This is a genomic window from Arthrobacter sp. UYCu511 (assembly GCF_040547105.1).
Taxonomy (GTDB): domain Bacteria; phylum Actinomycetota; class Actinomycetes; order Actinomycetales; family Micrococcaceae; genus Specibacter; species Specibacter psychrochitiniphilus.
The window spans coordinates 57,672-115,342 of record NZ_JBEPPB010000008.1; the positions used below are offsets into that span (position 1 = coordinate 57,672).

At 60.1% G+C, this 57,671-nt stretch carries 54 protein-coding genes (2 of these 54 cut by a window edge); 35 read left to right on the forward strand and 19 right to left on the reverse strand.

What is annotated here, in order from left to right; all coding sequences use genetic code 11:
• On the forward strand, positions 1-226 hold the final stretch of the coding sequence (locus ABIB48_RS12015) for an NUDIX domain-containing protein (RefSeq protein ID WP_354213097.1). The gene continues 320 nt to the left of window position 1, outside the view; 226 of the gene's 546 nt are visible here — the last part of the coding sequence; its start codon lies beyond the left edge, outside the window; it ends in the stop codon at positions 224-226.
• Between the two features lie 44 nt (positions 227-270).
• Here the strand turns inward: ABIB48_RS12015 and ABIB48_RS12020 are convergent, their stop codons facing one another.
• On the reverse strand, positions 271-1,218 hold the full coding sequence (locus ABIB48_RS12020) for a LacI family DNA-binding transcriptional regulator (RefSeq protein WP_354213098.1): 948 nt from the start codon (positions 1,216-1,218) through the stop codon (positions 271-273).
• A gap of 175 nt (positions 1,219-1,393) precedes the next feature.
• On the opposite strand from ABIB48_RS12020, the gene ABIB48_RS12025 reads away from it, so the two are divergent.
• Genes ABIB48_RS12025 through ABIB48_RS12045 form a run of 5 tightly spaced genes read left to right on the forward strand, consistent with a single transcriptional unit; the run spans position 1,394 to position 6,236 of the window.
• Complete coding sequence (locus ABIB48_RS12025) at positions 1,394-2,215, forward strand: ABC transporter permease (protein ID WP_315913659.1); 822 nt, start codon at positions 1,394-1,396, stop codon at positions 2,213-2,215.
• Positions 2,212-3,006: an ABC transporter permease gene (locus ABIB48_RS12030; RefSeq protein WP_110106368.1), complete on the forward strand. Its 795-nt coding sequence runs from the start codon at positions 2,212-2,214 to the stop codon at positions 3,004-3,006. The genes ABIB48_RS12025 and ABIB48_RS12030 overlap by 4 nt, the downstream gene beginning before the upstream one ends.
• A complete protein-coding gene (locus ABIB48_RS12035; RefSeq protein ID WP_110106369.1) occupies positions 3,006-4,007 on the forward strand; it encodes an ABC transporter ATP-binding protein in 1,002 nt (333 codons plus the stop codon). Before ABIB48_RS12030 ends, ABIB48_RS12035 begins: the two co-directional genes overlap by 1 nt.
• Before the next feature lie 40 nt (positions 4,008-4,047).
• A complete protein-coding gene (locus ABIB48_RS12040; RefSeq protein WP_110106370.1) occupies positions 4,048-5,121 on the forward strand; it encodes an ABC transporter substrate-binding protein in 1,074 nt (357 codons plus the stop codon).
• Positions 5,118-6,236, forward strand: coding sequence for an adenosine deaminase family protein (locus ABIB48_RS12045; protein WP_354213099.1), 1,119 nt, complete (start codon positions 5,118-5,120; stop codon positions 6,234-6,236). The genes ABIB48_RS12040 and ABIB48_RS12045 overlap by 4 nt, the downstream gene beginning before the upstream one ends.
• A gap of 86 nt (positions 6,237-6,322) precedes the next feature.
• Here ABIB48_RS12045 and ABIB48_RS12050 read toward each other — a convergent pair whose 3' ends face one another.
• Together ABIB48_RS12050 and ABIB48_RS12055 are read right to left on the reverse strand one after the other, a co-directional pair.
• Entirely contained in the window at positions 6,323-6,916 is a 594-nt protein-coding gene (locus tag ABIB48_RS12050; protein WP_354213100.1) for a class I SAM-dependent methyltransferase, read from the reverse strand.
• Positions 6,917-7,013: 97 nt separating this feature from the next.
• A complete protein-coding gene (locus tag ABIB48_RS12055) occupies positions 7,014-8,645 on the reverse strand; it encodes an AMP-binding protein (protein WP_354213101.1) in 1,632 nt (543 codons plus the stop codon).
• A 207-nt stretch (positions 8,646-8,852) separates the two neighbouring features.
• On the opposite strand from ABIB48_RS12055, the gene ABIB48_RS12060 reads away from it, so the two are divergent.
• From ABIB48_RS12060 to ABIB48_RS12070, 3 genes are all read left to right on the forward strand, one after another.
• Positions 8,853-9,395: a DedA family protein gene (locus tag ABIB48_RS12060; RefSeq protein ID WP_245932190.1), complete on the forward strand. Its 543-nt coding sequence runs from the start codon at positions 8,853-8,855 to the stop codon at positions 9,393-9,395.
• A gap of 89 nt (positions 9,396-9,484) precedes the next feature.
• Entirely contained in the window at positions 9,485-10,306 is an 822-nt protein-coding gene (locus ABIB48_RS12065; protein WP_354213102.1) for a thioesterase family protein, read from the forward strand.
• Positions 10,303-11,016 carry a lipoate--protein ligase family protein gene (locus ABIB48_RS12070; RefSeq protein WP_354213103.1) on the forward strand — a complete coding sequence of 238 codons (714 nt, stop codon included), beginning with the start codon at positions 10,303-10,305 and terminating at the stop codon, positions 11,014-11,016. The genes ABIB48_RS12065 and ABIB48_RS12070 overlap by 4 nt, the downstream gene beginning before the upstream one ends.
• Before the next feature lie 104 nt (positions 11,017-11,120).
• On the opposite strand, the gene ABIB48_RS12075 is transcribed toward ABIB48_RS12070, so the two are convergent.
• The 3 genes from ABIB48_RS12075 to ABIB48_RS12085 form a co-directional block, all read right to left on the reverse strand.
• Positions 11,121-11,741: an MBL fold metallo-hydrolase gene (locus ABIB48_RS12075; protein WP_354213104.1), complete on the reverse strand. Its 621-nt coding sequence runs from the start codon at positions 11,739-11,741 to the stop codon at positions 11,121-11,123.
• Positions 11,741-12,838 (reverse strand): S-(hydroxymethyl)mycothiol dehydrogenase, encoded by a 1,098-nt coding sequence (locus ABIB48_RS12080; RefSeq protein WP_354213105.1) that lies wholly within the window; start codon positions 12,836-12,838, stop codon positions 11,741-11,743. The genes ABIB48_RS12075 and ABIB48_RS12080 overlap by 1 nt, the downstream gene beginning before the upstream one ends.
• A gap of 116 nt (positions 12,839-12,954) precedes the next feature.
• Positions 12,955-13,212, reverse strand: coding sequence for a mycoredoxin (locus ABIB48_RS12085; RefSeq protein ID WP_354213145.1), 258 nt, complete (start codon positions 13,210-13,212; stop codon positions 12,955-12,957).
• 104 nt (positions 13,213-13,316) lie between these two features.
• On the opposite strand from ABIB48_RS12085, the gene ABIB48_RS12090 reads away from it, so the two are divergent.
• On the forward strand, positions 13,317-14,042 hold the full coding sequence (locus ABIB48_RS12090; protein WP_315913813.1) for an SOS response-associated peptidase: 726 nt from the start codon (positions 13,317-13,319) through the stop codon (positions 14,040-14,042).
• Between the two features lie 23 nt (positions 14,043-14,065).
• Here the strand turns inward: ABIB48_RS12090 and ABIB48_RS12095 are convergent, their stop codons facing one another.
• The 4 genes from ABIB48_RS12095 to ABIB48_RS12110 all read right to left on the reverse strand — a co-directional run bounded on the left by ABIB48_RS12095 (position 14,066) and on the right by ABIB48_RS12110 (position 16,400).
• A complete protein-coding gene (locus tag ABIB48_RS12095; protein WP_354213106.1) occupies positions 14,066-14,527 on the reverse strand; it encodes an LCP family protein in 462 nt (153 codons plus the stop codon).
• Positions 14,528-14,555: 28 nt separating this feature from the next.
• Positions 14,556-15,386 carry an LCP family protein gene (locus ABIB48_RS12100; protein ID WP_354213107.1) on the reverse strand — a complete coding sequence of 277 codons (831 nt, stop codon included), beginning with the start codon at positions 15,384-15,386 and terminating at the stop codon, positions 14,556-14,558.
• Positions 15,387-15,616: 230 nt separating this feature from the next.
• Entirely contained in the window at positions 15,617-15,886 is a 270-nt protein-coding gene (locus ABIB48_RS12105; protein WP_354213108.1) for a VOC family protein, read from the reverse strand.
• 7 nt (positions 15,887-15,893) lie between these two features.
• Positions 15,894-16,400 carry a GNAT family N-acetyltransferase gene (locus ABIB48_RS12110; protein WP_110106379.1) on the reverse strand — a complete coding sequence of 169 codons (507 nt, stop codon included), beginning with the start codon at positions 16,398-16,400 and terminating at the stop codon, positions 15,894-15,896.
• 270 nt (positions 16,401-16,670) lie between these two features.
• Here ABIB48_RS12110 and ABIB48_RS12115 point away from each other — a divergent pair, with 270 nt between their 5' ends.
• From ABIB48_RS12115 to ABIB48_RS12145, 7 genes are all read left to right on the forward strand, one after another.
• Complete coding sequence (locus ABIB48_RS12115; protein WP_110106380.1) at positions 16,671-17,072, forward strand: hypothetical protein; 402 nt, start codon at positions 16,671-16,673, stop codon at positions 17,070-17,072.
• The gene (locus tag ABIB48_RS12120) at positions 17,065-20,505 is read left to right on the forward strand and encodes a DNA polymerase III subunit alpha (RefSeq protein WP_315913670.1); all 3,441 of its coding nucleotides are present in this window, start codon (positions 17,065-17,067) and stop codon (positions 20,503-20,505) included. Before ABIB48_RS12115 ends, ABIB48_RS12120 begins: the two co-directional genes overlap by 8 nt.
• Positions 20,506-20,579: 74 nt before the next feature.
• On the forward strand, positions 20,580-22,589 hold the full coding sequence (gene thrS / locus ABIB48_RS12125; RefSeq protein WP_315913671.1) for a threonine--tRNA ligase: 2,010 nt from the start codon (positions 20,580-20,582) through the stop codon (positions 22,587-22,589).
• The gene (locus ABIB48_RS12130) at positions 22,586-23,164 is read left to right on the forward strand and encodes an HIT family protein (RefSeq protein WP_110106383.1); all 579 of its coding nucleotides are present in this window, start codon (positions 22,586-22,588) and stop codon (positions 23,162-23,164) included. Before thrS ends, ABIB48_RS12130 begins: the two co-directional genes overlap by 4 nt.
• The gene (pgsA, locus tag ABIB48_RS12135) at positions 23,164-23,790 is read left to right on the forward strand and encodes a phosphatidylinositol phosphate synthase (protein WP_315913814.1); all 627 of its coding nucleotides are present in this window, start codon (positions 23,164-23,166) and stop codon (positions 23,788-23,790) included. The genes ABIB48_RS12130 and pgsA overlap by 1 nt, the downstream gene beginning before the upstream one ends.
• A 110-nt stretch (positions 23,791-23,900) precedes the next feature.
• On the forward strand, positions 23,901-24,803 hold the full coding sequence (pdxS, locus tag ABIB48_RS12140) for a pyridoxal 5'-phosphate synthase lyase subunit PdxS (protein WP_354213110.1): 903 nt from the start codon (positions 23,901-23,903) through the stop codon (positions 24,801-24,803).
• A 196-nt stretch (positions 24,804-24,999) separates the two neighbouring features.
• Entirely contained in the window at positions 25,000-25,893 is an 894-nt protein-coding gene (locus ABIB48_RS12145; RefSeq protein WP_354213111.1) for a dihydrodipicolinate synthase family protein, read from the forward strand.
• Between the two features lie 61 nt (positions 25,894-25,954).
• Here the strand turns inward: ABIB48_RS12145 and ABIB48_RS12150 are convergent, their stop codons facing one another.
• From ABIB48_RS12150 to asnB, 3 genes are all read right to left on the reverse strand, one after another.
• Positions 25,955-26,635 (reverse strand): GNAT family N-acetyltransferase, encoded by a 681-nt coding sequence (locus ABIB48_RS12150; protein WP_110106386.1) that lies wholly within the window; start codon positions 26,633-26,635, stop codon positions 25,955-25,957.
• 4 nt (positions 26,636-26,639) lie between these two features.
• Positions 26,640-28,667: a M3 family metallopeptidase gene (locus ABIB48_RS12155; protein WP_354213114.1), complete on the reverse strand. Its 2,028-nt coding sequence runs from the start codon at positions 28,665-28,667 to the stop codon at positions 26,640-26,642.
• Between the two features lie 93 nt (positions 28,668-28,760).
• Complete coding sequence (asnB, locus tag ABIB48_RS12160) at positions 28,761-31,445, reverse strand: asparagine synthase (glutamine-hydrolyzing) (RefSeq protein WP_354213116.1); 2,685 nt, start codon at positions 31,443-31,445, stop codon at positions 28,761-28,763.
• A 132-nt stretch (positions 31,446-31,577) separates the two neighbouring features.
• Between asnB and pdxT the strand changes: the two genes are divergently transcribed.
• From pdxT to ABIB48_RS12205, 9 genes are all read left to right on the forward strand, one after another.
• Complete coding sequence (gene pdxT / locus ABIB48_RS12165) at positions 31,578-32,264, forward strand: pyridoxal 5'-phosphate synthase glutaminase subunit PdxT (RefSeq protein ID WP_502914132.1); 687 nt, start codon at positions 31,578-31,580, stop codon at positions 32,262-32,264.
• Between the two features lie 2 nt (positions 32,265-32,266).
• Positions 32,267-33,022, forward strand: coding sequence for a YebC/PmpR family DNA-binding transcriptional regulator (locus tag ABIB48_RS12170; RefSeq protein ID WP_110106389.1), 756 nt, complete (start codon positions 32,267-32,269; stop codon positions 33,020-33,022).
• 3 nt (positions 33,023-33,025) lie between these two features.
• Positions 33,026-33,613: a crossover junction endodeoxyribonuclease RuvC gene (ruvC, locus tag ABIB48_RS12175; protein WP_354213147.1), complete on the forward strand. Its 588-nt coding sequence runs from the start codon at positions 33,026-33,028 to the stop codon at positions 33,611-33,613.
• 77 nt (positions 33,614-33,690) lie between these two features.
• Positions 33,691-34,323: a Holliday junction branch migration protein RuvA gene (ruvA, locus tag ABIB48_RS12180; protein ID WP_110106391.1), complete on the forward strand. Its 633-nt coding sequence runs from the start codon at positions 33,691-33,693 to the stop codon at positions 34,321-34,323.
• A 2-nt stretch (positions 34,324-34,325) separates the two neighbouring features.
• A complete protein-coding gene (gene ruvB / locus ABIB48_RS12185; RefSeq protein WP_354213117.1) occupies positions 34,326-35,486 on the forward strand; it encodes a Holliday junction branch migration DNA helicase RuvB in 1,161 nt (386 codons plus the stop codon).
• A 256-nt stretch (positions 35,487-35,742) separates the two neighbouring features.
• Positions 35,743-36,141, forward strand: a complete 399-nt coding sequence (yajC, locus tag ABIB48_RS12190; protein ID WP_306457009.1) for a preprotein translocase subunit YajC — start codon at positions 35,743-35,745, stop codon at positions 36,139-36,141.
• A 95-nt stretch (positions 36,142-36,236) separates the two neighbouring features.
• On the forward strand, positions 36,237-38,003 hold the full coding sequence (secD, locus tag ABIB48_RS12195; RefSeq protein WP_110106393.1) for a protein translocase subunit SecD: 1,767 nt from the start codon (positions 36,237-36,239) through the stop codon (positions 38,001-38,003).
• On the forward strand, positions 38,003-39,007 hold the full coding sequence (gene secF / locus ABIB48_RS12200) for a protein translocase subunit SecF (RefSeq protein WP_110106394.1): 1,005 nt from the start codon (positions 38,003-38,005) through the stop codon (positions 39,005-39,007). Before secD ends, secF begins: the two co-directional genes overlap by 1 nt.
• A 166-nt stretch (positions 39,008-39,173) precedes the next feature.
• On the forward strand, positions 39,174-41,522 hold the full coding sequence (locus ABIB48_RS12205; protein ID WP_354213120.1) for a RelA/SpoT family protein: 2,349 nt from the start codon (positions 39,174-39,176) through the stop codon (positions 41,520-41,522).
• Positions 41,523-41,528: 6 nt separating this feature from the next.
• Here the strand turns inward: ABIB48_RS12205 and ABIB48_RS12210 are convergent, their stop codons facing one another.
• The 4 genes from ABIB48_RS12210 to ABIB48_RS12225 form a co-directional block, all read right to left on the reverse strand.
• Positions 41,529-41,708 (reverse strand): hypothetical protein, encoded by a 180-nt coding sequence (locus ABIB48_RS12210; protein ID WP_354213122.1) that lies wholly within the window; start codon positions 41,706-41,708, stop codon positions 41,529-41,531.
• Positions 41,709-41,733: 25 nt separating this feature from the next.
• Positions 41,734-42,354: a type IV toxin-antitoxin system AbiEi family antitoxin gene (locus ABIB48_RS12215; protein ID WP_354213124.1), complete on the reverse strand. Its 621-nt coding sequence runs from the start codon at positions 42,352-42,354 to the stop codon at positions 41,734-41,736.
• A gap of 121 nt (positions 42,355-42,475) precedes the next feature.
• Complete coding sequence (locus ABIB48_RS12220) at positions 42,476-43,954, reverse strand: DUF349 domain-containing protein (RefSeq protein ID WP_110106397.1); 1,479 nt, start codon at positions 43,952-43,954, stop codon at positions 42,476-42,478.
• A 121-nt stretch (positions 43,955-44,075) separates the two neighbouring features.
• Positions 44,076-44,909, reverse strand: a complete 834-nt coding sequence (locus ABIB48_RS12225) for a peptidylprolyl isomerase (protein ID WP_110106398.1) — start codon at positions 44,907-44,909, stop codon at positions 44,076-44,078.
• 230 nt (positions 44,910-45,139) lie between these two features.
• Here ABIB48_RS12225 and hisS point away from each other — a divergent pair, with 230 nt between their 5' ends.
• Together hisS and aspS are read left to right on the forward strand one after the other, a co-directional pair.
• Complete coding sequence (gene hisS / locus ABIB48_RS12230) at positions 45,140-46,486, forward strand: histidine--tRNA ligase (protein ID WP_110106399.1); 1,347 nt, start codon at positions 45,140-45,142, stop codon at positions 46,484-46,486.
• Between the two features lie 210 nt (positions 46,487-46,696).
• On the forward strand, positions 46,697-48,472 hold the full coding sequence (aspS, locus tag ABIB48_RS12235) for an aspartate--tRNA ligase (protein ID WP_110106400.1): 1,776 nt from the start codon (positions 46,697-46,699) through the stop codon (positions 48,470-48,472).
• Positions 48,473-48,751: 279 nt separating this feature from the next.
• Here the strand turns inward: aspS and ABIB48_RS12240 are convergent, their stop codons facing one another.
• Complete coding sequence (locus ABIB48_RS12240) at positions 48,752-49,210, reverse strand: LapA family protein (RefSeq protein WP_354213126.1); 459 nt, start codon at positions 49,208-49,210, stop codon at positions 48,752-48,754.
• A 111-nt stretch (positions 49,211-49,321) separates the two neighbouring features.
• Positions 49,322-49,927, reverse strand: a complete 606-nt coding sequence (locus tag ABIB48_RS12245; protein WP_315913683.1) for an acVLRF1 family peptidyl-tRNA hydrolase — start codon at positions 49,925-49,927, stop codon at positions 49,322-49,324.
• Between the two features lie 32 nt (positions 49,928-49,959).
• Between ABIB48_RS12245 and ABIB48_RS12250 the strand changes: the two genes are divergently transcribed.
• The 7 genes from ABIB48_RS12250 to mltG all read left to right on the forward strand — a co-directional run.
• Entirely contained in the window at positions 49,960-51,426 is a 1,467-nt protein-coding gene (locus ABIB48_RS12250) for a replication-associated recombination protein A (protein ID WP_110106403.1), read from the forward strand.
• Between the two features lie 302 nt (positions 51,427-51,728).
• Entirely contained in the window at positions 51,729-52,355 is a 627-nt protein-coding gene (gene rpsD, locus ABIB48_RS12255; protein WP_110106405.1) for a 30S ribosomal protein S4, read from the forward strand.
• Positions 52,356-52,546: 191 nt separating this feature from the next.
• Positions 52,547-52,921 (forward strand): DUF948 domain-containing protein, encoded by a 375-nt coding sequence (locus ABIB48_RS12260; protein WP_110106406.1) that lies wholly within the window; start codon positions 52,547-52,549, stop codon positions 52,919-52,921.
• Between the two features lie 42 nt (positions 52,922-52,963).
• A complete protein-coding gene (locus ABIB48_RS12265; RefSeq protein ID WP_179442424.1) occupies positions 52,964-53,200 on the forward strand; it encodes a hypothetical protein in 237 nt (78 codons plus the stop codon).
• A 186-nt stretch (positions 53,201-53,386) separates the two neighbouring features.
• Entirely contained in the window at positions 53,387-56,068 is a 2,682-nt protein-coding gene (gene alaS, locus ABIB48_RS12270) for an alanine--tRNA ligase (protein WP_110106407.1), read from the forward strand.
• 58 nt (positions 56,069-56,126) lie between these two features.
• Complete coding sequence (gene ruvX / locus ABIB48_RS12275; protein WP_110106516.1) at positions 56,127-56,666, forward strand: Holliday junction resolvase RuvX; 540 nt, start codon at positions 56,127-56,129, stop codon at positions 56,664-56,666.
• A protein-coding gene (gene mltG, locus ABIB48_RS12280; protein ID WP_354213127.1) for an endolytic transglycosylase MltG crosses the window boundary here: on the forward strand, positions 56,663-57,671 show its 5' portion. Its footprint extends 341 nt past the window's final position; the window shows 1,009 of its 1,350 coding nt (coding positions 1-1,009); it begins with the start codon at positions 56,663-56,665; its stop codon lies beyond the right edge, outside the window. The genes ruvX and mltG overlap by 4 nt, the downstream gene beginning before the upstream one ends.

The window sequence follows — 57,671 nt, forward strand, 5'->3', positions numbered from 1 at the left end:
CGTCCCCTCATCCAAGGTGGAGTTGATATTCACCTCGGTCTACGACGTTGGGTACTGGAGTTACACCACCGTTGCGGTCAACGCCGTGGAACCTTTCGAAGCCGTCATTAGTGACCCCGAAAGCCTGGCCCTGGAATGGGTGCCGCTCCAGGAGGTCGCAGCCCGCCAGCTGCACCCGGGGTTCGGGGCGGCGTGGCCGGCGCTGCGGCGTCGTCTAGAGAATTGAGACCGATCAAGAATCTCCCCGACCCAAGCGAGGTGTGAACTGTGTTAAGTCCAGAGCACGGTGGCTGGTAAGCGGAGCACTGACGGGGCGTCTTGGCTGCCAGCTATCCGGCGTTCAAGCAGCCCGAAGGCTGTTTCCCCGATGAGAAGGCCGTCAACCTGAACCATGGGCTGGGTGGGGTAGCCGACGACCTCGAGTTCATCGCCAGAGGTGCAGGAGTCCTTCCCCGCGCGCTGTTCCGAATCTCGAAGCGTAATGTGCATGCCGAGGGCCAGATCCCGAGCATAGGGAATCACGACGCTGACGCCCGTCTCGCGCACCGACTCAGCGATGGCGAAGCCGTCCTCCAGTGACGGGGGATAGGGGCCCAGTATCTCAAGCTTTGCCGCGCAACTGGCTGCGGTTGCGGACATTTTCGCGATCCGCTGGGCGTTTTGCCAAGAATTCTCGGGGCCACCAACATAGGCAATATGTTGATGCCCGTTCTCTACCAGGCCCACCACAAGCTCAGCGAACGCGCTGGCCGAATCAACACTGACGGATTCGAACCCGGCCAATTCACGGTCAATCATTACCATGGGGACTCGGCTGCTGAGGGACGCCAGAACCTCATCGGCGGTATGCGGGGCAACGAGTAGGATCCCGTCAACCTCTTGTGAGAGACGTTGGTAACGGGCGATGTCCTCGGGGTTGGTGAGGGGATTGATGTTGATGGTGACTTGAAGCCCGGCCGCTTGTGCCGCTTCCTGGGCGCCGGCAACAATGGGCACGAAGAACACGTTGGAGATGGTTGGCAGCACGAGTGCAATGATTCCGGTACGGCCACGGGCTAGGCCCTGGGCCGCACGGTTGGGTACAAAGCCCAGTTGCTGTGCCGCTGCCACAACCCGTTGAAGGGTTGCTGGGGCCACGAGCTCGGGACGTGCCAGGGCGCGGGAAGCGGTTGATTTAGAGACGCAGGCCAGCACAGCAACGTCGTTGAGCGTTTTCATAGCAGGACCCTCGTGGCAGGACTTTCATAATGTGGCATCCCCCTGACAGTAGTCGAAGAAAATGATTTGCTTCAATTTGTAATGAAACCGGTTGTGGGACCGGTTGCGGGTACTATGTCCTGAGGTGCTTTTACAGAACCACCGCTTCCAACCTTCCCCTGAGACAAGGACTCCCATGCGCGGAAACAGGATTGTGTTCCTGATCGTGCCCGGACTGATTGTGCTTCTTGGCGGTTTCCTCATACCTGCCGTGGTGATGCTTGTTTCACCGCCACGGACGGAATTCGGCGACATCCTGGCACGTCTGGGCACCATGCTTACCAACAGCTATGACCTGGCGATCATTGGACGTACCGTTGTCCTGGGTCTGATTGTCATGATCATTTCCGTTGTGATTGGATTTCCGATTGCCTACTTGCTGGCGCGCTCCACATCGCGCTGGGTCGGCATGCTGCTGGCGTTGGCCATCTTCCCGCTCCTGCTTTCGAACGTTGTTCGTACCTTTGGCTGGCTTGTGGTGCTGGGCAAGGAAGGCGCCATCGGTCAGCTACTGACCTCCTTGCACATTGTGGATGAGGCGCCGCAGTTGCTCTACACACCTCTTGCCATAGTTTTGGGTCTGCTCCAGCTCTTCCTGCCGTTGGCCATCATTTCCTGCTACTCAGCTGTGGCCCAGGTGAACCCCGCCCTGGATGAAGCTGCCCGTGGTCTTGGCGCCAACCGGACCCAAACATTCTGGACAGTAGTAGTGCCACTGTCCTGGCCCGGCATTGTTGTAGCCTGCACCTTGGTCTTCGCCGGGTCCGTCACCGCCTACACCACCCCCTATTTGCTGGGTGGATCACGGCAGCGGATGCTCTCAACCCAGCTCTACAACTATGCGAACGGAACCATTGATTGGGCGGCCGCCAGCGCCACCGCCATCATCATGACAGTGCTGGTTTTCGGTGTTTCGGCCATCTCCACCCTCATGGGACGGAAGGCACGGACCTCATGAACAATCGTCACCCCATAGCCGCGTCACTGGCCGTCCTTGGCTACATCGTCATGATCGTGCCGTTGTTCTTCGTTGTTATCACAGCATTCACCGACGGCTCTACGCTGAAGTTCCCACCTAGCGGATTCTCTTTGCGCTGGTTCGAAGCAGCGTTCAAGTACCAGCCATTCATGACATCGCTGGTATCCAGCCTTGAATTGGCGGTCCTTGCGGCGCTCTTCTCGCTTCTGTTGGGTGTGCCCGTTGCCTTGGCCATCAGCCGTGGAAAGATTCCCGGAAAAGGATTGCTGGAGGGATTGTTCCTCTCGCCGCTGATTGTGCCCGAGTTGGTGGTTGGTCTTGCCCTCTACCAGCAGTTGATGATTGGCCTTGGCCTGAACAACTTCACCACTTTGCTGATTGGTCACACCGTTTTGCTCTTCCCTTATGCGGTTCGAGTCACTGGCGCGTCGCTGGCACTCATGGACCCGCATATTGAAGAAGCCGCACGTGGCCTGGGAGCCTCACCCCTGCGCACATTCTTCACCGTGACATTTCCGCTCCTGCGTCCCGGGCTGTTTTCCGCGGGGCTGCTGAGTTTTGTCACCTCATTCAACAATGTTCCGCTCTCACTGCTTTTGCAGAATCGTGACTTCCGTACCCTGCCTGTGACGATGCTGGACTACGTCCAGCAAAACTATGACCCGATCGTGGCCGCAATGAGCGTGCTGATACTACTTGGAACCATCTTGATTGCCGTAGTGGCTGAGCGAACCGTTGGATTCGCCAAGATTTTTGGAGGCATCAACTAATGAGTAATGCAGCAGAATTTCAAAACGTCCGGGTCAGCTTCGACGACTTCGTGGCCGTGGACGGCATTGACCTGAGTATTCCAGCGGGTAAGTTCACCACACTTCTAGGCCCCAGTGGTTGCGGAAAGACCACGTCCTTGCGGATGCTGGCTGGCTACCAGCGCCTGGACAGCGGAAAGATCCTGATCGACGGCGAAGACAGCACAAACACGCCGCCGGAAAAGCGCAATCTTGGCATGGTGTTCCAGTCCTATGCGCTGTTCCCGCACATGAGTATTTCCGAGAATGTTGAGTACGGCCTGAAGCTGCGCCGCGTGGAGAAATCCGAGCGCCGCCGTCGTGCTGCTGAGGCTTTGGAGATGGTGGGACTGGCGTCTCAGGCCGCCAAGCGTCCCAAGCAGCTCTCAGGAGGTCAGCAGCAGCGGGTGGCGATTGCCCGTGCTGTGGCTATCCGGCCCAAGCTCCTGCTTCTGGATGAACCTCTGTCCAACCTTGATGCCCGGCTGCGTATTCAGATGCGCAGCGAACTGCGCAGAATCCAGCGCGAAACCGGTCTCAGTGTTGTTCTGGTGACACATGATCAGGACGAAGCACTGGAAATGAGCGACCAGATGGTTGTCATGAGCCAGGGCAGGGTCCAGCAACAAGGCGCCCCAACGGAAGTTTTCCCGCGTCCGGCGAACCGATTCGTCGCCGAATTCATGGGCTATGAAAACTTCATCAGCACTTCCGAAGGCAAGCAGCTGACGATCCGCCCCGAACATCTGGCGTTGGTGGAGGAGGCCGGGGCGGCAGGCGAGGGCATGCTGCTGGATGCCTCACTGACCGGCATTGCCTACCGCGGCGTGGACTGCCTGCTCACGGTGCAGACTTCATCGCTCTCCGGAGAGCCCACCACCCTGATTGCCAACGTGCGCGCCGAGCAAGCCTCAGGCCTGAGCGCCGGAGATCAGATTAAATTCTTTGCCCCGTCACACAACTTGGTAACGCTCGCCAACTAGGCGCTGCGTTTGCTACTTCATCCCTCTGAAAGGAAACTTCATGACCATCACGTTCACCAGGCGCGCACTGGCTGTCGGCAGTGTGCTCGCAGCCACGGCGCTTGCCGTCTCAGCCTGCAGTTCCACTGAAACGCCCCAGAATTCCAGCGACACAATAGTTGTCAGCACCTTCCCCTTCGGCGTCGATCAGATGACCGAGGCAATCTTCGATCCATTTACCAAGGCCACCGGCATCAAGGTCAAGGTTGATACGGGCTCGAATGCGGACCGCCTGTCCCGCTTGCAGCTCGAGGGTGACAAGTCCGGAATCGACGTCATGATGATCTCCGATACTTTCGCTGCCTTGGGAGACAAGGACGGCCTCTTCCAGAAGGTTGATGCGGCCAAGATTCCAGAATTGGCCAACATTGCAGAGTTTGCCAAGGATGATTCCTACACCGGGCCGGCATACTCTTACCAGCTCAACGGGGTGCTTTTCAACAAAGACAAGGTTTCTGCCAAGGAAGCTGCCTCGTGGGATCTTTTCAGCGACGCCTCCTTGAAGGGACGCCTTGCGCTTCCCAACTATGCCGTAACCTCCGGTCCGCTGACAGTTGCCGGTGTTGCGCAGACCTTTGGCAAGGGTGCCACAGACGTTGATACGGCGTTCACGAAGATGCATGCATGGTCACCGAACATCCTGCAGTTCTACAGCTCCACCACTGAATTTACGAACCTGCTCACGCAGGGTGAAATTTATGCCGGTGTGGCGTTGAACGGATTTGCCACTCCGCTGGTCAAGAGCGATGACCAGTTCGCCTGGACCGCACCGGAGAAGGGCCGCTACATGGCGACCAACCGTGCCATGATTCCCACAGGCGCCACAAACGTTGATGGCGCCAACAAGTTCATCAACTTCCTGCTCTCACAGGCAACGCAGCAATCAAGCGCCGAAATTGTGGGCGATCTGCCGGTGAACTTGAGCGCCAAACTGCCCCAGGACTTGAGCGCCGTTGTTGGGGATATTGCAAAAGATCCCAGTGCCCACGGGTACAAGACCATCAGCCCGGCTGACTTCCTGCCCAATCGCAACGAATGGACAGAGCGCTTCAACCGCGAGGTTATTGGCCAGTGAGCCGGGGCGAAGCTGCCGTAACGGCAACCACACTAGATCTGGATAGTTACCTATTGCAGTTGCCCAAGGTGGATCTTCACTGTCACCTCTTGGGCACCGTGCAAGCTAAAACCTTTGGTGAGCTCGCGCGCCGCGCCGGCCTGGAACTTCCTGAGTCACCCGAGACCATCTTTGCATCAATCAATTCTTTTCCTCCGGACCCGGAGCTTTATCGCAACACTCGTATCCCGATGCCTACCGGTTTGAGCGATATCGAGCCGGAAAACTCATACTCCTTGTTCAAGGTTTCCGAATGGGTTCGTGAAGTGGTGCGCACCGAAGAAGACCTCACACGTATTACGTATGAGGCATTCGAGGAAGCCCACAAATGCGGGACCTGGCACCTGGAAATGTCCTTTGATGAGCTTCCGGAACACTTTGTTGAAATTGGCTACGACCGCTACGTCGACGCCATGGCGCAGGGAATCCGCAAGGCCGAGAAGGACTTCGGAATGACGGGCTGCTTACTGGCCGCGATCGACCGCAGCCGCTCGGGCGAGGAAGCCTTGGCGTGGGTTCAGACCGTAACCGGGTATCCGCATGAGTACGTGGCGGGCATTGGCCTGGATAACTTGGAAAACTCCGGCGCACCCGAGAAGTTCGTGGCTGCTTATGCCTTGGCGGGACAATTTGGGTTGAAGAAGACTGCTCACACATCAGAGCATGTACCTTCAGCCCAGAACGCCATCACGTGCATCGAGGATCTGCAGTGCGATCGACTGGATCACGGCTACTTCATCCTAGAAGATGACGATGTCATTGCCCAGGTAAAGGAATCCGGGATCGCATTGTCCTGTGCCTCCACTACGAGCCGCCGTTCATGGCGTCCCTGGCGAACAGATTCCATCCTTGCCATGCTCGACGCCGGACTGAACGTCCTGGTGGCCTCCGACGATCCGGGCATGTTCCCCACAACGTTGGTCAACGAGTACAGGATTCTTGCCGAGCGCGGAGTGAGCAAGCAAAAGCTCACCGAGATGGCCCGGGCAGGTTTCGAAGCCAGCTGGCTCAGCGAGCCCGAAAAGGCTGCTGTGCTTGTCCGTTTTGACGAGCACGTTGCCGGTCTCAACGCCTAAAGGAAAATCTGGAAGGGCCGCCGCTGGTTTAACGACTGGTGGCGGTCCTTTTTTTTAATGTGCCGGAGCCGCTGCGGGCTTGAACTCTAGGGGTGCTCCAGCAGTGCCACGAGAAAGTCCGCGTCCGGTGTCAAGGTGTGCAGTTGCCAGGTGGCGAAACGGCCCGCCACAGACAGCCCCGAATCCTGCACATCGAGGAAGAAATTATCAAAGTCATAGCCCCGTCCCGCCCCGAAGCCCACCAGGGCGCGGCCACCCGGTGCCAGGTGTTCGCGGAAACGGGTGAGTACGGATCGGGCAGTGCCGGGGGCCAGGAACGGCATGACATTGCCGGCGCATACGATCACGTCGAATTTTTCCCCTGGCACGGAGAGGGAGGCGAGATCGCCCAGCCTCCAATCAACGTCCGGGTAGTCAGTGCGTGCGGCCTCGATGAGTTCACCGTCAATATCCACGCCGATCACCTGGTGCCCGAGCCGGGCTAGCTCCCCACCCACGCGGCCAGTGCCGCATCCTGCATCCAGGATCCGGGCTGAGCGGCCCGCAAGTGTGTCAACCAATCTGCTCTCGCCATCCAGGTCAACCCCGTCTGCGCGCATTCCCGCGAAACGGGCAATAAACCAGGCCGAATGGCCGGGATTTTCCCGCTTCTTTGCTTCCCATAAATTCTCGCTGTCCATGAACCAAGGCTACAACCGTCTGGGCCATGCCTCTGCCTATGCCTCTGCGTCTCTACGTTGGCTCGTTGAGGCGGCCGGGCGGCTCCCGCCAGCCTGCCTACTCCAGCCCCAGGATCGCCACGGTCCGCTCGCGCATGTCCATCTTGCGCACCTTTCCGGTGACCGTCATGGGGAACTCATCCACCACCAGCACATAGCGGGGCACCTTGTGCCGGGACAGATTCCCCTTGCAGTAGGCGGCCACGGCGGCCGCATCCAAGGGCGCAGTGCCGGGCTTCATGAGAAGCCACGCGCACAGTTCCTCTCCGTACTCCGGATCCGGCACCCCAATGACCTGCACGTCGGCAATGTCCGGGTGGTGGTACAGGAACTCCTCAATCTCGCGCGGGTAGAGGTTTTCGCCGCCGCGGATCACCATATCCTTGATGCGGCCCACTATGTTGACGTAGCCGTCGGGGTACATCACGGCAAGGTCCCCGGTGTGCATCCACTGCTCGGCGTCAACGGCGGACGCAGTCTTCTCCGAATCGTTCCAGTAGCCGAGCATGACCGAATAGCCGCGGGTGCAGAACTCACCTGGCGTTCCGCGCGGGACGCTCTCCCCGGTGGCGGGGTCCACGATCTTGACCTCAAGGTGAGGGTGCACCCGGCCCACTGTCTCGGTTCGGTGGGCCACGTCGTCGTCCATGAGGGTCTGCATGGATACGGGGGAGGTCTCCGTCATGCCGTACGCAATGGAGACTGCTGACATGTTCATCTGCGTCATGGTGGACTTCATGACCTCCACGGGGCAGGGCGAGCCGGCCATGATCCCGGTGCGCAGTGAGGAAAGGTCGTAGCTGGCAAAGTTGGGTAGGTTCAGTTCGGCGATGAACATGGTGGGCACCCCGTAGAGTGCGGTGCAGCGCTCCTGCTGCACTGCGGCCAAGGTTGCTGCGGCGTCAAAGGCCGGGGCCGGAATGACGATCGCGGCCCCGTGCGTGGTGGAGCCCAGATTACCCAAGACCATGCCGAAGCAGTGGTAGAAGGGCACAGGCACACACAATCTATCCGCCTCCGTGAAGCCGATGGTCTCCGTCACGAAATAGCCGTTGTTGAGGATATTACGGTGGCTGAGCGTGGCGCCCTTAGGGTAGCCGGTGGTGCCGGAGGTGTATTGGATGTTGATGGGGTCGGTGGGCTCAAGTTCAGCCATGGCACGTTCGACAGCGTTACTTGGCTGGGATTGACCGCCCGCCACCAGCGCGTTCCAGGACGGCGTGCCAATGTAGACAGCGGCCTTCACACCGGGACACTCCGGGGTGATCTGCTCGATCATGGCCTGATATTCGGAACCCTTGAAGTGTGGCAGGGCAACAATCATGGACATGCCGGACTGCAAGATGGCATACCGCAGCTCGTGGACCCGGTAGGACGGGTTGACGTTAACTAAAATGGCGCCGATCTTCGCCGTGGCATATTGCAAGATCACCCATTCGGGGACGTTGGGGGCCCAGATACCCACCCTGTGTCCCTTGGCTACTCCTGCGGCGAGCAATCCGCGGGCCAGGGCATCGACGTCGTCGTTCAGCTGCCCATAAGTCCACCGCCGCCCCGAGGGTTTATCGATCAAGGCATCGCGCTGAGCGAAGCGTGTGGCCGTAGCCTGGAAGTTAGCGCCGATGGTGCCTTCCAGAAGCGGAATGTTGGTGCTGCCGGTGGTGTGCGAGAGCTGAACATCGTAGGTCATGTGATGATGCTAATACTCCACCGGGTTAATGTGCACTAACTCACACTTTATGATGTGTGGCGTTTCATGCCCTCGTGAGCCGTGTTTGAGCGGGCAGATCCCTGCTTGAGTGGACTTAGCGAAGCGGTTGGCTATGAGATAAGCTAGGGGTAATAGCGCAGGATTCTGTAGCTATATTATTTGCACTTAGAGGGGTAGCCCACGCTCATGATGGACAGCATCATTTCACTTCCGTTCGTCTGGGCTTTCCTGATTCTCTTTTGCATCGTTATGTTGCGTTCCAACGCCACCTACTGGGCTGGCCGGGGTCTTGCCGCCGGGGGCCGCAAGACGAAAATGCAAAAATACATGGATTCTTCGGCCGTACTGCGGGCAGAGAAACTTATTGCCCGCTGGGGTGCACCTGCTGTGAGTGTCAGCTTCTTGACCATCGGTGTTCAAACCGCTGTGAACATGTCTGCTGGATTGGGCCGGATGCCCCTGCGCCGCTACATTCCCGCCACAATAGTGGGGTCCATTGCCTGGGCATGTATTTACGCCACTATTGGCATCGCAGCCTTCGAGGCAGCCTTGGCAGCGGCCGCCGGTTCGCCCTGGGCACTGGTTTTGCTGGTCCTCACCGTGGGTGTCCTGATTCTGGGAGTGCACCTGTTCCGGGTTTCACGGAACCGCAAACTGGATCAGAGCGCCCTGGATGACTGTCCCGTCATGGGTGCGGAAATTTCCGGCACAGCCGGCGCTCAAGCCTAATCATCGTGATGCTCTCACCGCGTCCGTGACGCGCTTGATGCCCGCCGTCATTTTCTGAAGCTACCCGCCCGAACGGTAGAATCGTTGCCATGGTGGACCTCATAACACTCACAGCGCTCGAAGCTAGCTCGTACTACAACCATCTCGGTGGGGACCGCTACGAGTCCACTGTTCACGCGCAAGGCGCTTGGAACCCTCACGAGCAGCACATGGCTCCGGTTGCTGGCCTCATGGTTCAGGCACTCGAGCAGTTTCAGCACCGAGATGACATGCGCTTGGCGCGGATTAACTTTGACATCCTCGGGTTGATTCCTGCTGGCGAATTTAGCCTCAAAACCACCTTGCTGCGTCCGGGAAAGACCATTGAACTTCTCCAGACGGAGTTGTTGGCCCAAGGCCGGCCAGCTGTGCGCGCAACAGCGTGGCGGCTGCAAAAAAATGACACCACCGCTATTGAATTTTATGAGGATGAACCGTTGGGCAGCCTCGAGGACTCCGTGCCCTGGGACGGCATGGGCCGCTGGCCGGGCGGTTTCATTCAGACCCTTGAGGGCAGGTCCTTGCCGGAGCACCGCGCCGGTCATGGACGGGCGTGGCTGCACAGCCCCTACACCATGCTCGACGGCGGAGAGCACGCCTCCGCGCTGGTGCGTCTTATAGGTTTGGTTGACAGTGCCAACGGTGTGGCAGCACGCATGGATCCGGAACCCGGCGGTTGGATGTACCCCAACGTTGACCTTTCCATCCACCTGTACCGGGATCCGGTGGGCGAATGGTTGGGTCTGGCCACCCACGTCACCATTGGATCTGACGGTATTGGTCTAACCTCCTCGGTGCTCCATGATGTCAACGGACCTTTTGGGCGCTCCGAACAGATCTTGACCGTGCGACCCATCCCGCACGCGCAGTGAGTGATCTCCTAGCACCAGCACTGGAAATCCACCGGCAGTTGACCAGCGGTGGCGCCGAGGCCGACCTCAACCGTGCCTTGGATCTGCTGGGGGAGGTTAAACGTGGGAGTAGGGAAGCAATGGTGCGCTTCTACCGCCCCGAACCCACAGTGGCTTTTGGGCAGCGTGACACCAAACTGCCAGGATTTCTCGCCGCCGAAGAAGCATCCCGCGTTAACGGCTTTGTGCCTGCCGTACGCCGTGCAGGAGGCAGAGCCGCCGCCTATCACCAAGGAACATTGATTGTTGATCATATCCAGCGCGAGAAAGACTCCATTGCCGGTGCCAAAGGCCGGTTTGCTTTCTTTGGCGAACTCTTCACCGAGGCATTGCGGGCATTAGGTGTGGACGCGGCTGTTGGTGAGATTCCCGGAGAATACTGCCCCGGGGAGTTCAGCGTTTACGGCCGTGGGGCCCAGCACAACATCAAGCTGGTGGGTACGGCGCAACGCGTTGTCGCAGGAGCCTGGTTATTCAGCTCCGTCATTGTGGTGGAAAACTCCCCACCCATCCGTGCAGTGCTAACAGACACCTATGCGGCTTTGGAGCTCGATTGGGAGCCAGCCACGGCCGGCGCCGCCGAAGATCTGATCCCCACAATCACTGTTGCGGACGTAGAAGCGTCCGTGCTGGCCGCCTACGCTCAGCACACGGAGCTCATTCAGGCCTGAATCGCTCGGTGCTGAGCCCAGACGCACATCGATCCGTGAGATATGGTCGCTATGAATGACTCATAGGGACCATATCTCACGGATCGATGATTTGGTGCTCTGTTCTACTCCTTGATGGCCAGAATTCCCGGCGCCTCGGCATCAACAGTGGTGGAGTCGCCGTGTCCGGTGTTGACCACAGTCTCGCCCGGCAGGGTCATGAGACGTTCAGTAATTGATTTCACTATTGTGGGGAAATCGCTGTACGAGCGTCCTGTTGCCCCAGGGCCGCCATTGAACAAGGTATCGCCGGAGAACACTGTGCCTAGTTCCGCGGCGTAAAAGCAGGTGGAGCCGGCGGAGTGGCCGGGTGTGTGAATCGCCGTCAGTGCAGTGCCTGCAATCTCAAAGCCGTCGCCATCAGCGATGGTTCCGTCCGGCGTCGTCCCTGGATAAATGTCTTCCCACAGCATTTGGTCTGCGGGGTTCATGAGCACCGGTGCCGCCACCAAAGTGGCGAACTCGCGAGCGTGGCGGATGTGATCATCGTGGCCGTGCGTGAGCAGAACGGCCTTGACGGCTCTGCCCCCCACCGCGGTGGCAATGGCGGCGGCGTTGTGGGCTGGATCGATCACATAAACCTCTGCGTCATCACCCACTATCCACACGTTGTTATCAACATCCCAGGTGCCGCCGTCGAGTGAAAAAGTTCCCGAGGTTACCAGGTGTTCGATCCGTGCACTCATCAGAATTCCACCACAGAGCGCAGCACTGAGCCTTCGCCCATCTTGGCAAACGCTGCCTCGATGTCCGCAATGCCAATGCGTTCGGTGACAAAGGCATCCAGATCCAGCTTGCCCTGCTTGTACAGTTCAACGAGCATGGGGAAATCACGCGAGGGCAGACAATCCCCGTACCAGGAGGACTTCAGGGAACCACCGCGACCAAACACGTCCAGCAGAGGCAGTTCCACGGTCATCTCGGGCGTGGGTACACCCACCAGCACCACGGTTCCAGCCAAATCGCGGGCGTAGAAAGCCTGCTTGTAGGTTTCGGGACGCCCCACGGCGTCAATGACCACATCTGCCCCGAACCCGCCGGTGTGATTCTGGATGGCGGTTACGGCGTCTTCCACCGAGGAGTCCACCGTATGAGTGGCGCCGAAGGCCAAGGCTGCCGCCAACTTCTTAGGATCGCGGTCCACGGCGATCACGGTGGTGGCACCTGCCAGAGCGGCTCCTGCAATCGCGGCGGAACCAACCCCGCCACAACCAATTACGGCCACGGTGTCGCCACGCTTGACACCACCGGTGTTAATGGCTGCGCCAATACCTGCCATGACGCCGCAGCCCAGCAAGCCCACGGCGGCGGGATCCACATCGGGATCTACCTTGGTGCACTGTCCCGCGGCCACGAGAGTCTTTTCAATGAACGCACCAATCCCCAGAGCGGGGGAGAGCTCAGTGCCATCCTCGAGCGTCATTTTCTGGGTGGCATTGGCCGTGTTGAAGCAGTATTGGGCTTGGCCCTTGGCGCAGGCGCGGCAGTTCCCGCACACAGCACGCCAGTTCAGGATCACCCTGTCACCCGGAACAACATTAGTGACACCTTCACCTACGGCACTGACAACGCCGGTGGCTTCATGGCCCAGCAAGAACGGGAAATCGTCGCTGATGCCGCCCTGTTTGTAGTGCAGATCCGTGTGGCAGACACCGCTTGTCAAGATGTCAACGAGAGCTTCTCCCGGGCCGGGATCCGGTACCAGAATGGTTTCCAAGGTGACGGGGGCGTCCTTGTGAAGGACCACTGCGCCCTTGACTTTGTGAACGGTTTTGTTAATCAAAAGAACTCCTTAAATAGCCGTGTCCCTGCCGGGAACACCCAATGGGGTTCCTGACAGGTTACACGCTTTGATACTCCGGAAGAGGCTGGGGAGGGCTGTGCCCCAGCCGCCAGGTCTTAGACGCCCAATTTTTCCTTGACATCCTTGAGGGAGGGGTTGGTGGCAGCTGTGCCATCGGGGTACAAAATCGTGGGGACGGTCTGGTTTCCACCGTTGAGGCTCTCCACCAGTTCGGCAGTGCCGGGAACATCCTCAATGTTGATTTCCGTGTAACCGATCCCTGAAGCGTCCAGCATCTTCTTCAGGCGTTTGCAGTATCCGCACCAGGTGGTGGAAAACATGGTGATAGTGCCAGCGTCGGGGGTGAAGTCCACGGTGGGTGCTCCTTGGTGGTTGGGAGAAAGCGTGCGGTTGCTACTGGTGATAACGCTACCGGGCATGGGAGATATTCCACGATTGATGTGCCACCATGGATGACATGTGTGGACGTTATGTCATGGCCAGGGCCGTTGGTGATCTGGTGGCAGAGTTGGAAGCAGAAGCTGAGGCGTCGCTGGAAGTGCGAGCCTCGTGGAATGTTGCCCCCACCACCGATGTGCCGATCGTATTGGAGCGGCTCATAGACGGCACACTTCACCGGCAGGTGCACATAGCGAAGTGGGGGCTGGTACCGGGGTGGGCCAAAGATCCCAGCGTCGGGGTGCGAGCCTTCAACGCCCGCAGTGAAACTGTTTTGGACAAGCCCACCTTCCGGGCGGCCATGAAGTCAAAGCGGTGCGGTGTCCCCGTGCAGGGCTATTTCGAATGGAAAAAGTCCCCGGATGGGAAAACCAAGCAGCCCTATTTTGTGCACACCCCCGACGGCGCGCTCATCACCTTTGCCGGGCTGTATGAGTGGTGGAAGGATCCGGACAAGGAAAATGGTGCGCCAGATCAGTGGCTGCTCTCTTGCACCATCTTGACCATGGCATCCCCTCCCAGCGGCGAATTGGCCACCTTACATGACCGTCTCCCCGTCCCGTTGGGGCGGGAAGCCCTGGCCGAATGGCTGGACCCGGAAAGCCCTGCGGTGGCTCCGCTACTGGAAAGTGCCCTTGCACAAGCGTGGGAGCTGGCCGGAACGTGGGTGCTTGATCCGGTCAGTGCCGCCGTGGGCAATGTGCGCAACAACGGACCCGAACTGATTGCACCCATCACGGCCTAATCTCACATCCCGCCCACTGCCCGTTACGCCATTGCCCCCGGCCCCTTACTTAACGCAGGGAATGGTGCCGCCCTGCAGCGCGCCCGTTCAATCGGAGTAAGTGGCGGTAGTGTTGGCTGCAGCTTTTGCGGCTGCTGCCTTTGTCGGTGTGCTAGGTGCCGGGGTCGCGGTGGTGTGAGCCGCGGCCGAACTTTTTTGGAGGTGGCAGCTGCTTTGGGAGCCGGTGGCAGCAGTTCCTGCACCGTGGTCTGGACCTGGCCAACGTTGACAGTATTAATGGATTCCCCGTTGGGTGCAGTGCCAAAGCCCGTGATGGGTAGCGTGGTGAAGGAGATATGGCCCGCCGTGATGGCAGTGGCCTGCTGTGCCAGTTCAATGAGGTTCAGGCCCTTGTCCACCACGATGTTGGTGCTGACGGCCGTCAGCACTGCCTCCATTTTTCCGATGTTGGTGAAGGTACCGGCCTGCTTGAGCTGGTGGATCACCGAAACAATGAACGCCTGCTGCCGGCGTTCACGGTGAAGATCGAAAAAAGGCGCAGTTGGGATTGCTGGTATCCCGGCGCTGGCGCACGAACGCCATGGCCTGGCTGGCATCGATCTGCTGCACTCCGGCCTTGAAGTTCGCGCCGGAATACGTGCCCGCCGTGGCTTGGCGCACGCACACGGTGATGGGGGCGATTGCCTGGGCCACTTCGTAAAACCCTGCCATTGTCACTTCCACAAAGTGGTCAATGTGCACGCTGCCCAGGAATTGGCTCACCGTATCGATTTCGGCGGTGCGCCCTGCATCCCGCGCCTGCTGGTAGGTGGCGTTGTCATTGGATTGCCCTGCGTTCCGCAACGTGGTCTGTTCGGCGGCGAGGCCATCCCCGTAGGCTTCCTTGATCTTGCCGTAGGTGCCGGACTCTGCCGGGATGCCGGCAAGCTCAACGTAGTCGTCACGGGGGATGGAGATGGCAGTGGCCTTGGCGCCGTCGGCCGGGATGTGAATGAGCATCAGGACATTGGCGTTGTAGCCGCCGACGCTCTGGCCGCCGGCGTCGAGAGCGTTGTAGAGGGCGGGCGAGAGCGGTTTGCCCTGCTCGTCAAGTCTTGAGTCGAGGCCCATGACGAGTATGTTCGTGTCTTTGCTGAGTTTGGGAACCAGATGCGCGGCGGTGAGTGCGTCCGAGCGCGCAATATGGTTGTTGGCGTTGACGACATTGAAGGCCACAAAGCCGACGGCCACCACCACTACGGCGACCACCCCCGTCACCACGGAAATCACCAACCGGCGCCGGCGCTTGTGCTTGGCACCGGGCCTGGCCAAGTGCCTCTCCGGGCTCTGAATCTCCGGGCTCATGGTCACGCTCCTTGCTGCGCCCCCACCGCAAAATCGCCGACCCGTCATGATGATCGGGCACTGAAACCATCTTCACATTGCCCACGGACAAATAGGGGTGAAAAGGCTCAATTGCCGGGGAAGTCCCACCATGTTCCCAGCGTGAGAAAGGAGCCTTGGCCACTCCAGAGGGTAAACCGGCTCGCTGCAGCGCAGGCAACTCAGCTGGCACAATCAGTGGTGCTGGCGGGTCAGACCGTGACGTGACCGGTGCTGTCAACCGCCCAGGTGGGGTTGAAAGCGACCTCCCAATGGAAGCCATCCGGGTCAGAGAAGTATCCGCTGTACCCACCCCAAGGCTGGTGGGTGGCTGGATGTTCGATGCCGGCACCGGCCTCCCGTGCCTGCGCCAAGACCGCATCCACCTTAGCCACGCTGGCAACGTTGTGGCTCAGACTGATGGGAGGGGCGCCGTGGGATGGGGTAACGCCAGCTCGGTGGCCATGGCTGCGCGGTCCCATAGGGGCTTTAGTCGTCGTCTTCTTCCGGTGACCAGCGGTGGAAGTCCAAGGAGAGGTACAAGGCTAAGGCGGCCGAGTTGGTGGATTCCACGCGCAAAGCGACGTCACGCTTGCCGTTGTTGAACAAGGTGTCCAAGGTGGCCAGCACCAGGTCCTCAGCCAAACCCCGGCGGCGGTGCTCGCGGTCCGTAATCAGTTCAATGATGAAGGGGGCATCAGGCATGGCGTCGCCAAGAGCGCGCTCAACAACCAGGACGGCGGCAACGATCTTGCCGTTCTCGTCCAAGGCAACGTGGGAGGCGTCAGGGAGGAGGGTGCCGTACTTTCCAACAAACGCATTCTTCATATCAGCTATGGCGGCATCCAGAGTCTCCCCGGCAATGCCTGCGTCGTAGGCGGTGAAGTACAGTTCGCCGAGACGGGGCAGGTCAGAATCGACAATGGTGCGGGAGGCAGTTTTGAGTTCCCGTTCCAGCGGCGTGGTTCTAGCGATGAGGGTGACCATGTCAGTCATGGAACGCTCCTTTAAGTTGTTGTGACACCTGTGATAAGACCCAGCCTGCAGCTATAAGGCCATGCTAGACGCATGAGGTGTCCCCAGTCATCCAGATAATGGTTTGCGCTCCTGGTAGGTGCCCGTTCGGGTGCTTCTTCCCAATTGGCGGATGTATGCCGCGTGAAATTGAGCGTACACTTAAATCTAGTCGAATATATGTACTAATAATTTATTTCCCCCTGAACAGCTCTCATGATTATCCGTTCTGGTGGAGATTGGAGCGCGCACATGGGCACCTTTACGGACGCCGTCACAATGGAATGCTCCCCGGAGGGGGAGCCGCTGCGGTTGTGGTGGCGCGGGCTCCTTCATGAGGTCATTGCCCCGCCCATGAACTGGTATCAGCGCCGGCCCTGGTGGACGGACCAGAGAAGCCTAAGGCCTGGGGAAGGTGTGGGGTATGTGGACGTCCAGATATGGCGTTTGCAGGTACTGCGGGAAGACGAAGCAGAAAGCCTGACAATGGATGTGGTGCTGTACCGGCCCAGTCTGCGATGGCGTGTCATGAAAGTTCACGCCCGGGTTCCCCTCGCGGCCAAGGAGGCGCAGGAGCTGGTATCCCCGGAGTGCGCGAACGCGGAAGTGCTGCCCGTGGAAGTAGCTGGCACGGAGGAGTGGTTTGGTGCGTAACTTTATCCACTTGCACGCAGCCACGGCCTTTAGCGCACACTTTGGGGTCTCGTGGCCGGAGGAGATGGCCCAAGCCGCAGCAGCTGACGGTGCTGATGCGCTCGCCATCACTGACCGGGACGGCCTCTATGGGGCTGTTAAGCATGTTAAGGCGTGCATGGCCGCCGGGATCGACCCGATTATTGGGGTTGATGTGGCTGTCCGTGAAGAGGTTGGAGATGTTATTGAGGTCACCGGCAGGGTGGTGGTGCTGGCCCATGGCGGGGCCTCCGCACGCCCCGGGGCCGGTTATGGCGCACTGTGCCGGCTGATTTCAACAGCGCACAGTGCGCCCAAGGGCCCGGTAGGCCTGACCCTGACACAACTGGCGCAAGGTGTTCTGGACCCAGAGTCCGGGCGGCCCGTGCTGAGCGTTTTGCTGGGTCCGTATTCCCCCGTGGGTAAGGCCATGGAGAGCCGCAAATATTTGCTTCCCCGCAGCAAGTTCAAGCAGTGGAAAGAGGCCATGCCGGCTGGTTCTCTTGTGGCGGAAATCACCAGCCATTTGAATGCCCCGGGTGATCCGCTGAGCACGACCCACGCTGTGCGCATGGTGAAATTGGCGCAGGAATTTGATGTTCCAGCGGTCTTGAGTAACGCCGTCCGCTATGTCAATCAAGAAGATGGGCCCATCGCCGATGTGCTTGACGCCGCCAAGAGCATCGCCTCCCTGGCGGCGTTGAACACCCTGCAGCCCACAGGGCAGGCATGGCTGAAAAGTGCCGCCCAGATGGGAGAAATAGCACGGGACATTGTCTCCCAGGGCGGTTACGGCAGCGCGGGGCTGGCCCGGCTATGGGCCAACACGGCACAGCTGGCGGATAAATGCCGCCTTGATCCGTCAACAGATTTGGGCTGGAAACAGCCGCACACCCCGGAAAGCGAGGTGCTTGGGCTGACGCAAACTGCCGGCCGGGAATTGCAGCAGCGCACGGAATCGGCGCTTGTGCAACGGTTTGCCGGGCTTTCCGGCGGCAAGCTCGAAAAGGTCAAGGACAGGTTGGCGGTGGAGTTGGGCACCATCTCCGAGCTGGGCTTTGAAACGTACTTTCTCACCGTGGCTGAAGTATCGGACATGATCGCCGGCATGGGTGTGCGCCGAGCCGCACGAGGTTCCGGTGCGTCGTCGTTGGTTAACTACCTGCTGGGCATCAGTGCTGTGGACCCCATCGCCAACAACCTTCTCTTTGAACGGTTCCTCTCCAACGACAGGTCCACCCTGCCCGACATTGACTTGGATGTGGAAAGTGCGCAACGGCACAACGTGTACAAACGCATCTTTGAGCGTTTCGGGTCGAAGCGGGTGACTTTGATGAGCATGCAAAACAGTTACCGGGCCCGTGGCGCCGTCAGAGATGCCGGACTTGCCTTGGGGCTGGATAAGGCGGACATCGATCAGATTGCCAAACAGCTGTGGCGGATCCCGGCAGGCTCCTTGAGGGAGGCCCTGGCGCAGAAACCCGAATTACGTGATTTAGCGGCCCAGGTGCACCAGTCCCTTCAAGCCCCGTCCCAGACTGAACTGGAGGGGATCCAGGGTGCGGCCCAGGCGCCGGCGCTGAACCTCTTGGTGGATGTCACAGAACGGCTTGATAGCCTGCCCCGGCATATCTCCATGCATCCGTGCGGAGTGATCTTGGGGGATTCAACCCTGCTGGGCCGCACCCCCGTCCAACCCAGCGGCATGGGGCTGCCCATGAGCCAGTTCGATAAGCACGACATGGACGCCATGGGCATGCTCAAACTCGATGTCCTGGGTGTGCGCATGCAAAGTGCCATGGCCCATGCGGTGCAGGAGATCATCCGCTTGCACCCTTCACGGGAGGAAGTGGCCGCCCAGGGCGGGCATGACCTCGCCGCGCCCTTCCTGGGGGAGGGCGGAGCCATTGACCTTGACGCCATACCTCTCGACGACGAACCCACCTTTGAGCTGATTCGCAGCACCCACACGCTGGGATGTTTTCAGATTGAATCTCCGGGGCAGCGTGAACTGGTAGGGAAAATGGCCCCCACCGAGTTCAGCGACCTTGTCATTGACATCTCCCTCTTCCGGCCAGGGCCCATGAAATCCAACATGGTCAAACCATTTTTGGAAAGCCGCTCCGGATTCGCACAACCGCATTATGCCCACCCGGACCTCATCCCGGTGCTGGCGGAAACACACGGGGTAACCGTCTTTCATGAGCAAGTGCTGCGCACCCTGGCCATCATGACGGGCTGCACCCTGTCCCGGGCTGACGAATTCCGGCGCGGACTGGGCAAAGCGATGGTGGAACCCGTGGTGGAAAAGTATTTTAGGGACAAAGCCGCCCACAAGGGCTACAGCCCTGCCGTGATCGAAGAAGTGTGGGCCACCTTATCCGCCTTCGGAAGCTTCGGCTTCTGCAAAGCCCACGGAGCAGCGTTCGCCGTCCCTACCTACCAATCGGCGTGGCTGAAGGCGCACCACCCCGCCGAGTTCATGGCGGGGCTATGGGAACATGACCCCGGAATGTATCCGCGCCGTCTGCTCGTGGCAGAAGCCCGGCGCATGGGCATTCCCATTCTTCCCCTGGACATTAACGCCAGCGCCGGTGAGTACCATGCCGAACGCACTGATAGCGGAGAGATTGGGGTGCGGCTCAGTTTGGCCGGGGTATACGGGCTCTCTGCCACGGAGTTGAAACGTATCGTGGCGGGTCAGCCGTACGGCTCCCTGGCGGAGCTGCGAGATAAAGCAAAACTCAGCCGGCCCACCTTGAAACGGTTGGCCCAGCTGGGCGCACTTGACCCGTTGCACAATCAGGCAAAGGACCGCACCGGAAGTACCGCCAATCGTGCCGATCTAGTGGCCCATGTCAACAGCCTGCCCGCCCATAAGAGCAACAAGGCCAATGACCCCATCCATGGGCAATTCGCCCTGCCCATGGATGATGTGGAACTGGGCGCGCTCGCCGTCGGACATCCAGAAAGCAGTCTGGCTGAGATAGTGAGCACAGAGCTGGATCTGCTCTCCATGGATGTCAGTGGCCATCTCATGGACAGTTATGCACCCCTTCTTGACCGGTTGGGGGTGAGCCGGGCGGATCAACTCCTTGGCCTGCGCAATAACACTGAGGTTTTGGTGGCCGGGGTGCGGGTGGCCACCCAAACCCCGCCCATGAGGGGTGGCAAACGGGTGGTGTTCATCAGTGTTGACGACGGCACCGGCTGCGTTGACACCACGTTCTTCACGCAAGCGCAGCAAAAATCCGGGCCGCTGCTCTTTGGTACCCGCATGCTGCTGATCCGCGGACTGACCCGGCGCACCGGGCCCCGCGGGATCACGGTGCAGGCGCTGGAGGCTTGGGACCTGCAGGACACTGCCCGCCTGCCCACACCGCCCGGGTTGGTTGGGGCGCCAGCAAACCGATAACATCAAGGAGGCTCACAGCAACCCCCGTATGTTGCTTGGATATGGAGCCGCACATAACAAACAAGGAGTTAGACGTGCCAGTGGATTCACAAATCACCATCAAGGTCGACGGCGAGACGACTACGGTGGCCACAGGCACCACCGGTGCGGAGCTGTTCTTTGAACGCCGCGACGTTGTTGTCATGCGCATGGACGGCACCTTGAAGGACCTCTCCGCCGTACTGGCCGAGGGCGCCTCCGTGGAGTCAGTCACCATTGATTCCCCCGACGGACTGGACGTGCTGCGCCACTCCACCGCGCACGTCATGGCCCAGGCCGTGCAGCAGCTGCGCCCCGATGCCAAGCTCGGCATTGGCCCTTACATCACCGACGGCTTTTACTTCGACTTTGATGTGGCCGAGCCCTTCACGCCGGAAGATCTGAAGACGCTTGAGAAGATGATGCTCAAGATCGTCAACCAAAACCAGAAGTTCGCACGCCGGGTGGTCTCCGAGGATGAAGCCCGCGTGGCCATGGCCAATGAGCCGTACAAGCTGGAACTGCTCGGCAAGGCTTCCGACGCCGATGCCGCTGGTGAAGGTGTCAACGTAGAAGTCGGTGCCGGGGACATCACCATTTACTCCAACATTGACCGCAAGAGCGGCGAAGAGGTGTGGTGTGATCTGTGCCGCGGCCCGCACCTGCAAAACACGAAGTTGATCTCCAACGCCTTCGCACTGACGCGCACCTCCGCCGCCTACTGGCTGGGCAACCAGAACAACCAGCAGCTCCAGCGCATTTACGGAACGGCCTGGCCCACCAAGGAAGCCCTCAAGGCCTACCAGGAACGCATTGCCGAGGCCGAGCGCCGCGACCACCGCAAGCTCGGTGTGGAGCTTGATTTGTTCTCCTTCCCCGATGAGTTGGGCTCGGGCCTGCCCGTGTTCCACCCCAAGGGCGGGATCATCCGCAAGGAGATGGAAGACTACTCGCGCAAGCGCCATGTTGAAGCCGGGTATGACTTCGTCTACACCCCTCACATCACCAAGGGCCACTTGTACGAGGTTTCCGGACACCTTGACTGGTACAAGGACGGCATGTTCCCGGCCATGCATGTGGATGCTGAACTCAATGAGGACGGCACGGTGCGCAAGCCCGGCCAGGACTACTACCTCAAGCCCATGAACTGCCCCATGCACAACTTGATCTTCCGCTCCCGCGGGCGCTCCTACCGTGAGCTGCCGCTGCGCCTGTTCGAATTCGGTTCGGTGTACCGCTACGAAAAGTCCGGTGTGGTGCACGGGCTGACCCGTGTGCGTGGCATGACACAGGACGACGCCCACATCTACTGCACCAAGGAGCAGATGAAAGATGAGCTCACCGAAACCCTAAACTTTGTGCTCTCACTGCTCAAGGACTATGGGCTAGATGACTTCTACCTGGAACTCTCCACAAAGAACCCGGAAAAGTTTGTTGGTGACGATGCTATCTGGGAAGAAGCCACCAACACCCTGGCCGAGGTTGCTGCGGCCTCCGGGCTGGAACTAGTAGCCGATCCCGGTGGGGCCGCGTTCTACGGTCCCAAAATTTCGGTCCAGGCCAAGGATGCGCTGGGCCGCACCTGGCAGATGTCCACTATTCAGCTGGACTTCAACCTGCCGGAGCGTTTCGAGCTGGAATACCAGGCTGCCGATGGCACCCGCCAGCGCCCCGTCATGATCCACCGCGCCCTGTTCGGGTCTGTGGAACGCTTCATGGGCGTGCTGACCGAGCACTACGCCGGCGCTTTCCCGGCTTGGCTTTCCCCGGTGCAAGTTGTTGCCATCCCTGTGGCTGAGGCGTTCAATGACTACATGTTTGACGTGGTCGCGCAGCTTAAAGCGGCCGGCATCCGTGCCGAGGTGGACATCTCCAGCGATCGCTTCCCCAAGAAAATCCGTACGGCCAGCAAGGATAAGGTACCGTTTGTGCTGATCGCTGGCGGGGACGACGCTGACGCAAACGCTGTGTCCTTCCGTTTCCGCGACGGCAGCCAGGACAACGGCGTACCTGTTCAAGAAGCAGTGCGCCGCATTGTTGAGGCTGTTCGGAACCGCACGGCGTGAGCAGCCTTGGTGGGGAGTCCGATCCCGTTGCAATAGATGATTTCGAACTCCCAGGGGTTCCGGACGCCTTCCAACGGCTGTGGACGCCCCACCGGCTGGCCTATGTCAAGGGCGGGCAGGAGCAGGTTACAGGCAAGCACAACTGCCCGTTCTGCGAGGCTCCAGGGCGCAGTGATGAAGAGTCCCTCATTGTCCACCGCGGCAAGCTGGTGTTTGTGGTGCTGAACCTCTACCCGTACAACCCGGGGCATCTACTGGTCTGCCCTTACCGGCACGTGCCGGACTACACGGACCTAACGGTGGAGGAAAGCGCAGAATTTGCTGCGCTGACACAACAAGCCATGCGGGTTCTGAGGCACGTGGCCAACCCTTCCGGATTCAACCTGGGCATGAACCAGGGAGTCACCGGAGGTGCCGGCATAGCGGCCCATCTGCACCAGCACGTGGTGCCTCGGTGGGGTGGTGATGGCAATTTCATGCCCATTATCGCCGGAACCAAGGCCATCACTCAAACTCTAGGCGATGTCCGCCAACAGGTTGCTGAGGCCTGGAACAACGCTGAACAGGGGAAGTGATGCTAAACAAGTACGCGCGTGCTCTTTTTGCCGCCATCTTCACCCCGGTCGCAACACTTCTGGTGCGGCTGAAGGTTTCACCCGATGCCGTCACCATCATCGGCACCTTAGGCGTTGCCGGCGGCGCCCTGATCGGGTACCCGCTGGGGGAACTGTTCTGGGGCACCGTGGTCATTACAGTGTTTGTCTTCTCTGACATTGTGGACGGGCTCATGGCCAGGATGCTGGGCCGCTCGGGCAAATGGGGTGCCTTTTTGGACTCCACCCTTGACCGGGTGGGAGACGGAGCAGTGTTTGCCGGTATTGTCATCTGGTTTTACACAGGTGGCAACAACCACTTCATTGCCGCGATGGCGCTGACGTGCCTGGTGCTGGGCTCCATTGTCTCCTACGCCAAGGCACGCGCCGAAGGTCTGGGCATGACCGCTAATGTTGGCATTGCTGAACGCTCCGACAGGCTCGTGGTGGTGCTCGTGGCGACCGGGCTGGTAGGGCTGGGAATACCCGAAGCCGTGCTCGCCGTGGTGCTTGTCCTGTTGGCCATTGCCAGCCTGGTGACCGTGTTCCAGAGGATTGGGACGGTGCGTCGCCAAGCGTTGGCGGGCAGCAACGCAGAGGGACAGTAACACTAGTTTTTATCCCCTCTGGGGCTCGGAATAGAATGATCGCACCCGTGAAACATGTCACGTTTGACGGGTGCGAGAAAATTTTCCGTTCCTTCCCAGAGGGGTTTTTTGTGTCTACACCCGAGGTAACACCCGTGACCGGCAGCAGCCGGGTAAAGCGCGGCATGGCCGACATGCTCAAGGGCGGCGTCATTATGGACGTGGTCAACGTTGAGCAGGCAAAGATCGCCGAAGATGCCGGCGCCGTGGCCGTCATGGCCCTGGAACGCGTCCCGGCAGATATTCGTGCCCAGGGCGGGGTCTCCCGCGCCAGTGATCCGGACATGATTGATGCCATCATTGCCGCAGTGTCCATCCCCGTCATGGCCAAGGCCCGCATTGGCCACTTCGTGGAGGCCCAGGTACTGGAGTCCCTCGGAGTGGACTTTGTGGATGAATCCGAGGTCCTGACCCCAGCCGACTACGAGCACCACATCGACAAATGGAACTTCGAGGTTCCTTTTGTCTGCGGAGCCACCAACTTAGGTGAAGCACTGCGGCGCATCAACGAGGGTGCGGCCATGATCCGCTCCAAGGGTGAGGCCGGCACCGGAGATGTCTCCAACGCCACGGGCCACATGCGCAAAATCCGCACCCAGATCGCCCAGCTGGCTGCCTTGCCTGCCGACGAACTGTACGTGGCGGCGAAGGAACTCCAAGCCCCGTATGAACTCGTCAAGGAAGTTGCCGCCTCCGGCAAACTCCCCGTAGTTCTGTTCACCGCTGGCGGCATCGCCACCCCGGCCGACGCCGCCATGATGATGCAGCTCGGTGCTGATGGCGTGTTCGTCGGTTCCGGCATCTTCAAGTCCGGCAACCCGGCTCAGCGTGCCGCCGCCGTGGTCAAGGCCACCACGTTCTATGACGATCCGTCCGTGATCGCCAACGTCTCCCGCGGCCTGGGTGAGGCCATGGTGGGCATCAATGTGGCCGACCTCCCCGAGCCCCACCGCCTCTCTGAGCGCGGCTGGTAACAGCCAGTTGCTTTGACGCGGAGGCTGGCGGCGCCGGGGGACGAAAGTTCCCCGGCGCCGCTGCCTTAAATACCGCCGCTGCCTTAAATACCGCCGCTGCCTTAATGACCGCCGCTGCCCCACTAACCCCCAACGCTCGGTTAGATCCGGGCCTTTTTTCCAGAACGCTACCGCACCTGACCGGAGGATAACACCCATGACCAGGCACTTCACCGGCTTGATCGCCTATCCCATCACGCCCTTGACGCACGACGACGAACCCGACATGGGTGCCTTGGCGCACCTCGTGCACAATGCCGCGCGGGCAGGCGTTTCCGGCATTACCGTGCTTGCCACGTCAGGCGCGGGAGTGACGTTCGACCGGGACGAGCGGAAGTCGGTGGTAGAGGCAGCAGTTCAGGCCGCCGAGGGTGCTGCCATGGCTGGGGATGCGCCTATTCCTGTCTACGCTGCCGTCAGTGCCGCCTCCACCCGTCAGGTGCGCAAGTTTTCCCAGGATGCTGAGCGGGCGGGAGCTGCCGGCCTGCTAGTGGCGCCCTTCTCCTACCACCCTCTTTCTGATGGGGAAGTGCGGACGCTGTTTGCCGAAGTTGCCGACGCGACGGAGCTGCCACTGTGCTTTTACAACAAGCCCGTCCAGACCCAATACGACCTCACACCGGCAACCCTGACATATTTGGCCAACACGGCCCGTGTCGTGGCCGTGAAGGAAACCATGCGCCGCGAGCACATCGTGTCCCGGGTCAGTGTGCTTCGGGACGCCGCCGGTCCGGACTTTTCCCTCGGGCTCAGCTCGGATGTGCAACTGCTCGCTGACAGGCCCGACGTCGATGCCTGGCACACGGGCTTGGCTGCGCTCATGCCAGCTGATTATGCGCAGGTGTGGAGCCGGAGCCGAAATGGGCATGAGCAGGGGAGCGGCCTAGCCCGGTTACAGGCCGTGGCTTTGGCGCTCTCCGGAGTGCGACATTCGGTGGGGGCCCTGCATGCGCTGGCGGGGGAGTTGGGAGTGGCAACAGCGAATCCCCGGGGCCCGTTTGGGCTGCCAGGCAGCGCGGATGTGCAGCTGCTGCAGGCCGCACTTAGCTAGCCTGAAATTCACCAACTACTGCGATATCGAACCGAAAAATGGCGCCATTGGTGGGATAGCGTCATGAAGGCGGGAGATGCAGCCACCAGGTTTGGCCCTTGCCGATGAGTTCGAACCCGTACTTGCGGTAGAGGCGTTGACCATCAGGGGTGGCGTTGAGCAGCAGATGTTCAGCACCTGCGTTGAAGGCAGCCTCCGAGAGCGTATTCAACAGGGCCGTGCCCAGCCCGGTGCGGCGCTGCTCCGGTGCCACGATCATGTCAAAGATGCCCGCCAGATGCTTTGCGCCCTGATCCGGTGGCAGATACGCGTAGGAGCGCCCGGCCCAATCATCACCGCTGCGGGCCGTGGCCAGCCACACCTGATGTTCCACAAGGGCCGTCAGACTCACCCGCGGATCGGCTTCCTCGCTGGAGCTGGCAACAGTCTCCACGTCCAGCGCACGGGTCATCCACCATGGCTGCCAGCCGCGCTCAAAACGGTACTGCGGCAGAATGCCTTCACGCATGGCGGCATTCATCCAAATACCCACACTGGCGGCACCACGGCGTTCGGCCTCGGCCAGGGCCGGCGCCAAGCCCGCCTCGGTGATCTCGGAAGGGAACAGGCACAGCATTTCCCGGGTCTCGGGCAGCCACACCCAGTCCATGCGGTGCGTGGAAAACGCCCGTCCACCGGTGGCTTCGGCTAGTGCACGGAACCATGCGTGCTGTGTACGTTGACAATCTGCAAGTGTCACCATGTGCTTAGACCAACCCCCGTCGGGCAAGTAAAGGAGCGGTATCGGCAGCACGGCCAGCAAAGTCGGCGAAGGCGAGCAAAGGGTCAACAGAGAATCCACGGCTCAACACGGTGCTGCGGAAATGCTCACCGTTGGTACGCGTCAGCCCGCCGTTGGACTTGAACCAGGCCACAGTGTCGGCGTCGAGCACCTCGGACCAAAGATAGGAGTAGTAGCCGGCCGCATAACCGCCAGCAAAGATGTGGTTGAAGTAGCCGGTCCGGTAGCGCGGCGGGACGGCGGGAATATCCACACCCGCTGCGGCAAGGGCCGCGGCTTCGAAGGCCAATGGATCTGCTACGGGGGCACCGGGGGCGAGCTCGTGCCACGCCAGATCCAACAAGGTGGCGCCCAAGTATTCGGTGGTGGCAAAACCCTGACCCCACAAGGCTGCGGCCTGAAGCTTCTCCGCCGTACCAACGGGTAGTGGTTCGCCCGTTCGGTGATGCTTGGCGTAGTTCGCCAGCACCTCTGGCCAGAGAATCCACATCTCATTGACCTGTGAGGGATACTCCACAAAGTCCCGCGGAACATTGGTCCCGGAAAACTTCGGGTAGCTGACAGCGGAGAACAAGCCGTGCAGGGCATGGCCGAACTCGTGGAAGCAGGTCACCACTTCATCGAAGGTCAACAGCGTAGGTTCACCGGCCGGGGGCTGGGGAATGTTGAGGTTGTTAACCACCACGGCATGAGTGTTCTCAAGGAAAGACTGCTCTACGAAGGAGTTCATCCAGGCCCCTCCACGTTTGGTTGCCCGGGTATAGAAATCGCCCAGGAAGAGACCCAGCACGGAGCCATCAGCATTGCTGACTTCCCAAATACGAACGTCAGGGTGGTAGCCGATGAGATCACTTCGGCGCCTAAAAGTAATTCCGTAGAGCTGGGTGGCCGCATAAAAGACGCCGTTTTCCAGCACCGAGTCAAGTTCAAACCAAGGGCGCAGTGCGGCCTGATCCACACCGTACTCATCGCGGCGGATCTGCTCGGAGTAAAAAGCCCAGTCCCAAGCCTCGATGAAGTGCCCGGCCGTGGCAGCCAGCTTCTCTGCCTCCAAACGGGCATTGCGTACAGCCGCTGCCGTAATAGGGGCCAGCATGCAGTGCACGGCGGCCAACGACGGTGCCGTCTGCGGTTCAATGGAACGCTCAGCTTCGCAAGAGAAGCCAAGCAGCGCAGCCTTTTCGGCCCGCAGCGAAGCCATAGTGGCGGCCAAACCCAAAACGGCCGCATCGCCACCGCCACCACTGCCACGGCCCACCGAGGCCAGATGCAGCTTCTGTCGGGTCTGCCGGTTAGTCAACACCTCCAGGGCCGGCTGGGCCGTGGGCAAGATCAGCGTCAGCAAATATCCCTCCGCATGACCGGCAGCCCGGGCCGCGGCAGCAGCCGTTGCCACGTCATCAGCACTGAGCCCATCGAGTTCGGCCACATCCTGAATGTGCAGGGCAGCCTGGTTCCCGGCCTGCATGACGAGTTGGGAAAACTTGGTACTGAGGGAGGAAAGCTGAGCATTGAGTTCCCGCAAGCGCTCCCGTGACTCCTCTGGAAGCGCCACACCTGCCCGCGTGAAGGCCTTGCGGTACTCAGCCAGTAAGCGCAGCGATTCAGCATCCAAGCCCTCAGCAGGCACCGCGAGCATCCGCTCATACAAGGCACCGTTCAGCAATACCGTATCCTCATGCTCGGCGAGCCGGGGGGCAACCATAGCCTCCAATGCCTGAATCTCCGCGGTCCCATGGGAGCTGGCAATGTTGAAAAACACGTTCGCCACGCGCGTCAGGATCGCACCGCTACGCTCCATGGCCAGCACGGTGTTCTCAAAAGTTGCCGCGGCCGGGTCGGAGGTAATGGAGGCGATCTGAGCCAACTGTTCGCTAAAGCCAGCCTCGAACCCGGGCAGGTAATGCACCACGTCAATGGCGGCGAAGTCTGGCAGCTGACAATCGAGCCTGCTGGCCATCAAAAACGGGTTGGGTGAGTTTTCCTCGGTCATGCCTTAACTCTTTCATGGATTAACCCAAGGACGACGGCGAAACGAGAGTTTCGCCGTCGTCCCTGGGAGGGTGCCGCTAAAGGATGCGGTGGCTTACTTCTGGGTGAACACGAGGGACATGGGAGTGGTCTCGGTGGTCTGGCCCTGCGGGTTGTCACGGAAGATGTCTTCCAAGACGGCCTTTGTTAACTGTGTGTCATGGCCCAGTGCCACAACACCGAGATCATTGGCGTCCATGATGGCGGTACCGGCAAACGTTGCCGCGAATTCGGCCGGAACCGAGGCACGCACCAAAGCGCTCAGGCGGGCGGCCACGCCGTCGGGGTCAATCGGAGCGTACTTGACCGAGTGAGTAGAGGTACCCACCTGATAGCCGGCCGCGCCGTCGATCGCGTTGATGTTATTGCCAACAACTTCGTAGAACACGCCCGACTTGCCCTGCAACTTGCCGATGACCGAGCGCGCCGAGGCGTACATGATCTTGGGCAGACCAACCTCATCAATGGCCAGCTGCATGGACCAGGGACTGGCCAAGCCAATACCGCCGGGGTTGCGGGTCACGAACTTGGAGAAAATACGTGCCGCGTTAGAGACCTTGATATCCCACACGGGGATGGAGCGGCCCTGCGTCATGGCCACAATCTTTTCCGAGACAAACAAGTACCACGGCGTATCCGCGGTAGCCTCACCATGGTCCCCGCCAGCCGTGGGCAGCCCGTCAAAGTAACGCTTGACGTACTTCATGACCGCCGGGTCAAAGTCGGTTTCCTTGTAGAAAACCTCAGTGCGCAGCGGGTAACGGCGGAAGGTGCCGGCGCCGTTGGGGACGGTGATCTCCAGCTGCTTGTCCGCGTTGGGAATGTAATCGCTCTTGCCCTCAATGCCGGCTTTGATCTCGGGCTCGTCAAAGAACTCACGCAGCCACAGCTCGGTGTTGATCAGGCGCCAGAACACCATGGTGGAACCGCCACTCTTACCACTGAGGAGTTCCTCAAACGCATAAATGACGGCATCCTGGTTCCAGTAGGGGCGGTTACCGAAGGAGGTGGAGAGGAAGATCTCGTAGATCTTTTCCTTCATGTGCCCAAACCACTCCGCCTCCGGGGTGGTGAAGCCAATCTTATTGCGGCGGTTGCTGATCATTTCCGGCAGCAGCTCCCGGGTGGCGTCACGCAAAATGCGCTTGTTCCAGCCGCCCTTGATGATGGATTCGTCATCAAGGCTGAACAGGAACTTCACCACTTCCTTGTCCAGGAACGGCACACGGCCCTCCAAGGAGAAGCGCATGGTGTTCTTGTCCTCGTAGCGCAGCACAGCTGGCAAGGACTTGTGGAACAGGTCGTCAATGAGGCGCAGCTTCAAGTTATCCGGGATGTTGGAGAACTTCTCGGCCTTGTACTTGGCCGTGAACTTCTTGTTCAACAGCGCAGAAACGCCGACTTCCTTCTTGAAGCTGAGCATGCCCTGAATCCGGAACCGGGCCAGCCGGAACAAGATATCTGAGCTGGAAGCCAGTTCCTTGGCCAACTTCGCGTTCTGACCCTTCCTCTTCAACTGGCGCAGGTACGCGAAGTAGTAAGGGATATAGCCGGCCATCATCTCATCGGCACCCTGGCCATCGAGCAGCACCGTGACATGCTTGGAGGCCTCGCGCATCACCTGGTACTGGGCGTAAGGGCCCGAGGAGATAATGGGCTCCTCCATGGTGCGCACAAAATCTTCCAGATCATCCACAAATTCACCCGGTTTGGGAAGAATCTTGTGGCTGATGACATTGCCCTCACAACGGGCCAGCACGGCGTCCGCGTACTTTTCCTCGTCGTTGATGGAGTTGGGGAAAATGGCTGAGAATGTTTGCTGCTTGGCTCCGAGGGAGTCCGTGGCAGCCGCGTTTTCCGCCATCAGCTTGTTGATGGTGACCACGACGGCGGACGAGTCTAGTCCGCCGGACAGGGCAGTGCCCACAGGTACTTCAGACTGAAGACGCAGGCGCACACCTTCGGTGAAGCGTTCCTTGTATTCGTCAATGACCGCCTGGGAGTACGGGGTCTCAATCTTGGCCAGTTCGGCCAGCTCTTCCTGGAAGCGCGTGTACTTGCTGATGGTGGCGGTTCCGGCCGGTCCGGCCTCGGAATCCACAGTGTTGAGCACCAGCTTCTCGCCAGGCATGAGCTTCTGCACGCCGGCGAAGAAGGTGCTGGATTCGTCGTCGTGAATCCGGAACTGCAGGTAGCGGAACAGGATCCGCTCATCCACTTCTGCAGCGATCTTGCCGGTGGCCAGCAGAGGCTTGATCTCGGAGCCGAACAGCAAGGTGGGCGCCTGGGGGGTACCGGCGGTGGCGAAGTACAACGGCTTGATGCCGAAGTGATCGCGCGCCAGAACCAGGCGGTTGTTGCGGCGGTCGTGGATGGCAAAGCCGAACATGCCGTTGAACTTATCAAAGGCATCATCGCCCCACTGCTCGTAGGCTTGGAGGACCACTTCGGTGTCCGAGTTGGTGGTGAAACTCCGGCCCAGGGCCTCCAGCTCGGCACGCAGGGCCAAGTAGTTGTAGACCTCGCCGTTGTAGACCAGCACCGTTTCACCGTCGGCGCTGAACATTGGCTCCTGGCCGTGGGCCACATCAATGATGGAGAGGCGACGGTGTGCCAGCCCTACGTTGCCTTGCGTATAAATGCCCTCGCCGTCGGGGCCTCGGTGCACCATGCACGCATTCATCTGCTGCAATAGGGATTCGTCTTCCCCATAACCGTAGTAACCGGCAATTCCGCACATACTTACTTACCTCATCTTTAGTACGTCAGTCCTGCCGACAATGCTACTTGCTTGCGGCACGCTCGCGGCCCACCGCGCTCGGCGAGTAACGGAAGTTATCTGTGTGAGATAGCGCCCACTTATGATGTAAGTGTGAATTATAACTCCGCAATCACGCCCGGTAAGGGCCTCAAGATCGGTGTCCTGGCGCTCCAAGGTGACGTGCGTGAACATCTCAAGGCGTTGGCGGACTGTGGTGCCACTGCCGTCTCGGTGCGCCGCCCAAGTGAGCTGGCCGCCGTGGACGGTCTCATTATTCCCGGCGGCGAGTCAACCACCATGGACAAACTAAGCCGGATTTTTGGGCTGCGGGAGCCTTTGCGAGAACGCATCCAGGCTGGTCTGCCCGTCTATGGCAGCTGCGCCGGGATGATCCTCCTGGCCAATGAAATTGCGGATCCGGCCACCGATTTAGCCGGGAACCCGCAGCAAACCCTTGGCGGCCTGGATGTCACGGTGCGGCGCAATGCGTTCGGCCGTCAAGTGGACTCCTTCGAAACGGAGCTCGACTTCACGGCTTTGGCACCGGCAGGGCAGGCCGAAACGCCGATGCATGCGGTGTTCATCCGGGCGCCCTGGGTGGAGCGGGTGGGGGCCGGTGTGCAGGTGCTTGCGAGCGTAAAACTGCCAGAAGCCGGGCAAAACGATAGGATTGATTTTGAAGTTCGTGCTGTCGCCGTTCGTTCGCGGCATTTGCTGGCTACCTCCTTCCATCCGGAAGTGACAGGGGAGCGCCGCATCCATGAACTGTTTATTCGAATGATTAGAGGAGAAGCGTAACTATGTCAGGCCACTCCAAATGGGCAACAACCAAGCACAAGAAGGCCATTCTTGATAGCCGCCGCGCTAAATCGTTTGCCAAGCTCATCAAGAACATTGAAGTTGCTGCACGTGGCGGTGGGCCGGACCTCGCCGGTAACCCTGGCTTGGAATTGGCTGTCACCAAGGCCAAGAAGACTTCGGTACCTGCAGATAACATTGATCGCGCCATCAAGCGCGGAGCGGGCCTGCTCGGTGACGCCGTTGACTACCAGACCATCATGTATGAAGGGTACGGCCCGCAGGGCACGGCCATTTTGATCGAATGTCTCACAGATAACAAGAACCGGGCAGCCTCCGAGGTTCGCCTGGCCGTTGGCCGTAACGGCGGGAACATGGGGGACCCCGGCTCGGTGGCCTACATGTTCACCCGCAAGGGCATTGTGGGCTTGCCGAAGAACGGGCTCACCGAAGATGACCTGCTCATGGCCGTGCTGGAAGCCGGCGCCGAAGAGGTTAAAGATGAGGGCGAAAGCTTTGAAATCATCTCCGACCCCCAGGACCTGCCCGCCATCCGTGCCGCGTTGACCGAGGCCGGCATTGAGTACGAGAGCGATGAGGCAGGTTTTGTCCCATCCATGCAGGTTGAGCTCGACGTTGAGAATGCCCGCAAGTTCATGAAGCTCTACGACGCGCTCGAAGACCTTGATGACGTCCAGAACATTTACTCCAATGCAGACATGAGCGCGGACGTTCTTGCGGCTCTCGAGGAGGACTAGGACCTGCGTGTCCTAGGAGTGGATCCGGGCTTGACCCGGTGCGGGCTCGGCGTTGTTGACGTCGCTGCCAGCCGCCAAGCCACCCTTGTAGGCGTGGGGGTGGTGGGCAGCTCGCATGAATTAAGCCTGGAAGCCCGGCTGCTGGTCATTGCGGAAGCGGTGGACCAGTGGCTGGACGCGTTTAAACCCGATGTCTTGGCCATTGAACGGGTCTTCGCCCAAACCAACCTCAGCACCGTGATGGGCGTGGCCCAAGTGTCAGGGGTTGTCATGGTTGCGGCCGCCCGGCGAGGAATCCCCGTAGCCATGCACACGCCGTCGGAGGTTAAAGCTGCGGTGACGGGCAATGGCCGCGCTGACAAGGCGCACGTCACCGCTATGGTCACCCGGCTGCTGCGCCTGGACCAGCCGCCGCGCCCGGCTGATGCCGCGGATGCCCTGGCGTTGGCGATTGCCCATGCGTGGCGCAGCGGTGCCTCTTTTGCCAGTGGCAGCCAAAGTACGACGGCGGCCCAGCAGCTTTGGCGTGAAGCCGAACGGAAATCGAAGGTCACCAAGAACAAGGAAGCGCCGGGGGCAACCTGGCACTAGTTGCTAGTACGTATGTTCGATTACACTGGGCTTAAGCTAAAGCAGCCCAACCTTGGAATTTGTCAGGAGCAGTTGCAATGATCAGTTTTGTCCGCGGGCCGGTGGCTGCGCTTTCGCTGTCCCAGGTAGTCATTGACGTCAATGGCGTGGGCATGCTGGTGCATGCCACACCCAAGACCCTGGGGGCCTTGGTCCAAGGTGAGGAAGCGAGCCTCACAACAGCAATGATTGTGCGTGAGGACTCCATGACTCTCTATGGATTTGCCGACGTGGGCGAACGCGAGGTCTTTGACACGCTCCTGAGCGTTAGCGGCATTGGGCCGCGGCTGGCGCTAGCGATCCTAGCCGTCCTTGAGCCTGAAAGTATTCGCTTGGGAGTTGATGCCGGTGACGGCAAGGTCTTCACCAAGGTTCCCGGAGTAGGCCCCAAAGTTGCCGGACGCATTGTCCTTGAACTCAAGGGCAAACTAAAACCGACGGGGGAGGCTGTGTCCGCCACCGTGGCTGCTCCGGCCATGGAGTGGAAGGATCAAGTGGTGGCTGCCATGACCAGTCTGGGCTGGAATGAAAGGGACGCCCTCAAAGCCATCGATGCCGCCGTGACGGCAGAGCCCGAACTCGCTGAAGGCGCCAATGTGCCCGCCGTTCTCCGTGCCACGCTGCGCAGGCTCGGCCAGGACAACACTAGGGGCAAGGGCGGTGTGCGCTAAGAATGGCAGCCAACGAAGAGTCGATTCCGTTGTTGCCGGGGCAGATCAGCATCGGCAACAGCGGCTCAGCGGGGAGCAGCGGTTCAGCGGGGAGCGGCGGGTTAGCCCGCAACACCGCGAGTGAACTGGCCGGGCCCGTTGCTGAGCCCGAAGAGCGAGAGCTCGAAGCGGCCCTGCGGCCCAAGAATCTTGATGACTTTGTTGGCCAGGAGCGGGTCCGCAAGCAGCTGGGACTGGTGCTGGCAGCCTCCAAAATCCGGGGCCGCAGTGCTGATCACGTGCTGATGTCGGGCCCGCCCGGACTGGGTAAAACCACGTTGGCCATGATCGTCGCTGCAGAAATGAACGCTCCTTTGCGGATCAGCTCAGGTCCGGCCATTCAGCACGCTGGCGACCTCGCAGCCATTCTTTCCTCACTCACCGAGGGCGAGGTGCTGTTCCTGGATGAAATCCACCGCATGTCACGTCCAGCCGAGGAAATGCTGTACATGGCCATGGAGGACTTCCGGGTTGACATCATTGTTGGCAAGGGCGCCGGAGCCACTGCCATCCCGTTGGAACTGCCCTCCTTCACCTTGGTCGGTGCAACCACACGGGCCGGGCTGCTACCTGGACCGTTGCGTGACCGTTTCGGTTTTACGGGCCATTTGGAGTTCTATTCGGTGGCGGAACTGGAGCTAGTGCTGCGCCGCTCCGCCGGCATGTTGGACCTGCGGCTCACCAGCGCAGGATTTTCGGAGATTGCCGGACGTTCCCGCGGCACTCCCCGCATTGCCAACAGGCTTCTGCGCCGGGTGCGGGACTGGGCTCTGGTTCACGGCATTGAATCCATTGACGCCCGCACGGCCTCTGCGGCCTTGGATATGTATGAAGTTGATGCCCGCGGGTTGGACCGGCTGGATAGATCCGTGCTGCAAGCGTTGGTCAACAAATTCAATGGTGGACCCGTGGGGCTATCCACCTTGGCCATTGCCGTAGGGGAGGAGCCGGAAACTGTGGAGACGGTGGCTGAACCCTTCCTGGTACGGGAAGGACTTTTGGGACGCACCCCACGTGGCCGCATAGCTCTGCCCGCCGCCTGGGAGCACCTCGGTTTGAAAATGCCGGGCAACGCGGTTGCCGCCGCTATGCTTCCCTTCGAAGAAGAGCCACGAGAAGGCTGAACGCCTACCTTGGCGTTGCCCGTGGGCCCAAAACGGTCCCGGCTGCGTGGTTCCCGGCCCATTTCGGGTTCGTGCGTGTAATTTCTGGCTATTGCGGGTGGTTTATCATCCTACGTTCAGCTTTACCCTCTACACTGGTATGACGTCCGGCACGTTTGCGCCGTAGCCGGGCCTGAAATTTTTTCCTAACGAATGGAACCTCAGCTGTGTCTCTCAGTAGTGTTTTGGCCAACAACTTCGCCCTCAGGGGGTTCTCATGGACCCGATGACACTAGTCTTGTTCGCCATGTTTGGCCTGCTCATCATCATGATGATGCGCAAGCAAAAGAAGACCAAGGCAGCCGCGGCAGAAAAGCGCTCAAAGCTGGCGCCCGGCGTTGAGATCATGACCAACTTTGGTCTCTTCGGCAAGGTCCTGGCCATTGATGAGGAAGAGAATCAGATCATCCTCGAGATCTCTCCCGGCACCACAGCCACTGTGCACAGCCAGACGGTTGCCAAGATCATTGAGCCCCAGGGCGCTGAAGACATCAGCGCTACCGTGCCCAACGATGCCTCATCGCTGACTTTGAACCTTGATAAGGCCCCTGATGCAGGGGAGTCCGTTGATGAAACCCTTGAGCGCTTGAACAAAGACAACAACAAAGACAACTAGCCTTATCCGGGTTGGCAGCTGCTGCGTCTACGTATGGTCCAGATGCAGCAGCATTGCCATGTTCACAATCCCGTGACCAATAGAAGGATCCCTTGATGGCACGAACAGGTCCGGCGTCCACGGCCCGCAGAACTCTTCTGTGGCTCGCGGCGCTCATTATTGCATGCACCCTGGCAGTAGGTGCTGGTGTGCTTTCTGGCGCCGCCACTTGGGCGCCAAAGCTTGGCCTAGACCTTGAAGGTGGCACCCAGATGATTCTGGCGCCCAAGGTTGAAGGAGCGGGCAGTATTACCTCCGAACAACTGGACCAAGCTGTGTCCATTATTCGTCAGCGTGTGGACGGTTCTGGTGTCTCCGAAGCCCAGATCTCCACTGAGGGCGGCAGTAACGTTGTTGTGAGCATGCCAGGCAAGCCTACCGACGAGGAACGCAACCTCATCAAGGCTTCGGCCAACATGAACTTCCGCCCCGTCATTGCGGCCACCCAGGTTCCTAGCGGTGCCGTTCCGGAAGCAGAGCGGACTCCGGCGGACAAGCTCCCCGTGCCGACTGCTGCGCCGTTGAACGCCAGCGATCCCAACTGGGTTGATGCTGCCCTCATGAAGGAATTTGAGGCTACCAGCTGCATTCCGCCGCTGACCGAGCGGCCCACAACGTCGGATCCAGCCAAGCCTTTGATCAGCTGTGAGCCGGACTCCGGCATCAAATACATCCTTGGGCCGGTGGAGATTCCGGGCAAGTGGATCAAAACCGCCTCCTATGGCCTGCAAGCTGGCGCACAGGGTGCCACCACCAATGAGTGGTCGGTGCAGCTGACCTTGGAAAAGCCTGAAGGTGCCGCAGCATTCAAGACCGTGACGCAACGCTTGCACACAAAGTACTTGGCCAACCCGGATGACCCGCAGGCCCGTTTTGCCATCGTCTTGGATGACAGTGTCATTTCAGCACCTTCATCCATGGCTGTTATCACCGACGGCCAGTCCTCCATCACCGGCAACTTCACCGAGACAAGTGCCAAGGCGCTGGCGGATCAGCTGAAGTTTGGTTCATTGCCGATCAGCTTTGAGATTCAAAGCGAAATCCAGATCTCCGCAACTCTTGGTCTGCAGCAGTTGGAAATGGGCCTTTTGGCAGGTTTGATTGGTCTTGGACTCGTTGTCATCTACTCCTTGTTCCAATACCGTGCACTGGGCTTTGTCACAATCTTCTCCCTAGTCATTGCCGGTGTTATCACGTACCTGGCCATCATTTTGCTGGGCTGGGCGGAAAACTACCGGCTCTCGCTGGCAGGTGTGGCGGGCATTATCGTGGCCATCGGTCAGACCGCTGACTCGTTCATCGTGTACTTTGAACGCGTCAGGGATGAATTGCGGGACGGACGGGGCCTGGTTGCGGCCGTGGAGAACGGTTGGGAACGTGCCAGGCGCACCATCCTTGCCTCCAAGGCCGTCAATATTTTGGCATCACTGGTGTTGTACTTCGTCTCCGTAGGCAGTGTGAAGGGCTTCGCCTTCACCCTTGGCCTCACGGCAGTAGCTGACCTCATTGTGGTCTTCATGTTCACCCACCCCACCCTGCAGTTGCTGGCACGTACCAAGTTCTTCGGGGAAGGCCACCACTTCTCAGGTCTTGACCCGAAGCAGCTTGGCGCCATTCCGCTATACCGCGGAGCCGGCCGCTTCCGCACACCCGAGGAAAGCGCAGCCGTTGCCAAGGGCAAGAATGTCCGTGCAGCAGGAGAGGCCGAACGTCGCCAAACCATCGCTGAGCGGCGGTTAGCTGCCAAGGAAGCCCAAATGGTTGGCAGCGGGGGCGCCGGAGCCGCCGAATCCGGTTCCAGCGACTCGAAGGAGAGCAAATAATGAAGAGTTTCGCCACTTTCGGCAATGAACTGTATACCGGTGAACGGTCCTACGAGTTCATTGGCAAGCGCAAGATTTGGTTCAGCATCGCCGGAGTCGCCATTCTGCTTTCCATTCTGATCCCACTGCTTGGCGGCGGTTTCAACTTTGGTATTGAGTTCCGTGGCGGTTCCCAGTTCACGGTTTCTGCTGTTGCCCACACGGATGTTGCCATTGGTGAAAAAGCTGTTGCCGAGGCCGTTCCTGGCACAGCAGCCGTGGTGACCAACATTGCTGGCGACACCATGCAGGTGCAAACCGACAGGCTAAGCGATGATCAGACCATCGCCGTCAAGGACGCCTTGAAGACCGCCTATGGTGTCACCGAGGACCACATTACTTCAACCTTTGTGGGCCCTAGCTGGGGACAGGATGTCTCACGCCAGGCAGTCATTGGTTTCATTGTGTTCGTACTCTTGGCCACCGTCTTGATGGCCCTGTACTTCCGCACCTGGCGGATGTCCATTGCGGCCATTGTTGGCATGCTGGTGGTTATGGTGGTCACGGCCGGTATCTACGGAGCCTCAGGATTTGAGGTGACACCGTCAGCCATCATCGGATTCCTCACCATTTTGAGCTATTCGCTCTATGACACAGTGGTGGTCTTTGACAAGATTCGAGAAAATACGGCGGACATTTCTAAATCCGTGCGCCGGACCTTTGCCGAGGAGGTTAACCTCGCGGTGAATCAGACCTTGGTGCGCTCCATCAACACCATGATGGTGGCAGTGTTGCCGGTTGGCTCCATCTTGTTCATTGGTGCACTGCTCCTGGGTGCAGGAACATTGCAGGACCTTTCACTGGCCCTGTTCATCGGAATTATTGTCAGTACCTTCTCCACCATCTTCGTGGCAGCTCCGTTGTACTCATGGCTTCGTGAGCGTGAACCGGAACTGGCCAAGCAGGCCAAGAAAGTTCAGCAGCGCCGTGCCAACGAAGCTGTTGCAGTGAGCGCTACCACCTAAGGTTCACAGCACTACCGCCTCCGGCATCCTCACAGGGCCGGGACCGAATGGTACGCCTTCGGTCCCGGCCCTGTTTTGGTCAACATTGCTCTGCGGGCACCTTAGAATGGGTTAATGCCCCGCCTTGGGGGCGCACAGAAGCTACATGTGTGAGGGAGGCAATGCGTTGAACGAAGAATCACCCTCGCATGAGCTGGTAACTGGTTCGGGCGAGCAAGCTGCGTCCGCCACGGAGGGTTCTGAACCTCGGCCAGCAAATAGTCGCTCCACTTTTCCTGGTCGCCGTGAACGCACCAGGTCCCGTCTGGCACGCCTGACCGGGTGGTCAGCGGAAAGCTACGCACCCATCCTGGAACCCTTGCTGCGCATTGTGCGTGCCAAGAATCCCAAGGAAGACCTCGATCTAATTCAGCGCGCCTTTTCGGTGGCAGAAAAATACCACGAGGGCCAAAAACGCAAAAGTGGCGACCCCTACATCACCCACCCCGTGGCTGTGGCAACCATCCTTGCGGAAATGGGTTTGAGCGGCAGCACTTTGGCTGCTGCGCTGCTGCATGACACGGTTGAGGACACCCGCTATACGCTTGCCGAACTGGAGCGGGACTTCGGCAAGGAAATCACCTTATTGGTAGACGGCGTCACCAAATTGGACAAGGTGGACTACGGTGAGGCCGCTCAGGCTGAGACCTTGCGGAAAATGGTCATCGCCATGTCCAAGGACATCCGTGTTCTGGTCATTAAGCTCGCTGACAGGCTCCACAACGCCCGCACGTGGCGGTTTGTCTCAGCCCAGTCATCGAGTAAAAAGGCTCGGGAGACGCTGGACATTTTTGCCCCCCTGGCTCACCGCCTCGGCATGAACGCCATGAAGTGGGAATTGGAAGAACTTTCCTTCGCCGCCTTGTACCCGAAGGTGTATGAGGAAATTGTCCGGCTGGTGCAGGACCGCTCACCGGAGCGGGAGAAGCAGTTGAGCCTGATCCGCCGTGAACTCTTAGGAGTCTTGCGCGTGTCCAAGATCAAGGGCGAAATCAGCGGCCGGCCAAAACACTATTACTCCATTTACCAAAAAATGGTGGTCCGCAACAAGGACTTTGATGACATTAATGACCTGATCGGGGTCCGCGTCATCGTGGAGACCGTGGGAGACTGCTACGCCATGTTAGGCGAGGTGCACTCCCTCTGGACACCACTGGTAGGGCGTTTCAAGGATTACATTGCGCTGCCCAAATTCAACATGTATCAATCCCTTCACACCACGGTGCTGGGTCCCGGCGGCAAGCTGGTAGAGATTCAAATCCGCACCAGAGAAATGCACCAGCGTGCCGAGTATGGTGTGGCTGCGCACTGGATGTACAAAAGTGGCAGTAAGGTCCCGGCCGCCACCAATCAAGATGACATGACGTGGTTGCGCTCGCTCATGGACTGGCAGCGTGAAACAGCGGATCCGGGCGAGTTTATGGATTCGATGCGCTTTGAAATGAACGCAAAGGAAGTCTACGTCTTCACCCCCAAGGGCAAGGTTGTGGCGCTGCCGGCCGGGGCAACCCCGGTGGACTTCGCTTACTCTGTTCACACGGAAGTAGGGCACCGAACCATTGGTGCCCGGGTCAACGGCAAGCTGGTGCCCCTCAACAGTGAACTTTCCAACAGTGACACGGTGGAGATCTTCACCAACAAGGCCGAAGGCGCCGGACCCAGCCAAGACTGGCAAAACTTCGTCAAGAGCCCGCGGGCACGTAATAAGATCCGTCAGTGGTTCAGCAAGGAACGGCGAGACGAGTCCATTGAGAAGGGTAAGGAACTTCTCGCCAAGGCCATGCGCAAGCAAAACCTGCCGTTGCAGAAAATGATGACCCATGATTCCCTCATGGCCATCACCGAGCACTTCCACTATCAAGACATTGCCGGACTCTACGCTGCGGTGGGTGATGGACACACCTCGGCACAGTCAGTTGTGGAGCGTCTGCGCGAGGCCATGGGCTTGGTTGATATTGAAGACGCGGCACCACCGGTTAAAAATCATGTCTCCAACACCCGTTCACGTGTCTCAAGCTCCGGTGTCATTGTGCACGGCGTTGATGATGTTTTGGTTAAGCTGGCCAGGTGTTGCACACCCGTTCCGCCGGATCCCATCTCAGGGTTTGTTACGAAGGGTTCGGGCATATCGGTACACCGGCAGGACTGCCCCAATCTCCTGCATCTGCAGAACGAGCCCGGGAAGCTGGTGGACGTTGACTGGGCGCCCACACAATCGGGTGTCTTCCTTGTGGAAATTCAGGTGGAGGCCCTGGACCGCAAGAGCCTGCTCTCGGATGTGACTAGGGTTTTATCTGAGTGTCATGTCAATATTTTGGCGGCCAGTGTCAACACCAGCACCAACCGTGTGGCGCTGTCCAAGTTCGCGTTCGAAATGGGTGACCCCAAGTACCTGGATCATGTGTTGAATACGGTGCGTCGCATTGACGGGGTGTTTGACGTCTACCGGGCCACCGGCTCGCACCGCCGTGCCTAGGGCCTTCTACAGTCCCAGACGTTGTTGGAACGGGGCCGTGAGGGCCTCCGCATCCAAGACGGTCCCGCCGCTGGTCTGATAGCTGCCATCAGTATGGAGAATACGCGCGAGGTCGGCACCCCCGGCACCGCTGCTGCTGCCGCCGCGAGCAGCAGTCCGGCGTCCATGAGGCCAAGGCTGGGACACGGGAGGCCCAAGTATCAATGACTCCCTAGCCAGTGCCCCCGATAGCTGGCGGATGCCCCATCATGGCTTGCACAAGTTCCTGTGCCCTGATTTTCCCAGGGACGTGAGGTGCAGCTTGAATGGCGCAAAGGAGGCGCTCGAGTGAACAGTCCAACAAGGGTTGCTCCGCCATGGTTTGCAGCACGGTTCTGGCCAGCAACTCGGGGGCGCTTCGGGCCACGTCTACCGCAGTGCGCAGCGGGCGCGTGACGGGTGTACCACCTAACACCATCACCTCCTGTACAGCCAAACTGACCTGGCGAATGCTGGCGCCACTGCTCCGTGGCAAGGAGACGCTGTTGCCGTCATTGGCCACCAGCAGGGAGATCACCTCAGGCAGGGGTGCGCAGCCGTACACCCATGCAGCGCTCAATTGTCCCAGCACCGCCCGGTGACTGAGGTACGCCGGGACGGCAAGAGCCAGCGCGGCGGCACGGACAGTGGGGGTTTCGGGCAAGGAGGAGGGCCTAAAAATTTGGCCAAAGACGTGACAGATCACCCCATCCAGGGTCATGGCGGACAGTTCGGAGGCAGTGAACTGTGTACCCGGCGCCAGAAGCGGAACAGCCGTTGGGCCCTCTGGCGGAGTTGCGTGGCTTCTCATCATCCCAGCCTGCCCTGCTGGCGGGCGAAGAAAAAGGCCTCCGGGCCGGGTTGTGGACAACCCGGCCCGGAGGCCTGATAACTTAGCTCAACTAGTGGCAGAAGGTCTCTGTCGTGTTAACTGTTCAGGAGAAATCCTGGGCTGCCTTCTGGATTTGTTCCAGCCACAGCTCGCGGGCTGCCAGTGCCTCGGTGGCCTTGGCGACCTTGCGGGCATCCCCTGCCTTCTCGGCGCTGAGCAGATCTTCCTTCAAACCGGCAATGGTGGCTTCCAGCTGGCTCAGGGCGCTGCTGGTGCGGGCCTTGGCTTCAGGATCGCTACGGCGCCAGTTGTCGTCTTCAGCGGAACGCACGGCGTCCTCCACCTTGCGCAGACCTGCCTCCACACGCTGCATGTCGTTGCGCGGCACCTTGCCGGCTTCTTCCCAGCGGTCGCGGATGGATTGCAGGGACTTCTTCGCGGCGTTGAGGTCCTTGATGGGCAGCAGGGCGCCAGCTTCAACAAGGAGAGCTTCCTTGACGATCAGGTTGGCACCGAACTCTTCATCAAGAGCGTTGTTGGCGGACTGACGTGCAGCGAAGAACTTATCCTGTGCCCCGCGGAAGCGTGCCCACAGAGCGTCATCGTCCTTGCGGCTGGCCCGGGGGGAGCCCTTCCACTGGTCCATGAGGCGGCGGTATTCGCCGGCTGCATAGCCCCAATCGGTGGAGGTAGCGAGCTCCTCAGCCTCAGCAATCAGTGATTCCTTGGCGCTCTTGGCGGCGGCGTTGGTGTTATCCAGCTGCGAGAAGTAGGCGCGGCGGTGGCGATCGAACACGGTCCGGGCGCTGCGGAAACGCTTCCACAGGCCTTCTTCCGTGGCCCGGCCTAAACGCATCCCGTTCTTCTGCGCCGCTTTCCAAGACTCAAAGAGCTCGTTCATGCGTGCGCTGCTGATCTTCCACTGGATAGTGGTGGGGTCCTCGGCGGAAATGGTTTCCGCCTCAGCCACAATTGCTTCACGGGAGGCAAGCTCCACGGCGCGGGCCGATTCGTGGGCGGCCCTCTCCGCAGCGGAGAGAGCCTTGATGTTCTCTTCCAGGGTGGACAGACGGGCCAGTGCCGCGTTGACGTCCCCCACGGAGTTACGCTCACCGAGCTGTTCACGCACATGGCTGACAGTCTTGTTCATGTCTGTGGTGGGGGCCTTGGCCTCAACACGCTGTTCGAGCAAAGTGACCTGGGCCAGAATGTCATCAAACTTGCGCACAAAGTAGCTCAGCGCCTCGTCCTTGCTGGCTCCGGGGTACTGGCCAACCGGGAACTCTTCACCATCGAGGAGCAAGAAGACGTGACCGTCTTCTTCGGCCCGGCCAAACTTGGCGGCCTCGATCAAATTGATGGCAGGCGCAACCGGTGCCGCAACGGGAGCAGGAACGGCGGCGGGCGCCGGAACTTTGGGACGGGCTGCAAAGGCGGCCGGTGAAGGCGCAGCAGCTGGAACGGAGGCCGGTGCCGGGGCGGCGGGGGTGGCCGCCGTCGTGCTTTCGACAGGGTTGCTCTCCGTTACGGGAGCCTCTGTTGTGGAGGCAAGTGTTTCGTCGGATTCTTGACTGTGTGTCACCGCTAAAAGTCTTTCGCTTGATGGAAACTATCAGGTACGCCAAACGTGCCTGACCAGAATCGCTGTGGTGCGTTTCCCTCATGTGCACGGTTGTGCCGCATCAGGGAAGGCCTGATAAAAATTAGTTGAGCTTGAACGAGTCTATCGTCACCTTGGTCTTGGGCGCACCGTCGGTTGCCCCGCCAGCTATCCCGTCCTTGGCGATGGCTGTGAGCACATCAAGGCCGCTGGTGACCTTTCCAACGATGGTGTAGCCGCCGTCGCCCTGAGGAAGATTAGTGTCCTCATAGGTGATGAAGAACTGCGTGCCGTTGGAGTACGTGGTGTTGGCGCGGGCCACAGCGATGGTCCCGGCCGGGTACACACCATCCGCAGGAGTGTTCTCCACAGGGCCCCACTGGTAGCTGGGATCGCCGGCACCATCACCCTTGAGTGAACCGCACTGGATGAGCCCAAAGTCGGGTGCATTGGTCAGACGGTGGCAGGTTTTGCCTGTCATAAAGCCGGAGTCAGCCAACGATTTGAACACCGCCGCAGCTTGAGGAGCCTTGCTGCCATCCAATTCCACACCCATGGGCTTGCCGTTCAGCGTCAGCGTGCCAGTGAACGTCTTGCCCCGGGCAGTATCTGCCTTGGGCACGGTGGGGCTGTTCGTTTCCACCGGCGCAGCGTCAGTGGCAGCATCGGTGGGTTCCGTGGGGTTCGTGGTTGCCTGAGCCGAAGGAGTGCTGACGGGAGCCTGCGCACCTGCGCCGTCAACGCCGTCGTCCGTCTTGGGGGAAAAGGCCGTCAGTGCCAGCACCGTGGCCAGAACCAAGGAGGCGCCAATGGCAATAAAGGCAATGAGGTTATCTCGCTTGCGCCGTTGGAGCTGGTCCTTGTGCTGGGCCTGGTTCGCCTCCATACGTGCCACGCGAGCCTTTGCTTCACGGCTGGACTTGTTGCTGTTGGCCAACGGTGCCTCTTTCTTCAATGTCAGGGGTATGTGCACCCGGGCGTCCCGTATCCGGGTAAGTTTAGGGGTGGGCTGCCAAATCTTATAAAATGGCAGCCGGTGTCAGCTTACCCATGTCAGGCCCGCTCAGCAGCGAGCGTGACATGGCACTCGTGACACCGTGACGATTACCCGCCCGCCGGATCCTGCCCTTGAATCAGGGCCTGGCGCATGTTAGGAGAGCAACACCCATGGCACGCAACGCCTCCTTGTCCGGTTTTCCCGAGTGGCTTCCCGAGGAGCGGCTGGTGGAGGCGCATGTGCTGGACACCCTGCGCCGCACTTTTGAGCTGCACGGCTTCAGCTCGATTGAGACTCGCGCCGTGGAAACCGTGGGACACCTCCTGCGCAAGGGCGAAATCGACAAGGAAGTTTACGGGCTCTCCCGCCTGCAGGACGACGACGGAAACACCGCCGTTGCCTCCAAGGATGATCCCAACGCGCTGGCCCTGCACTTTGATTTGACGGTGCCCTTTGCCCGCTATGTTGTGGAAAACGCCGGCTACCTTTCCTTCCCGTTCCGCCGCTACCAGATCCAGAAGGTGTGGCGTGGTGAGCGTCCCCAAGAGGGCCGTGCCCGCGAGTTCACCCAAGCAGATATTGATGTAGTGGCCGACGGCGTACTGCCGTTCCGCTATGACGTGGAACTTGCGCTGGTGATTGCTGAAGCGCTCTCCGCGCTGCCCATCCCGGCCTTCAAATTGCGCATCAACAACCGCAAGCTTGCCGAGGGTTTCTACCGCGGCATTGGCCTCACCGATACAGCTGGAGTTTTGCGCAGCATCGACAAGCTGGAAAAGATCGGCGCTGACGCTGTTGCAACGTTGCTCAAAAATGAGCTTGGCGCCACTGATGAGCAAGCCGCCAAGGCCCTGGCATTGGCCTCGATCCGCACCGAGGACACCTCCTTTGTTGCCGCCGTCCGCGCCCTAGGCGTCACGGATGAGCTCATGGAAGAAGGCCTCGATGAGCTGGAACAGGTTATTGCTGCAGCAATCAAGAGCGCGCCCGGTTCCGTTGTGGCTGATCTTTCCATTGCCCGCGGCCTGGATTACTACACGGGAACTGTCTACGAGACGGTGCTGGTGGGCCACGAACAGCTTGGTTCCATCTGCTCCGGCGGGCGCTACGACGCCTTGGCCTCCAAGGGCAACCGCAAGTTCCCCGGAGTAGGCCTGTCCATTGGTGTCACCCGCCTGGTGGCACGCATCCTGAGCCAGGAGTTCGCGAAGGCTTCACGCAGCGTGCCCACCGCCGTCCTAGTCACCTTGAGTGATGAGGACAGCTGGGGCGAAGCCCAGGACGTGGCGGCAGCGCTGCGCGCCCGAGGCATCTCCACAGAGGTTGCTGCCAAGGCTGACAAATTTGGCAAACAAATCAAGTACGCCGACAAGCGAGGCATCCCCTACGTCTGGTTCACCGACGAGTCCGGGGAGCACCAGGTAAAGGACATCCGCTCAGGCGAGCAAGTGGTGGCCGATCCCGCAGTATGGATGCCACCGGTTGAGGATCTGACACCGCAGATCATCAAGGCCTAACCCTGAGATCCACGCACCACCGCACCACCACCGCACCACCGATCCGTGAGAAATGGCTGCTATGGAGCGTCATAGCAGCCATTTCTCACGGGTCGATTTCCCTTAGAGCGCTCTACCGGGTCTAGGGTGTCGCGATCAACGGTAAACTTCATATCAAACTCTTTTGCGGGCCCACATTATGGGCCGTTCACCACCATTGAAAGGAATGCTGTGCTGCGCACACATGACCTGGGCTCCCTGCGGGCTGAACATATTGGCCAAACCGTCACCCTCTCGGGCTGGGTAGCCCGCCGCCGCGACCACGGCGGAGTGGCGTTCTTGGATTTGCGTGACGCCTCGGGCGTGGCCCAGATTGTAGTGCGGGAAGAAGAAATCTTCCATGCATTGCGCAACGAGTTCGTGTTGCAGATCACCGGCACGGTCTCCCGCCGCCCCGAAGGCAACGAAAACCCGGCCCTCGCCACCGGTGAGATTGAAGTCATGGCCGATGAGGTCGTGGTACTTAACGAAGCAGCGCCCCTGCCGTTCCAGGTCGATGAGCATGTTGAAGTTGGTGAGGAAGCGCGCCTGAAGCACCGTTACCTGGACCTGCGCCGCCCCGGCATGCAGCGCAACCTGCGCCTGCGCTCAGAGGCGAACCGTGTGGCCCGTAACTTGCTGCACGAGCAGGGCTACACCGAAATTGAGACACCCACACTGACGCGTTCCACCCCCGAAGGTGCCCGCGACTTTGTGGTGCCGGCACGTCTGGCCCCGGGTTCCTGGTATGCGCTGCCGCAGTCCCCACAGCTGTTCAAGCAGCTCCTGCAGGTGGGCGGCTTTGAAAAGTACTACCAGATTGCCCGCTGCTACCGCGATGAGGACTTCCGTGCGGACCGCCAGCCGGAATTCACCCAGCTGGACATCGAGGCCAGCTTCGTTGATCAGGACGACATCATCGCCCTGGGCGAGAAGATTGTTTCGGCACTGTGGAAGCTGATTGACGTTGAAATTCCGCTGCCTATTGCGCGCATGACCTACCGCGACGCCATGGCCCGTTATGGCTCCGACAAGCCTGATCTGCGCTTCGGCCTGGAACTGACTGACTTGACGGAGTTCTTCAAGGACACCGAATTCGGCGTCTTCAAGGCCCCTTACGTTGGTGCCGTTGTCATGCCCGGCGGGGCCTCACAGCCGCGCCGCCAGCTGGACGCCTGGCAGGAATGGGCCAAGCAGCGCGGTGCTAAGGGCCTGGCCTACGTCCTGTTCAAGGAAGAGGGCGAGCTGACCGGCCCCGTAGCCAAGAACCTGACCGACACCGAGCGTGCCGGCCTGGCCGAGGCCGTGGGTGCCAAGCCCGGTGACGCCATCTTCTTCGCCGCCGGCGAGGTTTCCCCCTCCCGCGCACTGCTGGGTGCCGCCCGTGTTGAGATCGGCCACCGTACAGGCCTGATCAACCCGGCCGATTGGGCGTTCGTTTGGATCGTTGACGCGCCCATGTTCGAGCCCGCCGCCGCCGCCGTAGCCTCCGGTGACGTCGCCGTTGGCGCCGGCAAGTGGACCGCCGTGCACCACGCGTTCACCTCGCCCAAGCCCGAGTTCCTGGACACCTTTGACACGGATCCGGAAAGCGCCTTGGCCTACGCTTACGACATTGTCTGCAACGGCAACGAGATCGGTGGCGGTTCCATCCGTATTCACCGCTCCGACGTGCAGAAGCGTGTCTTTGAAGTCATGGGTCTGAGCAACGAAGAAGCGGAAGAGAAGTTCGGCTTCCTACTGGAAGGCTTCAAGTTCGGTGCCCCGCCGCACGGTGGAATCGCCATTGGCTGGGACCGTGCCGTGTCCCTGCTGGCAGGTGTTGACTCCATCCGCGACGTCATTGCTTTCCCGAAGTCCGGTGGCGGCTACGACCCGCTGACCCAGGCCCCTGCGCCCATAACGGCACAGCAGCGCAAGGAAGCCGGCGTGGACTTCAAGCCCGAAGCAAGCGCCGGGGACAAGTAACCCCAGCAACCGCCAGAATGCCTGCCACCCCACTCGCGGGGTGGCAGGCATTCTTTTGCCTAAATGTGCGGCAAGAGTTCCGTGCCAGCACTCCGCTGCCGTGGAAACTTGGGGTCGAACCGATGATCCAACAGGAGCTTAGGAGCTTAGGAGCTCAGGAGGCGCAGGGACTTAGGGGCTCAGGGAGAACTGGCTGCTGGCCAACAAAAAATGTCAGGAACTTGGGGCAGAAGGTCAGTGCAGTGAGCCTCGCTTGCACTGCGCGGGAGACCCGGGTGCCTAGATCCCCGGCTGGTCGCTGGCCGAGAGCCCCGGTTGGGCTGAGGGTCGGTTTGTTAGGTGACGGCGTTGATTTCTCAGCTGCAGGATTCGCACCGCTGCAGCAATCGCTACCAGTATCCCGCCTCCTACCGCGGCAATGAACAATGCCATGCCCAGGGAAAGCTCACCGGAGGCGCCAAAGAAATTCACAGTCACCCTTGCGTCGTTTTGCAGGATGAAGATGATGAGCACAACCAGCAGTAGCAATCCGGCGATGACAGCGGCCCACACCATGCCAGCTCGCGTTACTGGTGGGTTCTTGGGACTTTTGGTGGGAACCACCTTAGAGCCCTGGTTGGCTGTGGCCGGCGTAGGAATGGCGGCCGCCTCTGGCTCATGCTCCGGCACGATGGAACGCTCCGGATCGAGGTATTGGGATGTGCCCTCTTCAGGAGGCAGCACTGGATCATTGGACATTTTCTAACCCCTAAATCCTGTGGTACCTCTCCGTGCAGGAGAGATACCTGACACAATACCCGTGCAGTGCGCCGGGGTCACCCTCAGGTATCGGGTCCCAGGCTGCGGGCACTACTTGTGCACATCCGTAATGTGAATGCGAACGGAAGCAAAATCCGCCGCTGCCCGCATCAACGCATCCATTTTCAGTTCCTGGACAGGAATAGGCGCCAGACGGGTAGTGTCCGCGTACCTACGCAGGGCCGGAACCGAGAGGACAGAGTCAACCAGTTGCCTGTCGCCGCCAGTGCCCAAGTATTCAAAGGCTGCCCCAGCAAAAAGGCGGCTGGCTTCCTGCGAGGCGCGTTCGATTACGGCAGCAGCCGGGTCAGTGCCACGAGACCGGCCAGAGGCACTGCCCACTTTGTGTGCCACCAATTTTCCCGCTTTGGCCACCCCAACAGCAAAACCGCCACGCCGGAGCAACAAAATGCCGTAGCTGCGCTCCTGGGCGGTCACGGACACCAGTCTTTCGAGAATGTTGGTACCGCGTCCGGGCCGTCCCTCGGCCGGCCAGGGTGCTGCCAACGTTGCGGTGGCGCCGTCGCGCATACGCAACATCACGCCGTCGTCAGTGTCTTGTAGGGAATCCTGTCCACCGTGCGCGCCGGAAAAGCGCTCCAGCCAACCCATCAGGCGGCTAGCGGGGACATAGGTGGTGCGTTGGGCAGGGTTCACGCTGCCAGACTACCGGGCGATAGCCTAGAGGGGTGAGTGACCTTTTTAGCGCGCTGCATGGCGACGATGACACGGACGACGACGATTCCCTCGCCTCGAGTGGGTCAGCGGGGGACGGATCGCGCCCACGCAGCCCCCTTGCCGTGCGCATGCGTCCGCGAAGCCTTGAAGAAGTTGTGGGCCAGAAGCACCTGCTGGGCCCCGGCTCACCACTGCAAATGTTGGCGGCTGGTGGCAGCGCTGGGGGAGCGGCAGGGCCCGCCTCCGTGATGTTGTGGGGGCCTCCCGGGACGGGAAAGACCACGCTGGCACACGTGATTGCCCGCGGACCGGGACGGAAGTTTGTGGAACTTTCCGCCATCACCGCCGGGGTTAAGGATGTGCGCCGGGTCATGGACCAGGCGCTGACCGACAGGGATCTGCACGGGCGCACCACTGTATTGTTCTTGGATGAAATTCACCGCTTCAACAAGGCGCAGCAGGATGCCCTGCTGCCTGGGGTGGAGAACCGGTGGGTCGTGTTGATTGCGGCCACTACCGAAAACCCGTCGTTCTCCGTGGTGGCACCGCTGCTCTCACGTTCCATCTTGCTGACCCTGCAGCCTCTAACAAATGCGGACATCCAAGGCCTGTTGGAGCGGGCCATCATTGATCCGCGCGGCCTGGACTCTCTTGTCACCGTGACGGATGAGGCACTAGATCACCTGGTGCGGCTTGCGGCTGGCGATGCCCGCAGGGCGTTGACCACTTTGGAAGCCGCCGCAGGGGTGGCCCTCTCTGAAGACGCAGAGGGTGCTGGTACGGGTGCTGGTGCGGGCGCTGGTGCTGAGCAGGGCCAAGACGCCCCGGTGGAGATTAACCTGGCCATTGCTGAGCGCGCCATAGATGCTGCAGCCGTGCGCTATGACAGGGCAGGGGATCAGCACTATGACATCATCAGCGCCTTCATTAAGTCCATCCGGGGTTCCGATGTAGACGCTGCGCTGCACTACCTGGCACGCATGCTGGAGGCAGGGGAGGACCCGCGTTTCATTGGCCGGCGCATCATGATCTCCGCCGCCGAAGATGTGGGCATGGCCGATCCAACAGCGCTACAAACGGCTGTTGCGGCAGCCCAAGCCGTGGCACTGATTGGTATGCCGGAGGCTCGGATCATCCTGGCCGAGGCTGTAGTGCATGTGGCTACCGCGCCGAAGTCCAACGCTGCCTATAACGGCATCAACGCCGCCATTGCCGATGTTCGAGCCGGTAGGGGCTCCACCGTTCCGGCGCCGCTGCGAGATGCCCACTATGCCGGATCGGCCGGGCTTGGCCACGGCAAGGGTTACATCTACTCCCACGATTCACCGCACTCCATTGCCACCCAGCAATACCCGCCGGATGACCTGGTGGGACGGAACTATTACACGCCTACAGCCAATGGGCACGAACGGGACCTGGGTCCACGCCTAGCCCGGCTGCGGGAGATTATTCGCGGAACAGAACCCAAGAAGGGGTGACGGCGCAGGATGAACCGGGCCTGCAGAGTTGGTGGCTCAGATTTGGCACCCTCCTCGGTAGTAGGCAGCGGCGCGCTGCTGCTCGAGTGCTTGCAAGTGGTAGAGTTGAACCCGCACTGGCAAGCTCTGGCTCCATGCACAACATCCAAGCACGCACTGGGCGGCATTTTGCCGCGTATTTGCTGTGCTAACAAGGATCTTGTTGTCCATGCCCAGGTGCTGTAGCGACGGGTTGCAATAGCCCCAGCTCTCCACAATGGAGGCCAGAGACAACACTTATTGCACCTATTGGAAGGACACAAGTGGCTAACAACACACGTGCCCGCCGTCAGGCCCGCCTTTCGCGGTCCCTCGGCATTGCTCTGACTCCCAAGGCAGCCAAGTACCTGGAACGCCGCCCGTACGGCCCCGGTGAGCATGGACGCGCCCGCAAGAAGCAGGACAGTGACTACGCTGTACGTCTGCGCGAAAAGCAGCGTCTGCGCGCCCAGTACGGCATCCGCGAAGCACAGATGACCCGTGCCTTCGAAGAAGCCAAGCACACCAAGGGCATGACCGGTGAGAACCTGGTTGAAATCTTGGAAAGCCGTTTGGATGCTTTGGTTCTGCGTGCAGGCTTCGCCCGCACCACGGCCCAGGCTCGCCAGCTGGTTGTTCACCGCCACATCATGGTTGACGGCGCCCGCGTGGACCGCCCGTCGTTCCGCGTTGCTGAGGGTCAGCTGATCCACGTGCACCCGCGCAGCCAGACCATGGTTCCCTTGCAGCTCGCTGCAGCCGGCGCCCACCGCGACGTGCTCCCCGCGGTCCCCGCGTACTTGGACGTCAAGCTGGAGAGCCTGCAGGCTCGCCTGGTGCGCCGCCCCAAGCGTGTTGAGGTTCCCGTAACCTGTGAAGAGCAGCTGGTTGTTGAATTCTACTCACGCTAAATTTTCTTAGCATGAAGTAGAGCTCGAATCCTTCGCAGCTTGAAACACATTGCAGCCCGTGGCAACCGCCGCGGGCTGTTTTGTGCCCGAATCACGATACTTTTGGACTAAGGTATTTTGGGGAAACATGTTGTATTCGGCCACGGCCGGACAATATTGGCCAACGAGCATGGAATTGAGGCGGCACACACATGAGTGGTGGCGACATTGCAGGATTGATCGCGGCAGGGGTCTTTGCCATCTTGGTGGCTTTACTGGCTGTGCCGATCCTTAAACTGGGCAAGGTGTTTGAAGAAATTCGCATCACCATTAAACAGATCGGCGACGGTACCACCCCGCTGATCGAAGAGGTCACGGCAACAGTTGCCACAACCAACACACAGTTGGGCAAGGTTGATTCAATCTCCAACAACGTCTCAGACGCAACCGCCAACATTTCAGCGCTGTCAGCACTCGTCGCAGCCACCATCGGCTCCCCGCTGATCAAAGTTGCCGCGTTCTCCTACGGCGTCCGTCAGGCCTTTTCCGGCCGCAGCAAGCCCTCACGCGCCCGGCGCGCCCGTTAACCGCGCCCGCAAAATATTGCCGTTATATAAGGACAAGCATCCATGAAGAAAATCTTTTGGCTGGGCGTGGGCATCACCATTGGTGTCATCGCAGCACGGAAAATTACGGCTGCTCGAGGCGCGCTGGGCCCCGAAGGGCTCAACCGGGCCGTGGGACGTGTGGGCGATGCGATTGCGGATTTCGCTGACACACTCCGTGAGAACATGAATGAACGTGAAAGTGATTTGCGGATAGCCTTAGGCGTTGACCAAGACCCATCCCTGACAACCCGCCGCTGAAGCAACGCACCACAGCGCCAGCGCCATGCGCCATGCGCCATCAACGGCGCTGAATCAACGGCGCTGAACTAAAGCCGCTGAACTAAAGCCGCTGAACTAAAGCTGCTGAACTAAAGCCGCTGAGCTTCACCTGCCAGCGACGTAAAGCTTTTTGCCCTGTAGAACTATGAAGGAGCCACCAGGCTAATGAAATCGCACGACATCGCAAACCGCTGGGTAGAATTCTTCGCCAGCAAGCACCACACACCCGTGCCCTCTGCCTCCCTGGTGTCCTCCGACCCTTCCCTACTGTTCACAGTGGCCGGCATGGTCCCTTTCATCCCGTATCTGACCGCCCGCGAGGTCCCGCCGTTCAAGCGCGCCACAAGCGTGCAAAAATGCATCCGCACCGGAGACATTGACGAGGTTGGCAAGACGGTCCGCCACGGCACCTTCTTCCAAATGTGCGGCAACTTCTCCTTCGGCGACTACTTCAAGGAAACCGCCATCCCCTACGCCTGGGAACTGCTCACCAGTTCCTTGGACGACGGCGGCTACGGCCTCCCAGCGGAGCGTCTGTGGGTCACGGTGTACACCGAGGACGACGAGGCGTACGGTATCTGGCGCGATAAGGTGGGCGTCCCCGCTGACCGCATCCAGCGCATCGGCAAGGAAGACAACTACTGGTCCACCGGCCAGCCCGGCCCGGCCGGACCCTGCTCGGAGATCTTCTACGACCGTGGCGCAGAGTATGGCATTGACGGCGGCCCCATTGCGGATGAGACCCGTTACATTGAAATCTGGAACCTCGTGTTCATGCAGTACCAGATTGACAACGTCACCTCCAAGGTGGACTTCGATGTGGTGGGTGAACTGCCCAACAAGAACATTGACACAGGCCTGGGACTGGAACGTCTTGCCATGATTTTGCAGGGCGTGGAGAACATGTACGAGACCGATCAGGTCCGTCCCGTTCTGGACAAAGCCGCCGAAATTTCCGGCAAAAAGTACACCTCCACGGAGGACCCTGCCGACCCGCACCACACAGATGACGTGCGCATGCGTGTTGTTGCCGACCACATCCGCTCCTCCCTGATGTTGATTTCCGACGGCGTCACCCCCTCCAACGAGGGCCGCGGCTACGTGCTGCGCCGCCTGATCCGCCGTGCCGTGCGTGCCATGCGCCTCCTGGGCGTGGAAACAGCCGTCCTGCCGGAGCTGCTGCCCGTTTCACGGGACGCCATGAAGGGCGCCTACCCTGAGGTGGAAACCGACTTCGCGAGGATCGCACGCATTGCTTACGCGGAAGAGAAGTCCTTCCTGCGCACCATTGCCAGCGGCACGGCCCGTCTGGAGGAAGCCGTGAAGGTTTCCAAGGCAGCCAACCACCCGCTGTCCGGTGAAGAAGCCTTCGCTCTCCATGACACCTACGGTTTCCCCATTGACCTCACCTTGGAAATGGCCGGCGAAGCAGGCCTGGCCGTTGATGAGGCAGGGTTCCGCACACTCATGCTCGAACAGCGTGATCGCGCCCGTAAGGACGCCAAGTCCAAGAAGAGCGGCCACGCTGATCTCACGGTGTTCCATGAATTGCATGCCCAGGGCGAGACTGTTTTCACCGGCTATACCGAGTTGGAAGGCGAGGGCCGCATCCGCGCCATCCTGGCCAATGGTGCCGCCGTGGCGCACGCCTCCACGGGCGATGAAGTTTCGCTGGTCCTGGACGCCACTCCGTTCTACGCCGAGGCCGGCGGGCAGGCTGCTGATACGGGCCTGATCACCGGTGACGGCTTTGTGGTGGAAGTTCTTGATGTCCAGCGCCCCATCAAAGGCCTGAGCGTTCACAAGGCAATTGTGCGCGAAGGCGAACTGCCAGCAGACGCTTTGGTGCGTGCTGCCGTGGACCGCGAACGCCGCCACGCAGCAGAGCAGGCACACACGGGTACGCACATTGTGCACGCTGCCCTGCATCAGATCCTCGGCCCGGAAGCACTGCAGCGAGGCTCCTTCAACAAGGCCGGCTACCTGCGCTTCGACTTCGCCTGGGGTGAGGGCCTGAGCGCCGCGACCCGTTCTGAGATCGAGGAAGTTTCCAACATTGCCATTCGCAACAACTACCGTGTGGACACCAAAGTTATGGATTTGGACGCCGCTAAGGCGCTCGGAGCCATGGCCCTGTTCGGGGAAAACTACGGCTCCGAGGTCCGGGTTGTAGAGATCGACGGCGCCTGGTCACGTGAGCTGTGCGGCGGCACGCACGTGGATAGCACCTCCCGGATCGGTTCGCTGACCCTGTTGGGTGAGCAATCGGTAGGGTCCGGAAACCGCCGCGTCGAGGCCTTCGTTGGCATGGACGCGTTCCGTCACCTGGCCGCCGAGCGCGCCCTGGTCAGTGAATTGACGGACATGCTCAAGGTGCCCTCCAGCCTGCTCCAGGAACGCGTGGCCGCCACCTTGGCGAAACTCAAGACCGCGGAGAAGGAGCTGGAACGTCTCCGCAAGGAACAGCTCAGCGCAGCAGCAGCAAACTTGGTAGGAACTGCCGTGGACGCCAACGGCGTGCGCGTCATTGCCCACAATGCCGGCGAAGTTGGCAGCGCCGATGAGCTGCGCGTGCTGGCACTGGACCTGCGCGACCGTCTCGGCTCGGCGCCGTCGACCATTGCCGTAGCCGGAGCCAGCAATGGCCGGCCCATCATTTTGGTTCTCACCAATGAGGCCGCCCGCCAGGCCGGCATCAAGGCTGGGAACCTAGTCAAGATCGCCTCCGGTATTCTCGGCGGCGGCGGTGGCGGAAAGCCTGACATGGCTCAGGGTGGCGGCTCGGATGTGACTGCTATTCCCGCAGCACTGACTGCTGTCAGTGACGCAGTGAAGAACCGGACCTAGGGCCTCAGTGCTGGAGCTTAACTACCCGCAAGGGGTCAAACTTGGTGTGGACGTGGGCATGGTCCGGGTGGGGTTGGCCACGTGCGATCCCGAGGGTATCTTAGCCACGCCTGTGAAAACGCTCAGCCGTGACGCTAAGCGCAATAGTGATATCAAGGTGGTTCTCAAAGAGGCCGCCACCCGGTGCGTACGGCAGATTTTTGTTGGCCTGCCCCGCACCTTAAAGGGTGAGGAAAAGGCTTCGGCGGACATGGCTAGAAGCTATGCGCAGCAGCTGGCAAACTTGCTGGATGCTGCGGGAATGGATGTCCCGGTGCGGCTTGTGGATGAACGCCTGAGCACTGTCAGCGCCCACCAGTCACTGCATCAGGCTGGTATCAGTAGCCGTGAACACCGTAAAGTGGTAGATCAAGTGGCGGCAGTTGAAATCCTGCAACATGCCATTGATATGCAAAAAGCGCGCAATGGTGATGTTGGAGAGATCGTGCGCGCCATCAAGTCGGGTGTTGTGGGGACTGCCGATTCATCTGAACACGAAGAGGGAACCACCATCACCAGTTTAAACACTGCGCCTCTTGAGCCCCGGGAGGCGCCATGAGTGATCTTTTTCGGGACCGCTCCCAGAGCTCCGGCGGACGCCGCAGCACCGAGCCCCACCACGCTGAGCCCTACCATGCCGAGCCCCAGAGTGACGGGCCCCAGTACGACGACGAGCACAGCGCCGCCGAAGGATATTGGCACGATAACGCTGAAGATGCTCTCTACACGGGTCATTCGGACTACGAACACTACGAAGAGTATGGGCAGCACGAATCTTCCGAGCCCGTAGCGCCGGAGGTGCTGGTGCTGCCTTCGCGCAGAACCAGCCGGGTCTCCAAGCGGGTCCGCAAGCGCCGTCGCAGCCTGGCCTTCCTGGTGGTCCTGGTGCTGTTTGGTGCTGTTGTTTACTTTGCGGTCCAGGCCGTTAAACCCATCCTCGGTGGATTTACGGTGCCGGACTACCCGGGCCCTGGCACGGGGACGGTACAGATTCTCATCCAGCCGGGCGCCAACGGGCGCACCGTGGCCAGCGAGCTCAAAAGCAGTGATGTGGTGGCGAGCGAGCAGGCGTTCCTGGATGCGCTTAAAGCTGCTGATGGCTCAGGTTCTTTGCAACCTGGAGAGTTCCAGATGAAGTCCCAGATGAAGGCCTCAGACGCGGTGGCTATTTTGCTGGCCAGTAGTGATGAGAAGGTCCACTACGCTGCCGTGGCACAAAACCTGCGTATCAACGAGGTTCTGGCGGTGCTCGCCAAGAGCACAGGGATTCCCGAAGGCGAGTTCACTGCCCTGTCCAAGGAGCCGAAGCTCTTTGGGCTCCCGGCCCAGGCTCTGAACCTTGAGGGTTACCTAGCACCGGGGGAGTATCGCTTCTCCATAGACCTTAACGCCCAGGAAATTCTGGCCCAAATGGTGGAGAACACCAAGAAGGAGCTGACGGAGACCGGAGTCACCGATCCTGATGAGCAGTTCCGGGTTCTAACCATTGCCAGCATCATTGAATTTGAGGGTACGCCGGATAACTATGCGCTGATTTCCGGTGCCATTGAAAATCGGCTCAACA

What these genes read in the sequence shown, in the direction of transcription:
- ruvA (WP_110106391.1), top strand. Translation starts at nt 33,691, where the DNA reads ATGATCAGTTTTGTCCGCGGGCCGGTGGCTGCGCTTTCGCTGTCCCAG.
- ABIB48_RS12100 (WP_354213107.1), bottom strand. Translation starts at nt 15,386, where the DNA reads ATGAGCCCGGAGATTCAGAGCCCGGAGAGGCACTTGGCCAGGCCCGGT.
- ABIB48_RS12075 (WP_354213104.1), bottom strand. Translation starts at nt 11,741, where the DNA reads ATGAGTGCACGGATCGAACACCTGGTAACCTCGGGAACTTTTTCACTC.
- ABIB48_RS12155 (WP_354213114.1), bottom strand. Translation starts at nt 28,667, where the DNA reads ATGACCGAGGAAAACTCACCCAACCCGTTTTTGATGGCCAGCAGGCTC.
- ABIB48_RS12145 (WP_354213111.1), top strand. Translation starts at nt 25,000, where the DNA reads ATGACCAGGCACTTCACCGGCTTGATCGCCTATCCCATCACGCCCTTG.
- ABIB48_RS12105 (WP_354213108.1), bottom strand. Translation starts at nt 15,886, where the DNA reads ATGGGACCGCGCAGCCATGGCCACCGAGCTGGCGTTACCCCATCCCAC.
- ABIB48_RS12050 (WP_354213100.1), bottom strand. Translation starts at nt 6,916, where the DNA reads ATGGACAGCGAGAATTTATGGGAAGCAAAGAAGCGGGAAAATCCCGGC.
- ABIB48_RS12170 (WP_110106389.1), top strand. Translation starts at nt 32,267, where the DNA reads ATGTCAGGCCACTCCAAATGGGCAACAACCAAGCACAAGAAGGCCATT.
- asnB (WP_354213116.1), bottom strand. Translation starts at nt 31,445, where the DNA reads ATGTGCGGAATTGCCGGTTACTACGGTTATGGGGAAGACGAATCCCTA.
- ABIB48_RS12215 (WP_354213124.1), bottom strand. Translation starts at nt 42,354, where the DNA reads ATGATGAGAAGCCACGCAACTCCGCCAGAGGGCCCAACGGCTGTTCCG.
- pgsA (WP_315913814.1), top strand. Translation starts at nt 23,164, where the DNA reads ATGCTAAACAAGTACGCGCGTGCTCTTTTTGCCGCCATCTTCACCCCG.
- hisS (WP_110106399.1), top strand. Translation starts at nt 45,140, where the DNA reads ATGGCACGCAACGCCTCCTTGTCCGGTTTTCCCGAGTGGCTTCCCGAG.
- ABIB48_RS12035 (WP_110106369.1), top strand. Translation starts at nt 3,006, where the DNA reads ATGAGTAATGCAGCAGAATTTCAAAACGTCCGGGTCAGCTTCGACGAC.
- ABIB48_RS12240 (WP_354213126.1), bottom strand. Translation starts at nt 49,210, where the DNA reads ATGTCCAATGATCCAGTGCTGCCTCCTGAAGAGGGCACATCCCAATAC.
- ABIB48_RS12030 (WP_110106368.1), top strand. Translation starts at nt 2,212, where the DNA reads ATGAACAATCGTCACCCCATAGCCGCGTCACTGGCCGTCCTTGGCTAC.
- ruvB (WP_354213117.1), top strand. Translation starts at nt 34,326, where the DNA reads ATGGCAGCCAACGAAGAGTCGATTCCGTTGTTGCCGGGGCAGATCAGC.
- ABIB48_RS12265 (WP_179442424.1), top strand. Translation starts at nt 52,964, where the DNA reads ATGAAGAAAATCTTTTGGCTGGGCGTGGGCATCACCATTGGTGTCATC.
- ABIB48_RS12040 (WP_110106370.1), top strand. Translation starts at nt 4,048, where the DNA reads ATGACCATCACGTTCACCAGGCGCGCACTGGCTGTCGGCAGTGTGCTC.
- ABIB48_RS12060 (WP_245932190.1), top strand. Translation starts at nt 8,853, where the DNA reads ATGATGGACAGCATCATTTCACTTCCGTTCGTCTGGGCTTTCCTGATT.
- ABIB48_RS12150 (WP_110106386.1), bottom strand. Translation starts at nt 26,635, where the DNA reads ATGGTGACACTTGCAGATTGTCAACGTACACAGCACGCATGGTTCCGT.
- alaS (WP_110106407.1), top strand. Translation starts at nt 53,387, where the DNA reads ATGAAATCGCACGACATCGCAAACCGCTGGGTAGAATTCTTCGCCAGC.
- secD (WP_110106393.1), top strand. Translation starts at nt 36,237, where the DNA reads ATGGCACGAACAGGTCCGGCGTCCACGGCCCGCAGAACTCTTCTGTGG.
- ABIB48_RS12055 (WP_354213101.1), bottom strand. Translation starts at nt 8,645, where the DNA reads ATGACCTACGATGTTCAGCTCTCGCACACCACCGGCAGCACCAACATT.
- ABIB48_RS12110 (WP_110106379.1), bottom strand. Translation starts at nt 16,400, where the DNA reads ATGACTGACATGGTCACCCTCATCGCTAGAACCACGCCGCTGGAACGG.
- ABIB48_RS12025 (WP_315913659.1), top strand. Translation starts at nt 1,394, where the DNA reads ATGCGCGGAAACAGGATTGTGTTCCTGATCGTGCCCGGACTGATTGTG.
- ABIB48_RS12115 (WP_110106380.1), top strand. Translation starts at nt 16,671, where the DNA reads ATGGGCACCTTTACGGACGCCGTCACAATGGAATGCTCCCCGGAGGGG.
- yajC (WP_306457009.1), top strand. Translation starts at nt 35,743, where the DNA reads ATGGACCCGATGACACTAGTCTTGTTCGCCATGTTTGGCCTGCTCATC.
- ABIB48_RS12090 (WP_315913813.1), top strand. Translation starts at nt 13,317, where the DNA reads ATGTGTGGACGTTATGTCATGGCCAGGGCCGTTGGTGATCTGGTGGCA.
- ABIB48_RS12065 (WP_354213102.1), top strand. Translation starts at nt 9,485, where the DNA reads ATGGTGGACCTCATAACACTCACAGCGCTCGAAGCTAGCTCGTACTAC.
- ABIB48_RS12020 (WP_354213098.1), bottom strand. Translation starts at nt 1,218, where the DNA reads ATGAAAACGCTCAACGACGTTGCTGTGCTGGCCTGCGTCTCTAAATCA.
- secF (WP_110106394.1), top strand. Translation starts at nt 38,003, where the DNA reads ATGAAGAGTTTCGCCACTTTCGGCAATGAACTGTATACCGGTGAACGG.
- ABIB48_RS12260 (WP_110106406.1), top strand. Translation starts at nt 52,547, where the DNA reads ATGAGTGGTGGCGACATTGCAGGATTGATCGCGGCAGGGGTCTTTGCC.
- ruvX (WP_110106516.1), top strand. Translation starts at nt 56,127, where the DNA reads ATGGTCCGGGTGGGGTTGGCCACGTGCGATCCCGAGGGTATCTTAGCC.